The organism is Candidatus Tectomicrobia bacterium, assembly GCA_016192135.1.
Taxonomy (GTDB): Bacteria; UBA8248; UBA8248; order UBA8248; family UBA8248; genus 2-12-FULL-69-37.
In genome coordinates this window covers 1-50,009 of record JACPUR010000031.1, presented here as the reverse complement: position 1 = coordinate 50,009, position 50,009 = coordinate 1, and the positions used below count along the sequence as shown (strand labels likewise).

Annotated in this window: 38 protein-coding genes and 1 pseudogene; 14 read left to right on the top strand and 25 right to left on the bottom strand. The window is 66.8% G+C overall.

Annotation, left to right across the window (positions count from 1 at the left end; translation table 11 throughout):
• Nucleotides 1-47 precede the first annotated feature (47 nt).
• The gene (locus tag HYZ11_13185) at nucleotides 48-1,325 is read right to left on the bottom strand and encodes a UDP-N-acetylmuramoyl-L-alanyl-D-glutamate--2,6-diaminopimelate ligase (protein ID MBI3128552.1); all 1,278 of its coding nucleotides are present in this window, start codon (nucleotides 1,323-1,325) and stop codon (nucleotides 48-50) included.
• Nucleotides 1,235-1,573, bottom strand: coding sequence for a hypothetical protein (locus HYZ11_13180; protein ID MBI3128551.1), 339 nt, complete (start codon nucleotides 1,571-1,573; stop codon nucleotides 1,235-1,237). The genes HYZ11_13185 and HYZ11_13180 overlap by 91 nt, the downstream gene beginning before the upstream one ends.
• A gap of 511 nt (nucleotides 1,574-2,084) precedes the next feature.
• Between HYZ11_13180 and HYZ11_13175 the strand changes: the two genes are divergently transcribed.
• Nucleotides 2,085-4,970, top strand: a complete 2,886-nt coding sequence (locus HYZ11_13175) for a PAS domain-containing protein (GenBank protein MBI3128550.1) — start codon at nucleotides 2,085-2,087, stop codon at nucleotides 4,968-4,970.
• A gap of 186 nt (nucleotides 4,971-5,156) precedes the next feature.
• Entirely contained in the window at nucleotides 5,157-6,476 is a 1,320-nt protein-coding gene (locus HYZ11_13170; GenBank protein ID MBI3128549.1) for a PAS domain S-box protein, read from the top strand.
• A 176-nt stretch (nucleotides 6,477-6,652) separates the two neighbouring features.
• Here the strand turns inward: HYZ11_13170 and HYZ11_13165 are convergent, their stop codons facing one another.
• The 5 genes from HYZ11_13165 to HYZ11_13145 form a co-directional block, all read right to left on the bottom strand.
• Nucleotides 6,653-7,819 carry an alpha/beta hydrolase gene (locus HYZ11_13165; GenBank protein ID MBI3128548.1) on the bottom strand — a complete coding sequence of 389 codons (1,167 nt, stop codon included), beginning with the start codon at nucleotides 7,817-7,819 and terminating at the stop codon, nucleotides 6,653-6,655.
• A gap of 313 nt (nucleotides 7,820-8,132) precedes the next feature.
• Complete coding sequence (locus tag HYZ11_13160) at nucleotides 8,133-9,242, bottom strand: hypothetical protein (protein ID MBI3128547.1); 1,110 nt, start codon at nucleotides 9,240-9,242, stop codon at nucleotides 8,133-8,135.
• 388 nt (nucleotides 9,243-9,630) lie between these two features.
• Entirely contained in the window at nucleotides 9,631-11,148 is a 1,518-nt protein-coding gene (malQ, locus tag HYZ11_13155) for a 4-alpha-glucanotransferase (protein ID MBI3128546.1), read from the bottom strand.
• Between the two features lie 41 nt (nucleotides 11,149-11,189).
• A complete protein-coding gene (locus HYZ11_13150) occupies nucleotides 11,190-12,149 on the bottom strand; it encodes an SDR family oxidoreductase (protein MBI3128545.1) in 960 nt (319 codons plus the stop codon).
• Nucleotides 12,150-12,177: 28 nt separating this feature from the next.
• Nucleotides 12,178-13,152: a GDP-mannose 4,6-dehydratase gene (locus HYZ11_13145; GenBank protein MBI3128544.1), complete on the bottom strand. Its 975-nt coding sequence runs from the start codon at nucleotides 13,150-13,152 to the stop codon at nucleotides 12,178-12,180.
• 317 nt (nucleotides 13,153-13,469) lie between these two features.
• Here HYZ11_13145 and glgX point away from each other — a divergent pair, with 317 nt between their 5' ends.
• The 4 genes from glgX (at nucleotide 13,470) to glgB (ending at nucleotide 23,143) form a co-directional block, all read left to right on the top strand.
• Complete coding sequence (gene glgX, locus HYZ11_13140; GenBank protein MBI3128543.1) at nucleotides 13,470-15,605, top strand: glycogen debranching protein GlgX; 2,136 nt, start codon at nucleotides 13,470-13,472, stop codon at nucleotides 15,603-15,605.
• Between the two features lie 307 nt (nucleotides 15,606-15,912).
• On the top strand, nucleotides 15,913-17,862 hold the full coding sequence (locus HYZ11_13135) for an alpha-1,4-glucan--maltose-1-phosphate maltosyltransferase (protein ID MBI3128542.1): 1,950 nt from the start codon (nucleotides 15,913-15,915) through the stop codon (nucleotides 17,860-17,862).
• A 2-nt stretch (nucleotides 17,863-17,864) separates the two neighbouring features.
• The gene (gene treS / locus HYZ11_13130) at nucleotides 17,865-21,209 is read left to right on the top strand and encodes a maltose alpha-D-glucosyltransferase (protein ID MBI3128541.1); all 3,345 of its coding nucleotides are present in this window, start codon (nucleotides 17,865-17,867) and stop codon (nucleotides 21,207-21,209) included.
• Nucleotides 21,206-23,143 (top strand): 1,4-alpha-glucan branching protein GlgB, encoded by a 1,938-nt coding sequence (gene glgB / locus HYZ11_13125; protein ID MBI3128540.1) that lies wholly within the window; start codon nucleotides 21,206-21,208, stop codon nucleotides 23,141-23,143. The genes treS and glgB overlap by 4 nt, the downstream gene beginning before the upstream one ends.
• 429 nt (nucleotides 23,144-23,572) lie before the next feature.
• Here glgB and HYZ11_13120 read toward each other — a convergent pair whose 3' ends face one another.
• The gene (locus HYZ11_13120) at nucleotides 23,573-24,625 is read right to left on the bottom strand and encodes a type III polyketide synthase (GenBank protein MBI3128539.1); all 1,053 of its coding nucleotides are present in this window, start codon (nucleotides 24,623-24,625) and stop codon (nucleotides 23,573-23,575) included.
• 369 nt (nucleotides 24,626-24,994) lie between these two features.
• The gene (locus HYZ11_13115) at nucleotides 24,995-25,375 is read right to left on the bottom strand and encodes a hypothetical protein (protein ID MBI3128538.1); all 381 of its coding nucleotides are present in this window, start codon (nucleotides 25,373-25,375) and stop codon (nucleotides 24,995-24,997) included.
• A gap of 574 nt (nucleotides 25,376-25,949) precedes the next feature.
• Here HYZ11_13115 and HYZ11_13110 point away from each other — a divergent pair.
• The 4 genes from HYZ11_13110 (at nucleotide 25,950) to HYZ11_13095 (ending at nucleotide 28,948) form a co-directional block, all read left to right on the top strand.
• On the top strand, nucleotides 25,950-26,918 hold the full coding sequence (locus HYZ11_13110; GenBank protein ID MBI3128537.1) for an aminopeptidase: 969 nt from the start codon (nucleotides 25,950-25,952) through the stop codon (nucleotides 26,916-26,918).
• A 291-nt stretch (nucleotides 26,919-27,209) separates the two neighbouring features.
• The gene (locus HYZ11_13105) at nucleotides 27,210-27,404 is read left to right on the top strand and encodes an ArsR family transcriptional regulator (protein ID MBI3128536.1); all 195 of its coding nucleotides are present in this window, start codon (nucleotides 27,210-27,212) and stop codon (nucleotides 27,402-27,404) included.
• A 166-nt stretch (nucleotides 27,405-27,570) separates the two neighbouring features.
• The gene (locus tag HYZ11_13100) at nucleotides 27,571-27,990 is read left to right on the top strand and encodes a CBS domain-containing protein (protein ID MBI3128535.1); all 420 of its coding nucleotides are present in this window, start codon (nucleotides 27,571-27,573) and stop codon (nucleotides 27,988-27,990) included.
• A 97-nt stretch (nucleotides 27,991-28,087) separates the two neighbouring features.
• Nucleotides 28,088-28,948, top strand: coding sequence for a Ku protein (locus HYZ11_13095; GenBank protein MBI3128534.1), 861 nt, complete (start codon nucleotides 28,088-28,090; stop codon nucleotides 28,946-28,948).
• Between the two features lie 29 nt (nucleotides 28,949-28,977).
• Here HYZ11_13095 and ligD read toward each other — a convergent pair whose 3' ends face one another.
• From ligD to HYZ11_13080, 3 genes are read right to left on the bottom strand one after another with little or no spacing between them, the layout of a single operon-like run.
• Entirely contained in the window at nucleotides 28,978-31,668 is a 2,691-nt protein-coding gene (gene ligD, locus HYZ11_13090; protein ID MBI3128533.1) for a DNA ligase D, read from the bottom strand.
• A 44-nt stretch (nucleotides 31,669-31,712) separates the two neighbouring features.
• On the bottom strand, nucleotides 31,713-32,009 hold the full coding sequence (locus tag HYZ11_13085; GenBank protein MBI3128532.1) for a Rho termination factor N-terminal domain-containing protein: 297 nt from the start codon (nucleotides 32,007-32,009) through the stop codon (nucleotides 31,713-31,715).
• 44 nt (nucleotides 32,010-32,053) lie between these two features.
• On the bottom strand, nucleotides 32,054-32,905 hold the full coding sequence (locus HYZ11_13080) for an SDR family oxidoreductase (GenBank protein MBI3128531.1): 852 nt from the start codon (nucleotides 32,903-32,905) through the stop codon (nucleotides 32,054-32,056).
• A 984-nt stretch (nucleotides 32,906-33,889) separates the two neighbouring features.
• Here HYZ11_13080 and HYZ11_13075 point away from each other — a divergent pair.
• A complete protein-coding gene (locus HYZ11_13075) occupies nucleotides 33,890-34,918 on the top strand; it encodes an NTP transferase domain-containing protein (GenBank protein ID MBI3128530.1) in 1,029 nt (342 codons plus the stop codon).
• Nucleotides 34,919-35,043: 125 nt separating this feature from the next.
• On the opposite strand, the gene HYZ11_13070 is transcribed toward HYZ11_13075, so the two are convergent.
• The 5 genes and pseudogenes from HYZ11_13070 to HYZ11_13050 form a co-directional block, all read right to left on the bottom strand.
• A complete protein-coding gene (locus HYZ11_13070) occupies nucleotides 35,044-35,802 on the bottom strand; it encodes a hypothetical protein (protein ID MBI3128529.1) in 759 nt (252 codons plus the stop codon).
• A gap of 134 nt (nucleotides 35,803-35,936) precedes the next feature.
• Nucleotides 35,937-36,473, bottom strand: coding sequence for a sigma-70 family RNA polymerase sigma factor (locus tag HYZ11_13065; protein MBI3128528.1), 537 nt, complete (start codon nucleotides 36,471-36,473; stop codon nucleotides 35,937-35,939).
• Between the two features lie 243 nt (nucleotides 36,474-36,716).
• On the bottom strand, nucleotides 36,717-37,859 hold the full coding sequence (locus HYZ11_13060) for a hypothetical protein (protein MBI3128527.1): 1,143 nt from the start codon (nucleotides 37,857-37,859) through the stop codon (nucleotides 36,717-36,719).
• Nucleotides 37,860-38,083: 224 nt separating this feature from the next.
• Nucleotides 38,084-38,248, bottom strand: a pseudogene (locus HYZ11_13055) (cytochrome C peroxidase).
• A gap of 234 nt (nucleotides 38,249-38,482) precedes the next feature.
• Nucleotides 38,483-39,061, bottom strand: coding sequence for a TlpA family protein disulfide reductase (locus HYZ11_13050; GenBank protein MBI3128526.1), 579 nt, complete (start codon nucleotides 39,059-39,061; stop codon nucleotides 38,483-38,485).
• Nucleotides 39,062-39,184: 123 nt separating this feature from the next.
• Here HYZ11_13050 and HYZ11_13045 point away from each other — a divergent pair, with 123 nt between their 5' ends.
• Nucleotides 39,185-39,649, top strand: coding sequence for a DUF302 domain-containing protein (locus HYZ11_13045; GenBank protein ID MBI3128525.1), 465 nt, complete (start codon nucleotides 39,185-39,187; stop codon nucleotides 39,647-39,649).
• Between the two features lie 207 nt (nucleotides 39,650-39,856).
• On the opposite strand, the gene HYZ11_13040 is transcribed toward HYZ11_13045, so the two are convergent.
• The 3 genes from HYZ11_13040 to HYZ11_13030 all read right to left on the bottom strand — a co-directional run bounded on the left by HYZ11_13040 (nucleotide 39,857) and on the right by HYZ11_13030 (nucleotide 43,648).
• The gene (locus HYZ11_13040) at nucleotides 39,857-40,387 is read right to left on the bottom strand and encodes a (2Fe-2S)-binding protein (protein MBI3128524.1); all 531 of its coding nucleotides are present in this window, start codon (nucleotides 40,385-40,387) and stop codon (nucleotides 39,857-39,859) included.
• Between the two features lie 12 nt (nucleotides 40,388-40,399).
• The gene (locus tag HYZ11_13035; GenBank protein ID MBI3128523.1) at nucleotides 40,400-41,293 is read right to left on the bottom strand and encodes an FAD binding domain-containing protein; all 894 of its coding nucleotides are present in this window, start codon (nucleotides 41,291-41,293) and stop codon (nucleotides 40,400-40,402) included.
• Nucleotides 41,294-41,356: 63 nt separating this feature from the next.
• Nucleotides 41,357-43,648 carry a xanthine dehydrogenase family protein molybdopterin-binding subunit gene (locus tag HYZ11_13030; protein ID MBI3128522.1) on the bottom strand — a complete coding sequence of 764 codons (2,292 nt, stop codon included), beginning with the start codon at nucleotides 43,646-43,648 and terminating at the stop codon, nucleotides 41,357-41,359.
• Between the two features lie 176 nt (nucleotides 43,649-43,824).
• On the opposite strand from HYZ11_13030, the gene HYZ11_13025 reads away from it, so the two are divergent.
• On the top strand, nucleotides 43,825-44,268 hold the full coding sequence (locus HYZ11_13025) for a carbon monoxide dehydrogenase subunit G (GenBank protein ID MBI3128521.1): 444 nt from the start codon (nucleotides 43,825-43,827) through the stop codon (nucleotides 44,266-44,268).
• Between the two features lie 12 nt (nucleotides 44,269-44,280).
• On the opposite strand, the gene HYZ11_13020 is transcribed toward HYZ11_13025, so the two are convergent.
• The 5 genes from HYZ11_13020 to HYZ11_13000 all read right to left on the bottom strand — a co-directional run bounded on the left by HYZ11_13020 (nucleotide 44,281) and on the right by HYZ11_13000 (nucleotide 49,315).
• Nucleotides 44,281-44,988: an ABC transporter ATP-binding protein gene (locus HYZ11_13020; GenBank protein ID MBI3128520.1), complete on the bottom strand. Its 708-nt coding sequence runs from the start codon at nucleotides 44,986-44,988 to the stop codon at nucleotides 44,281-44,283.
• Nucleotides 44,985-45,719, bottom strand: coding sequence for an ABC transporter ATP-binding protein (locus HYZ11_13015; GenBank protein MBI3128519.1), 735 nt, complete (start codon nucleotides 45,717-45,719; stop codon nucleotides 44,985-44,987). The genes HYZ11_13020 and HYZ11_13015 overlap by 4 nt, the downstream gene beginning before the upstream one ends.
• Nucleotides 45,706-46,893: a branched-chain amino acid ABC transporter permease gene (locus HYZ11_13010; GenBank protein ID MBI3128518.1), complete on the bottom strand. Its 1,188-nt coding sequence runs from the start codon at nucleotides 46,891-46,893 to the stop codon at nucleotides 45,706-45,708. Before HYZ11_13010 ends, HYZ11_13015 begins: the two co-directional genes overlap by 14 nt.
• Before the next feature lie 67 nt (nucleotides 46,894-46,960).
• Nucleotides 46,961-47,941 carry a branched-chain amino acid ABC transporter permease gene (locus HYZ11_13005; GenBank protein ID MBI3128517.1) on the bottom strand — a complete coding sequence of 327 codons (981 nt, stop codon included), beginning with the start codon at nucleotides 47,939-47,941 and terminating at the stop codon, nucleotides 46,961-46,963.
• A 90-nt stretch (nucleotides 47,942-48,031) separates the two neighbouring features.
• Nucleotides 48,032-49,315, bottom strand: a complete 1,284-nt coding sequence (locus tag HYZ11_13000) for an ABC transporter substrate-binding protein (protein ID MBI3128516.1) — start codon at nucleotides 49,313-49,315, stop codon at nucleotides 48,032-48,034.
• Nucleotides 49,316-49,800: 485 nt separating this feature from the next.
• Between HYZ11_13000 and HYZ11_12995 the strand changes: the two genes are divergently transcribed.
• On the top strand, nucleotides 49,801-49,947 hold the full coding sequence (locus HYZ11_12995) for a hypothetical protein (GenBank protein ID MBI3128515.1): 147 nt from the start codon (nucleotides 49,801-49,803) through the stop codon (nucleotides 49,945-49,947).
• Nucleotides 49,948-50,009: the final 62 nt, after the last annotated feature.

Genomic DNA, 50,009 nt, shown 5'->3' with positions numbered 1-50,009 from the left:
GGGATGCGGCGGGAAACTGAAATTTATTGAGGAGCGCGGGCCCGGCGCTAATCCTTCAGCGCGGCCTCCCGCAGGGAGCGCCTCTTCCAGTGCTCGGCGTAGCGGAGGACGGTCTCGCGCTCGCTGAAGGGCACGCGCCTGTCCCCGATGATCTGGTATTCCTCGTGCCCCTTGCCCATGAGCAGCACGAGGTCGCCCGGCCGCGCCGCCTCCAGGGCGGCCTCGATGGCGCGCGCCCGGTCGAGCTCGACGGCGTAGCCCTCGGCGGGCGCCCGGCGCTTGAGGCCCCGGACGATCTCGCGGGCGATGTCGCCCGGGTCCTCGTGCCCCGGGTTGTCGGTCGTCACCACGGCGTAGTCCGCGCGCTCCCCGACGAGCCGGCCCATCTCAGCCCGCTTCTGGACCCACCGCCCGCCGGGGGCGCTGAAGACGGCGATGAGCCGCCCCGCCGTGAGGCGCCGGCCCTCCTCCGCCACCGTCCGAACCGCCTGGGGCGTGTGGGCGTAGTCGATGACCACGTCGAAGGGCAGGCCGCACTCCACGTAGGCGAAGCGCCCCGGCACCCCCCCGAACGACTCCAGCCCCTCGCGGATGCCCTCGAGCGGCACCCCGCAGGCCAGGCCCGCCGAGGCGGCGGCGAGGGCGTTGGTCACGTTGTAGGTGCCCGTCAGCGCGAGGGCCACCCGCACGCTCCCCTGGGGGGTGACGAGCCGGAACTGGATGCGCCGCTTGGCCGAGGATATCTCCTCGGCCCGCACCGGGCAGCCCGGCGCCAGGCCGTAGATGTGGGTGCGGACGCCCTTGAGGGAGCGCAGGCTCCGCCCGACCGCGTCGTCCATGTTGATCGCCTGGAAGGGGTCGTCCTGCCCCTCCGCCGCCACGTAGTGCTGGAAGAAGCGCTTCTTCGCCGCGCGGTAGTCCTTGAGCGAGGCGTGGAGCTCCAGGTGGTCGGCCGCCACGTTGGTGAGCACCCCGCCCCGGAAGCGGCAGCCCTCCAGGCGGTGCTGCACCACCGAGTGGGAGGACACCTCCATCACCACCGCCTCGTTCCCGCGCGCCGCCGCCTCGGCCAGGAGCCGCTGGAGGAGGGGCGGGGGAGGCGTCGTGTTCCCGGTGGTGTAGTGCCCGCCGTCGATCTCGCTCCCGACCGAGCTGATGACGGCCGTCCGGCGCCCCCCCGCCCGCAGCACGTGCGCGGTGAGGTGGGTGGTGGTGGTCTTGCCGTCGGTGCCGGTCACGCCGATGAGGAGGAGCTTCTCCGAGGGGAAGCCGTGGAAGGCGGCGCAGAGCCGCCCCAGCGCCTCGCGGCTGTTCGCGACCCGCACGATGGGGAGGCGGGCGGGGAGGCGGGCGCCCTCTCCACCACGGCGGCCGAGGCGCCCCGGCGGGCCGCGTCGGCGAGGAAGCGGTGGCCGTCGTGGGTTTCCCCCTTGCGGGCGACGAAGAGCGCGCCCGGGAGGGCGTCCGCGGAGGACTCGACCACGCCGTTCACCGTCAGGCTGTCCGGAACGCTGGTGAGAGGCGCGACCCCCGCGCGGCGGAACAGCTCCGCCAGTGCGACCGGTTTGTCCAAAGCCTGGACCGCTCCTGCAAACGGGAGGCGGGGCCGCTGCCTTATGGTTGGGCCGCCGAGCCGGCGGCGTGGCTGGCGGCGGTGGACTATGCCCGGGGCGGGCCGGGTCTCCGCCCAGGGCGGCCGCCTCAGGTCCGGGCACCAAAGTAACCGAGTCCGTCCCATGAAATCAAGGGGTTTGAAATCCGGGAGGGCTTGCTTTCGGGGGTGGGAAGGGTGTGGTAGGATGGCCCGCATCCGCCGCGGGTGCCCGCCTTCTCGCGCATCCTAGCCCGGCCGCCTCGCTGCCCTGGCGAAGGCCGCATGGGAATCCTCCCTCTGGAGGGAGCCTCCGATGCCTCCCCGGAAGAAAAGAGCCGCCGCCGGGGCCAGGAAGCCCGCCTCCAGGGAATCCCCCGCCAAGCGTCAGGCGCCCAGGAAAAGACCCTCCGCCGGTCCGCCCGGGGTCGCGAGCCGGGAGGCCGGAGGCGGCATCACCTCCAGGGAGGCCTCGAAGCGGAAGCGCTCCGGCATGTCCGAGACCGCCGGCGGGCCCTCCCTCGTGGTCGGCATCGGGGCCTCGGCGGGCGGGCTCGAGGCGGTCGAGGAATTCCTCCGCGCGACGCCCGCGGACACCGGGATGTGCTTCATCGTGGTGATGCACCACCACCCGGGCCACGTGAGCCTCCTGCCCGATATCCTCTCCAAGCGGACGCGAATGCGGGTGGCGGAGGCCCGGGACGGGGCCCGGCTCGAGTGGGATACGGTGTTCGTCGGCTTGCCGGGGATGTACCTCAGCCTCGGGAAGGGCGTCCTCCGCGCCAAGAAGCGCGAAACCGAGGAGTATCCCCGCCTGCCCATCGACCGCTTCTTCCGCTCCCTCGCCGAAACCCAGAAGAACCGCGCGGTGGGGGTCATCCTCTCGGGCACCGGGACGGACGGCACCCTCGGCATCCGGGCCATCAAGGCCGAGTCCGGCATGGTGATGGCCCAGAAGCCGGACACCGCCAAGTACGCCGGGATGCCCAAGAGCGCCATCGGGACGGGGCTGGCGGACTTCGTCCTGCCGCCGGAGGAGATGCCCCGGCGGCTGGTCCTTTACGCGGAAACTTTCATGCGGCGGCCGTCCGGGCCGGGCAAGGGAAAGAAAGGGCCGGAGGAGCCGAGGAAGCTGCCCTCAGACATGCGCCGGATATTCACGCTCCTCCGGAACCGCACCGGCCACGACTTCTCCTGTTACAAGGCGTCGACGCTGCACCGGCGCATCGACCGGAGGATGGCCGTCCATCAGCTAGAAGAGATGGATTACTACATCCGCTTCATGCAGGAGAATCCTCACGAGATCGACCTCCTGTTCAAGGAGATGCTCATCAACGTCACCAACTTCTTCCGCGACCCGCCGGCCTTCGAGAGTCTCTACAGGAACGGCCTGCCCCGGCTCTTCGACGGCAAGCCGGAAGGGATGGACGTGCGCGTGTGGGTGCCCGGCTGCGCCACCGGCGAGGAGGCGTATTCTCTCGCCATGCTCCTGCGCGAGTACCTGGAGGAGAGCAAGAGAAGGCACAACGTCCAGATATTCGCGACCGACCTGGACGGGGACGCCGTCAATGCCGGCCGGGCCGGCGTCTACCCCGAGGGCATCGCGGCCGACGTCGGCGAGGAGCGGATAAAGCGGTTCTTCGCCAAGCAGGACAGCCATTACCGCATCTCGAAGGAGATACGGGACATGGTCATCTTCGCCGACCAGAACATCACCAGGGACCCGCCCTTCACCCGGCTCGACATCCTCTCCTGCCGCAATGTGCTCATCTACCTCGACGCGGACCTTCAGAAGCGCCTGCTCCCATTGTTCCACTACGCCCTGAACCCGGGCGGGATCCTTTTCATCGGGCCGGCGGAGACGGTGGGCGAGATGGAGGACTCGTTCGAGGCGGCGGACTCGAGGTGGAAAATCTTCCGGCGGAAGCCGGGCTCCGCCTCCGCCCGCCACCAGATCGATTTTCCCATTTCCTTATCGAGGAAGAAGCCGCGGGAGGATGGAACGGAGGAACGGCCGAAGGCGGGAAACATCGCCGCCGCCGTGGAGGCTCTCCTGCTGGACCGCTACGCCCCTCCGTGCGCGATCGTGAGCGAGGACGGGAAGATCGAGTTCATCCACGGCCGGACCGGCGAGTTCCTGGAGCCCGCGTCGGGCGCCCCGAACTTCAACGCCATCGAAATGGCGAGAGAAGGGCTTCGCCGCGATCTGTCGGCGGCCCTCCGGCGGGCCGCCGCCATGAAAAAGGACGTCTTGCGCCGCGGCATCGGCGTCAAGGCGAACGGCGGCGAGTTGCACCTCGACCTCTCGGTGAAGCCGCTCGACGAGCCGGAGGCGGTGCGGGGCCTGTTCATGGTCAGTTTCCTGAAGGCGCCCCCGGCGCCTCCCCCCGGCGGGCCGGAGGGAAAAGGCGGGAAGGCGCGCCGGGCGGCGGAGATGGAGCTCGAGGAAGAGCTCCGGCGCACCCAGGAAACCCTGAAGACCACCATCGAGGAGCTGGAGACCTCGAACGAGGAGCTTAAGTCCACGAACGAGGAGCTGCACTCCACGAACGAGGAGCTCCAGAGCACGAACGAGGAGCTGGAGACCTCGCGGGAGGAGCTTCAGTCCCTCAACGAGGAGCTCCAGACGGTCAACTCCGAGCTGGAGGTCAAGGTCCATGAGCTGACCCAGTCCCACGCCGACATGCAGAACCTCCTGGACAGCACCGGAATCGCGGCCGTCTTCCTCGACGAGGGCCTCCGCATCCAGCGCTATACGCGGGAGGTGGACAAGTTCGTGCGCCTGATCCCCTCCGACGCCGGGCGCCCCATTAGGGACCTGACGGTCAACCTGCGGGACGCCGACCTGGTCGCCGAGAGCGCCGAGGTGCTGCGGACGCTGGCCATGAAGGAAATGGAGGTCCGAACCCACGCGGGGGACCGCTGCCGGGTCCGCATCCTCCCCTACCGCACCGTGGAGAACGTCATCGCCGGGGTGGTGCTGACCTTCATGAACGTCGAGGAGATCCGGGAGACGCAAGACGCCCTCGCCTTCGCCCGCAGCATCGTGGACACCGTGCGGGAGCCCATGCTGGTGCTCGACGGGGACCTTCGGGTCGTCTCGGCGAACCAGTCCTTCTTCCGCGTGTTCCGGGGCGGGCCGGAGCGGGCCGGGGGGAAACTCGTCTACGAGCTGGCGGGCGGGGAGTGGGACATCCCGGATCTCCGCCGCCTCCTCAATGAAATTCTGACGAACAGCGCCGCCTTCAATGATTTCGAGGTGGAGCACGAGTTTCCCGAGATCGGGCGCAGGCGTTTCCTCCTGAACGCGCGCCGCATGAGCGGCGGCGGAAAGCCCCTCATCCTCCTGGCCTTCGAGGATGCCACCGGAGGGGAGTAATGGATTTGCCCGCCCGGAATGAGGGAAAATTTGAGACGAATTCTGTGGCCTTGCGCGATGCCTGTCTTTCCTGATCGGGATATGGTAGCTGGTGGGGGCATTGCCTGCGTCACGAAAAGTGACGATGAAAACACGAACCTGAGAACCTGCTAACACGAACATGAGAACCCGCTGAGGCGCCAGGCCGTGAGTCCCGACGACCGCCATCCAGTCCTTCAGAACCTCCGCCGCCGCGCCGAGGACCTCCTCCGGAAGACCCGCACGGAACTCTCCCGCATGTCGCCGGGCAAGCTTGAAGCTCTCGCGCACGAGCTTCAAGTGCATCAGGTGGAGCTCGAGATGCAGAACGAGGAATTGCGGCGGGCGCAGACCGACCTAGAGGAGGCGCGCGACCGGGCCCGCCAGCTCTACGATTTCGCCCCCGCCGGCCTCCTGACGCTGGACGAGCGGCGAATCGTGCGCGAGGCGAGCCTGACCGCGGCCGTCCAGCTCGGGGCGAACCGGAGCGATCTCATCGGTGCGAGCCTCTCGGACTTCATCGTCCGGGAAGACCAGGACGCCTTCCACCTCTGGCGGTCGCGGCTCGTGGAGACGCAGATCAAGCAGAGCTGCGAGATCCGGTTCCGCCGGCCGGCCGGGGGGTTCTTCTGGGCCCGCCTCGAGGGGGTTCCGTTCTCCGCGGGCCCCGGCGAATCCCAGCGCATCCGGGTGTACCTGGTCGACGTGACCGACAGCCGGCGGACGGAGGCGGGCCTGAAATCGGCCATCCTCCAGCTCCGGGCGGTCTTCGACGCGGCCCGCGACCCGATCGTCGTCACCGACCCGCGCAGCATCATCCAGCAGGCGGGCCGCTCGCTGGAGAGGGTCTTCGGCTGGGAGGCCGGGGAGGTCATCGGCCGCGACGTGAGCATGCTGATCGCGGAGCCGGACCGTCCCAAGCACGCGGATTTCCTCTCCCGCTACCAGCACGCGACCTCCAGCGTGCGGCGCGAGTTCGAGGCCGTCCGCAAGGACGGCTCGGTTTTCCCGATCGAGCTGTCCATCACGCGGCTGGACGTGCCGGGCAGCGAGGAGCCCATGTACATCGAGATCGTCCGCGACATCACGGTCCAGCGGGACCTCCAGGACGAGATCCGGCGGCCCATCGGGCTCTTCCAGAGCCTTTTGGACGAGGGTACGGAGGCCGTCGTCTTCATGAGCCCGGGCCGCGAGATCCTCATGTGGAACCTCGGCGCGGAGAACCTGTTCGGCTATATGCAGGAGGAGGTTTCCGGCCGGGATTTCCGCGAGATACTCGCCGCGGCGGATGGATCGGCGAAGGGGGGGACCGCCGGGCCCGCCGTGCTGGAGGACCTGCGCGAGGGGAAGGTCGCGCGCATCGAGGGCCATGCCCTCCGGAAGGACGGCGAGAAGCTGCCGGTCAGCGCGGTCTTCTCTCCCTTCATGCGCGGCGAGGGAGAGCTCGTGGCCATCGTCTGCGTGTGCCGGGAGCGCCCCGCGCGGTAGGCATCCAAGGGCGCCTGATGGTCTGTAGGGGCGATGCTTGTCATCGCCCCTTTATGTTTACCCGGGGGCGGGGCGAACACGAGGTTCGCCCCTACGGAACCGCCACCGGCGCAATCCATCCGTAGGGGCGAGGCATGCCTCGCCCCTACGGACACGGGTCGCCCGTCCATATCCCCCTAATACATCCCCTCCCCGCTCTTGCGGATGTAGGCCTTGCGCTTGTGGCCGGGCGGGATCTTCCCGTCGAAGGCCCGCCGCACCCAGTCCGCCACGAATTGGAAGGTCCACACCCCCGCCAGCGCCTCCAGATGGTTGATGGGGTGGAACTCGTCCTCGAAGATCCACATCTCCTTGGGACCGGCCAGGGCCTCGAAGACGGCCTCGACGTCCTCGATGGGGTTCAGGGGGTCGAACTCCCCCGCCGCCATGAGGACGGGGCACCTCACCCGCCCGGCGTGGCCCTTCAGGGTGTAGGCCTCGCACGTGCGGTCGAAGGCGGCTTCGTCCTCCATCCCGGCCATCGCCATGAAGACCTGCTTGAAGCGGATGGGGGCCTCGTCGAAGATGGTGAGCCGGTCCCAGTAGTAGCAGGCGACCGAGCCCGCCACGAGGGCGAGGCGGGGGTCCTCCGCCGCGGCCCGCATGGACCAGAAGGTGCCGAAGCTGCGGCCGCTGATGCCGATCCTCCCGCCGTCCACTTCGGGGCGCGTCAGCAGGAAGTCCACCGCCTTGCGCGCCACGGCGGCGTGGTTGTCGGGGGTGACGAGGATGCCACGCTCGAGGGCCTCGCCCTGGCCCGGCCCGTCGATGGTGAGGACGTGGATGCCGCGCTCGGCGAACTCGTTGTCGAGCGGGTTGGGGTAGTTCTCCTTCGTGTTGTCCATCCCGGGGTAGAAGATCATCACGGGCGCCCGGCGGCGGTCCGGCAGCAGGTGCAGGAGGGCGGGGATGGACTTCCCCTCGAAGGGGATCTCCACCCGCTCGATGGGGTAGTCCGAGAGGGCATGGAGGCGCGCCGCGCACTCTCTCGCCCGGGCGAGGAGCTCCCACCGGCGGGGGCAGATGATGGGGATGGTGAAGTGCTGCGCCTCCCGGAAGCGCTCGGAGGCCACGCGGTAGAGGCGGCGGGCGGTGTGGCGCTCCCCCCTCGCCTCCGCCGCCCGGGCGAGGCGCTCCGCGTTCTCGGCCCCCCGCGCCAGGTGCTTGGAGGCCATGCGGATGCTGCGGACCGGCCCGGGCATCATGCGGCCGTCCATCTCGTGGTGGACGGGGCGTCCCGTCGTCTTGAGGATGTAGTCGTAGATCCACTGCTGCCCGTCCCGCTGGCGCTCGGCGCGCTTCATGGATTCTCCCCCGGAGATTTGTCGACGAATGTATCCGTAGGGGAGGGTCTGAGACCCGCCCCTCGCTCTGCTTGTCCCCCTCCCTCCGGGAGGTCGGGCCCGCATGGGCCCGAGGGGGGAGGGTGCGCGCTTCTGAGGCTCTTCCCCCACCCCGGCCCTCCCCCGGAGGGGGAGGGGGATCGTTGGCATGGACCGCACGAGGGCGGGTCTGAGACCCGCTCCTACGGACGAACAGGGACCTAGCCGGCGTTCCGCCTGTAGGGGCGTATGGCAATACGCCCCTACCAGCCGCGCGCCGGAAGGGAGGACCCCCTCAGCATCCCCCGCCCGGCTTGCGGGGCGGGAGGCGGACGATCTCGGCCGTGGCGAGCACCTCGCTCTCGGTGGCTCCCCCCGAGGCGAGCACCCCGCCGTCCCGCAGAAGGGCCGCCGCGTGGTGCCTTCGCCGGGCGTTGAGGTGGACGGGCAGGGCGGCGAAGCAGGCGCCCTCGGGGTCAAACACCTCGCCGTCATCGAGGGTCTGGCCGTCCCCGCCCCAGCCCCCGAGGAGGAGCACGCGGCCGTCCGGGAGCCGGGTCGCGGTGTGCTGCTGGCGCGCCTTCTTCATGGGGGCTTTCACGGGGAGGAAGCTCCCGGTCTTGGGGTCGTAGATCTCGGCGGTGGCCAGGGTGAGTTCGGGGCCGAGCCCGCCCGCGATGAGCACCCGGCCGTCCGCGAGGGGCGTGGCGGTGTGGCGGCTGCGCGGGGAGGAGGCCAGGCTGCGGGCCAGGCGGGTGCGGCGCTCGGCGGGCAGGTAGATCTCGGCCAGGCGCGCGCCCTCCCCCTGGGCCCCGCCCGTCAGGAGGACCTCCCCTCCCGGGAGGAGCGCCGCCGCGTGCTGCTGGCGGGGGACGAGGAGGGGCCGCGCGGCGGGGGCGGATTTTCCCTCGCGCGGATCCAGTATCTCCACCGAGCGCTGCTCGCTCCGTCCGTCGTTGCCCCCGGCGAGGAGGACGGTGCCGTCCCCGAGGAGGGTGGCGGTGTGGTCGTAGCGGCCCTGGACCAGCGGGACGAGGGCCGCCCCGCCGCCGGGGCGGAGGATCACGGCGTCCCGCAGGGCGGTGCCGGGGCCGGCCCAGCCGCCCGAGAGCAGCACCCGGCCGTCCGGGAGCAGGGTGGCGCCGTGCCATCCGCGGGGGCGGAAGGGGGCCGCCAGGGCCTGGAAGGCGCCCTTCGCCGGGTCGAATATCTCCATGGTGCCGAGGGGGGAGGTCTTGGTCAGCCCGGCGGCGATGAGCACCCGGCCGTCCGGGAGCGGGGTGGACGTATGCCCGTGGCGCGGCGAGCTCATCGTCCCGGCCGGGGTGGCTTCCCCGCCGCCCGAGCAGCCCGCGGCGAGGAGGGCGGCCAGGAGGAGGGCGCGGGCGAGGCTCGGTGGGCGCAAGGAATGGCCTCCTGGGCATGACAGACTGGAAGGCAGGATAACACGCGCCGGGCGCACTTCTGTTTTTCCCTCCCCCTCCGGGGAGGACCCAGAACCGGTGGAGTAAAGTGTCACCCATGTCCCAGGTCTGATGTGTTACCCATGTACCCGGTTGCACATCCTTTTTTTCCCTCCCCCTCCGGGGGAGGGCAGGGTGAGGGAGGGGAGGGTTGCCGGGGGTGGGATTTTCCCTCCCCCCGGCCCCCTCCCGCCTGCGCGGGCCGAAGCCCTTCCACCTTCGTGAAGCCCGCTTCGGCGGGCGAAGGCCCGGCGGGAGGGGGTACCCCCAGACCAAGCCGGATAAATGTTTATCCCGGTCTAAGCTACAGACGATGGGTCCGGCCGGGGGTCAGCCGCGCAGGCGCCCGGCGGCCCGGGTTTCCTCCCGCAACCGGGCGCGGGTCGTCTCCGTCAGTTCGCCCTCCCGCAGCCGCCACGCCCAGTTGCCGTTCATCTCCCCGGGGTAGTTCATCCGCGCCTCCGTCCCCAGGCCCAGCAGGTCCTGGACGGGGATGACGGCGAGGTGGGCGCGGGAGAGGAAGGCGAGGCGGATCATCTCCCAGTGGATTTCGTTCTCGCTGTGGTTCAGCCAGCGCAGGGCCCGCTCCCGCTCGTGGGGGGGGCCTTCCCGCATCAGGCGGGCGAACCAGCCCATGGTCGTGTCGTTGTCATGGGTGCCGGTGTAGACCACGCAGCGCTCGGGATGGTGGGGGGGGAGGTGCAGGTTATCGTTGCCGCCGCCGAAGGCGAACTGCAGGACGCGCATGCCAGGGAGCCCCAAGCGGTCCCGGAGCTCGAAGACCTCCGGCGTCACGTCGCCCAGGTCCTCGGCGATGAAGTCGAGGCGCCCGAAAGCCCGCTGCACCTGGGCGAAGAAGTCGTACCCGGGCCCCTCCCGCCAGCGGCCCTCCCGGGCGGTGGGGGCGCCGCCGGGAACTTCCCAGTAGCGGGTGAAGCCGATGAAGTGGTCGAGGCGCGAGGCGTCGAAGAAGCGGAAGGCGGCCGAGAGGCGGGCGATCCACCAGCCGTAGCCCCGCTCGCGGAGGGTGTCCCACCGGTAGAGGGGGTTTCCCCAGAGTTGGCCGTTGCTGTTGAAGTAGTCGGGCGGGACGCCCGCCACCGCCTCGGGCCGGCCCTCCGGATCGAGCCGGAAGAGAGCGGGGTTGGCCCACACGTCGGCGCTCTCCCGCGAGACGTAGATGGGAATGTCCCCGATCAGGCCCACCCCCTTCCGGCGGCAGTGCCCGCGGAGCGCCTCCCACTGGCGGAAGAACTCGTGCTGCAGGAAGGAGAGGAACCGGATCTCCCCGCCGAGGGCCTCCCGCGCCCGCTCCAGCGCGCCCGGCTCGCGGCGGCGGATCTCCGGAGGCCAGTCGGCCCAGAGGGCGCCGCCGAAGCGCTGTTTCAGGGCGGTGAAGAGGGTGAAATCGCCGAGCCAGCCCGCGTTCTCGCGCCGGAAGGCCTCGAAGCCCGCGCGCCTCTCCCCGTCCAGGCGCTCGAAGGCGCGGAAGGCGGCGCGGAGCAGGGGCTCCTTGACCTCCCAGGCGCGGGCGAAATCGACCCTTCCGGTGGAGGGCCGGGCGGCGGCGCCCACCTGCTCCGGCGGCAGCAGGCCCTCCCCGGCCAGGCGCTCCAGGCTGAGGAGCAGGGGATTTCCGGCGAAGGCGGAGGAGGATCCGTAGGGCGAGCCCCAGGCGTCCGTCGGGCCGATGGGGAGCATCTGCCACCAGCCCTGGCCCGAGTCCGCCAGGAAATCGGCGAAAGCGTGGGCGGAGGGCCCCAGATCCCCGATGCCGTGCGGCGACGGGAGCGAGGTGGGGTGCAGAAGCAGGCCGCTCGCGCGGCTATGCAGGTCGAATGGGGCCATCGTCATCCATTCGGATGGATTGCCGGCAGCGCATTCGCCGATCAACGGCCATGGTGGGCGGCTTGGTCAGCATACCATTGGACGGTCCGGCGGAGGCCTTCCTCGAAGCTCACGGGGGGGGAATAGCCGAGAAAGGTGCCGGCCTTCCGGATGTCGGCCTGGGAATCCCGCACGTCCCCCGTCCGCGGGGAGGCGTGAATCGGCTCCAGGCCCTCGGCGCCCATGATCGCTTGGAGGCTCGAGAACAGCTCGTTCACGGTATGGCACATCCCGGTCGCCACGTTGAACACCCCGCCCCCCGCCCCCTCCGCCTTGAGGGCCAGCAGGTTGCCGTGCACGGTGTTGTCCACGTAGGTGAAGTCGCGCGACTGTCCGCCGTCGCCGTAAATGGTGGGGCGCTTCCCGGCCATGAGGCACCGGATGAAGTTGGGGACCACGGCGGCGTACTCGGAGTGGGGATCCTGCCGGGGTCCGAACACGTTGAAGTAGCGCAGTCCCACCGTCTCCAGGCCGTAAAGCCTGTGATAAAGCGATGCGTAGTGTTCGCTGGCCAGCTTGGAGACCGCGTAGGGCGAAACCGGGCACGGCGCGTCGTTCTCGTCGCGGACGTGGCCCGGGGCGTCGCCGTACACCGAAGATGAAGACGCGTAGATGAAGCGGCGCACGCCCTCCTTCCGCGCCGCTTCCAGCAGGTTCAGCGTGCCGCCCGCGTTCACCCGGTCCGAGAGGACGGGGTCCTGGATGGAGCGGGGGACGGAGGGGATGGCGGCCTGGTGGAAGACGCAGGAGGCCCCCTTCACCGCCCGGGCGCATGCCTCCGGGTCCAGGACTCCCTGCGGATCGTCGATGAGCTCGATGTCACGGAGAATCCCGCGCAGGTTCTCCTCGCGGCCGGTCGAGAAGTTTTCCAGCACCCGGACGGCGTAGCCCTCCCCGAGCAGGGCGCGCACGAGGTTGGAGCCGATGAAGCCCCCCCCCCCGGTGACGAGCGCGCGCTTCAAGGAGATGTCCTTTCTGGGGCCGGGCGCTTCACCTCTCCAGCCGGTTCGCCCGGAAATGCTCGATGACCCGGTTGAGAATCTCGTCGAGCTGAACGGTCGGGCGGTAGCTCACGAGGCTCTGGATTTTCGTCAAATCCGGAACCCGGCGTTCCATGTCCTCGAATCCCTCGCCGTAGGCCGTTTCGTAGGGCACGAGCTCGATCGGCGAGGCCGAGCCGGCCAGCTTTTTCACCCGCTCGGCCAGGTCGTAGATGGAGATCTCGTTGCTGTTGCCGATGTTGAAGATCTGCCCCACCGCGCCCGGATGCGCCATGAGGTCGGCCAGGCCGCGCACGACGTCGCCGACGTAGGCGAAGCAGCGGGTCTGGTTCCCGGAGCCGAAGACCCGGATGGGCTGACCGTCCAGCGCCGCCCGGACGAAGTTCGGGATGACCATCCCGTAGCGGCCCGTCTGGCGGGGCCCCACCGTGTTGAACAGCCGGACGATGACGACGGCGAGGCCGTGCTGCCGGTGGTAGGCCAGCGAGAGGAACTCGTCGAGCGTCTTGGTGTTGGCGTAGGCCCAGCGCTGCTTGGTGACGGACCCCAGGATCCGGTCGTCCTCCTCCCGGAGCGCGCCGTTCTTGTTCTTTCCGTACACCTCGGAGGTGGAGGCGACGAGGATCTTCCGGCCCGCCCTGAGCGCCGCCTCGAGCACCACCTCGGTGCCCCGGACGTTCGTCATGATGGTCTCGACGGGGCGCTCGATAACCAGGCGGACCCCCACGGCCGCGGCCAAATGGTAAATCTCATCGCATTCCTGGACGAGGGGGGCGATCAGCCCGGCGTCGAGGACGCTGCCCTTGTGCATATGGAGCTTCGGATTGCCCCCGATGTGCCCGAGGTTCTCGAGCCGGCCGGTCGAGAAATCGTCCAGCAGATGGACCTCGTGGCCCCTTTCGAGCAGCAGGGTCGCCAGATGGGAGCCTACGAAGCCCGCCCCGCCCGTAATCAGGATCTTCAATGTCGCCTCGGTTCGCGCCGCTGGGCGGACTGCCGTTCTCGATGATGGGCTGCCGGGACCGGCCCGTGAAGGCTCTCTCTATACTTAAGAAGGGGCGGCGGATCAAGCCGGGGGAACGCCGGCCCCCGGGCGGCCCGGGCCATTGAATCTTGAAAGGTTACGGGCCTCGCCTTCTTTCGCGGGCTCCGCCGCCGTGCCGGCGCGGCTTCCGGAGGCGCGGGAATTGGGTTAGAATCAAGCCTGTTTTTCTGGAACATCCCGCCTTGCACCGTTCGATCCGGCTTTTTTCCTCTGTCCCGCCGCCGGGAGTGGCGCCCATGAACGTATGGCCCGGGAGCCCCTATCCCCTGGGGGCCACGTGGGATGGCGCGGGCGTGAACTTCGCCCTCTTCTCCGAGAACGCCACGGCGGTCGAGTTATGCCTCTTCGAGAAGCCGGGCTCCGCCCGCGAGTACGCGCGCATCCGGCTGGAGGAGCAGACGAATTTCATCTGGCACGGCTACCTGCCGGACGTGCGGCCCGGCTTTTTCTACGGATTCCGCGTCCACGGGCCATACGCCCCGCACGAAGGGCACCGCTTCAACCCGGCGAAGCTGCTCCTCGACCCCTACGCGAAGGCGATCACGGGCGGGCCCCGGTGGCGCGACGAGCACTTCGGCTACCGGATCCGGGAGCCGGAGAACGGCGCGCCGGACGAGCGGGACAACGCCGAATGGATGCCCAAGTGCGTGGTGGTGGACCCCGCCTTCACCTGGGGCGGCGACGCCCTCCTCCGCACCCCCTGGCACAAGACCATTATCTACGAGATGCACGTGAAGGGCTTCACGGCCCGCCATCCGGGCGTTCCCGAGGAACTGCGCGGGACCTACGCCGGGCTCGCATGCCCGGCGGTGATCGACTACCTCAAGGGCCTGGGCGTCACGGCGGTCGAGCTGATGCCGGTCCACCAGTTCGTCACCGACCGCCACCTGGCGGAGAAGAGGCTCGCCAATTACTGGGGCTACAACTCCATCGGGTTCTTCGCCCCCCACGCCCGCTACTCCAGCTCCGGCCATAGCGGGCAGCAGCTCACCGAGTTCAAGCGCATGGTGAAGACCTTCCACCGCGAGGGCATCGAGGTGATCCTCGACGTGGTCTACAACCACACGGCCGAGGGCAACCACATGGGGCCTACCCTCTGCTTCCGGGGCATCGACAACGCCTCCTACTACCGGCTCGTGCCGGACGACCGCCGCTACTACATGGACTTCACCGGCTGCGGGAACACCCTGAACATGATGAGCCCGAACACCCTCCAGCTCATCATGGACAGCCTGCGGTACTGGGTCCTCGACATGCACGTGGACGGCTTCCGCTTCGACCTGGCGTCGGCCCTCGCGCGGGAGCTGCACGAGGTGGACCGCCTGGGGGCGTTCTTCGACATCATCCAGCAAGACCCCGTCATCTCGCAGGTGAAGCTCATCGCCGAGCCGTGGGACCTGGGCGAGGGCGGCTACCTCGTGGGCCAGTTCCCGACCCTGTGGGCCGAATGGAACGGGAAATACCGCGACACCGCGCGCCGCTTCTGGCGGGGGGACTCCGGCCAGCTCGGCGAGTTGGCCTACCGCCTCACCGGGAGCAGCGACCTCTACGAGGCGACGGGACGGCGCCCCCACGCCAGCATCAACTTCATCACGTGCCACGACGGCTTCACGCTACACGACCTGGTCAGCTACAACGAAAAGCACAACGAGGCGAACAAGGAAGGCAACCGGGACGGCCACAACGACAACCTGAGCTGGAACTGCGGCGCCGAGGGCCCGACCAAGGACGCCGGCATCATCGAGCTGCGCGCCCGCCAGCAGCGGAACTTCCTGGCCACCCTCTTCCTCTCCCAGGGCGTCCAGATGCTGTGGGCGGGCGACGAGATCTCCCGCAGCCAGCGCGGCAACAACAACGCCTACTGCCAGGACAACGAGCTCTCGTGGATCGACTGGAACCTGGACCATCCCAAGGAGGAGCTCCTCGACTTCACCCGGTTCCTGATCCAGCTCTTCCACCGGCATCCTGTGCTCAGGCGGAGGAAGTTCTTCCAGGGGCGGCGCATCCGGGGATCCGAGGTGCGGGACCTGGTGTGGTTCCGGCCCGACGGCGCCGAGATGCAGGAGGAAGACTGGAACAACCCGGAGGCCCGCTGCGTCGGGCTGCGCCTCGCCGGGGACGCCATCACCGAGCGCGACGGCCGCGGCAACCGGATCGTGGACGACACCCTCCTCATCCTCCTCAACGCGTACTACAAGCCCATTCCCTTCGCAGTTCCCTCGCACCGCGCGAACATCCGGTGGCAGCTCATGTTGGACACGCGGACCTCCAACGGGCGGCGAAAGCACCGCCTGCTCAAGGGCGGAGAAGTCTTCGATCTCGAAGGGCGCTCGCTGGCCCTGCTGTGCCTGCGCAAGGACGGGGAATCCTAGCGCGGGCCGGCCATCCTCCTTGCCTCGTCGGTTGTCAGGGCCAAATGATGTGGCTATCCTGATGGAAGGATTGCCGCGGGCAACAAGGGGCGCAGCTTTTGCGGGAGCCGATCGCGGCCCGGCCGTTTCCCGCGGTTCAGAGCCGTCTCCATCGTCGCCTGTGATCGAAGTCTGCGGTCGAACGGATCGCCGTCATCCCGATGAGCTGTGCCGCCGTTCCGGCCCTTCCGCCATTTCCGAGCGGCGTCGCATCCGCTCCCGCCGTCGGGGGAGGGCATCGGGCTTTCCGCTTGGCGGGGGAACTCGGATGGAACGCCACATCCTGATCGAGTCGGTCGCGCCGTCGCTGGACTGCGGCCGCTACCCCGTAAAGCGGCCGGCCGGAGAGGCGTGCGCGGTCGAGGCGACGATCTTCCGCGACGGCCACGACGTCATCCGCGCCCGCCTCAAGTGGAAGCGCAAGGGCGGCGAGCGCTTCTCCGCCGAGCCGATGCGGCCGGTGAATCCGGGCCTCGACTGGTGGCGGGGGGAATTCCCCCTTCCCGAGCCCGGCCGCTATGTCTTCGCCGTCGAGGCCTGGACCGACCGTTACGCCTCCTGGCTGGCCGACCTCAAGAAGCGGGTGGACGCCGGCTACGCCGACGTGCGGGGCGAACTCGAGGAGGGGATCCAGCTCCTCGCCGAGATGGCGGAGAAGGCGCAAGAGGCGGACTGGGTGCGCCTGCGGGCCTCGCAGGAGGCGCTGAAGACGGCGCAGGGCCCGGGCGAGGCCTACAAGGCGGCTTCCTTCGCGGACCTGCTCGAGGCCGTGGAGCGGCACCAGCCGCGCCCGGATCTGGTGACGATCCCCAGCCTGTTCGAGGTAATGGCGGTCCCGGAGCGGGGCCGCTGCGGCGCCTGGTACGAGATCTTCGTCCGCTCCCAGGGGGCCGAGCCCGGGAGGAGCGGCACTTTCCGCGACGCCGAGCGGCGCCTGACCGACATCCGGGAGATGGGCTTCGACGTCGTCTATCTCGCGCCCGTCCACCCCATCGGACGGACCAAGCGCAAGGGGCGGAACAACGCGCTCGAGGCGGGGCCTGCCGACCCGGGGAGCCCCTGGGCGATCGGGAGCGAGCACGGAGGGCACATGGCCATCGAGCCCTCGCTCGGGACCCTCGATGATTTCGACCGCTTCGTGGCGGCGGCCGAGGCGCAGGGCATCGCCGTCGCGCTCGACTTCGCCATCCAGGCCTCGCCCGATCATCCCTGGGTGCGGGAGCACCCGGAGTGGTTCTACCGGCGCCCCGACGGGACCATCAAGTACGCCGAGAATCCCCCCAAGAAGTACGAGGACATCTACCCGGTCAACTTCGATTCCCCGCAGCGGGAGGCGCTGTGGGAGGAGCTCCTGCGGACGGTCCTCTTCTGGATCGGGCACGGCGTCCGCATCTTCCGGGTGGACAACCCGCACACCAAGCCGCTCGCCTTCTGGGAGTGGCTCATCGCGAAGGTGCACGAGACGCACCCCGACGCCGTCTTCCTCGCCGAGGCCTTCACCCGGCCTCCCATGATGAAGGCCCTCGCCAAGCTCGGCTTCACCCAGTCCTACACCTACTTCACCTGGCGCAACACCAAGCACGAGCTGACGGAGTACCTCACCGAGCTCACCCAGCCTGGGACCCTCGACTACCTCGTGCCCAACTTTTTCGTGAACACGCCGGACATCCTGACCGAGTACCTCCAGCACGGCGGCCGGCCGGCCTTCAAGGCGAGGCTCGTGCTGGCGGCCACGCTCTCGCCCGCGTACGGCATCTACAGCGGCTATGAACTGCTGGAGAACGCGGCGGCCCGCCCGGGCAGCGAGGAATACCTCGACTCGGAGAAGTACGAGATCCGCGTCCGCGACTGGAACCGGCCGGGGCACATCAAGGATTTCATCGCGCGGGTGAACGGCATCCGCCGGGAGAACCCGGCCCTCCACCGCCTCGGGGGCCTCCGCTTCCTCCACGCGGACAACGATCAGATCCTCTTCTACGCCAAGAGGTCGGCCGACGGCTCGAACATCCTCCTCGTGGCGGTGAACCTCGACCCCCATCATCCGCACCACTGCACCGCCCACGTTCCCCCGGGCGAGATAGGGCTCCCCGCGGGCAGCCGCTATGAGGTGCACGATCTGCTGACGGGGGCCCGGTACGAGTGGTCCGAGCGGAACTACGTCCGGCTGGATCCCGAGGCCGAGCCCGCCCACGTCCTGCGGGTGGAAAGGGTGTTCTAGCCGTGTTGCAGCCGGGCCTGGACGACAACCCGTTCTGGTACAAGGAGGCCGTCATCTACGAGGCGCGCGTGCGCTCGTTCTACGACAGCGACGGGGACGGCATCGGGGACTTCAAGGGGCTGACGGAAAAGCTTCCCTATCTCCAGGACCTCGGAATCAACACCCTGTGGCTGCTGCCCTTCTATCCCTCTCCCCTGCGGGACGACGGCTACGACATCTCGGACTTCACCTCCATCCATCCCGACACCGGGACGCTCGCCGACTTCAAGCTCTTCCTGCGGGCGGCGCACCGGCTGGGCATCCGCGTGGTGACCGAGCTGGTCGTCAACCACACGTCCGACCAGCATCCGTGGTTCCAGCGGGCGCGGCGCGCCCCGGCCGGGAGCGTGCACCGGGACTTCTACGTGTGGAGCGACACCGCCGAGAGATACGCCGAGGCGCGCATCATCTTCCAGGACTTCGAGCCCTCGAACTGGGCCTGGGACCCCGTCGCCAAGGCCTACTACTGGCACCGCTTCTACTCCCACCAGCCCGACCTCAACTACGACAACCCCGCCGTGCGGAAGGCCATTTTCCAGGCGATGGACTTCTGGCTCTCGCTGGGGGTGGACGGCCTCCGGCTGGATGCCGTGCCCTATCTCTACGAGCGGGAAGGGACCAACTGCGAGAACCTGGCGGAGACGCACCTCTTCCTGCGGGACCTCCGCGCGCGCGTGGACCGGAAGTTCCGCAACCGGATGTTCATCGCCGAGGCGAACCAGTGGCCCGAGGACGCCGTCGCCTACTTCGGCCGGGGCGACGAGTGCCACATGGCCTTCCACTTCCCCATCATGCCCCGCATGTTCATGGCGATCCGGATGGAGGAGCGCTACCCGCTCGTGGACATCCTGGAGCAGACGCCCGAGGTGCCCGAGCTCTGCCAGTGGGCGCTCTTCCTGCGCAACCACGACGAGCTCACCCTTGAGATGGTGTCGGAGGAGGAGCGCGAGTACATGTACCGCGCCTACGCCAACGAGCCGCAGGCGCGCATCAATCTGGGCATCCGGCGGCGCCTGTCCCCCCTTCTGGGGAACGACCGCAAGAAGATCGAGCTGATGAACAGCCTCCTCTTCTCCCTGCCGGGCACCCCGGTGCTCTACTACGGGGACGAGATCGGCATGGGGGACAACTTCTACCTGGGCGACCGCAACGGCGTCCGCACCCCCATGCAGTGGAGCGGGGACCGCAACGCGGGCTTCTCGGCCTCCAACCCGCAGCGCCTCATCCTGCCGGTGATAACCGATCCCGAGTACCACTACGAGGCGGTCAACGTGGAGGTGCAGCAGAACAACCCCCACTCCCTCCTGTGGTGGATGAAGCGGCTCATCGCGCTGCGCAAGGAGTTCAAGGCGTTCGGACGCGGGACGCTGGAGTTCCTCTACCCGCGCAACCGCAAGGTCCTCGCCTTCGTGCGCAAGTTCGGGGAGGAGACCATCCTCGTCGTCGCGAACCTCTCCCGCTTCGTCCAGTTCGCCGAGCTGGACCTCTCCGCCTACCGCGGGATGGTGCCCGTCGAGCTCTTCGGGCGCACGCGGTTTCCCGTGGCGGGCGAGGGCCCCTACTTCCTCTCCCTCGCGCCCCACGGCTTCATGTGGTTCTCGATGGTGGCCGTCCGGGCGCTGGACGTGGGCGCGGAGCCCTCGGAGGGCGACCTGCCCGTCATCCCGGTGAGGGGGGATTGGGACAACGCGCTGGCGGGCCGGGAGAGGGAGGCGCTGGAGGCCGTCTTGCCCGGCTTCATCCAGGAGCGGCGCTGGTTCGGCGGGAAGGCGCGCGGGCTCCGGAAGGTCCGCATCGCGGATATCTTCTCCGTGCCCTTCGTCTCCTCGGTTACCTACCTCACGATACTCGAGGTCGACTACGCGGACGGCGGCCGCGAGACCTACCTTCTGCCCATGGCCTTCGCCGCGGGCGATCAGGCGAGGGAGATCCTGTCGGAGGCCCGGAGGTTCGCCATCGCCCGCATCCGGACGAAGAGCGTCCGGGGCGAGGCGGAAGGCATCCTGTTCGACGCCTTCCAGGACGACAGCTTCAGCCGGGCGCTGCTGCTGGTCATGGCCCGGCGCCGGCGCCTGAAGGGCCGGACGGGCGAGATCGTTCCGGTCCTCTCGGAGGCCTTCGAGAGGCTGCGGGGAAGCAGCCCGCAGTCCCTCCCGCCGCGGCTGATGCGCGCCGAGCAGAGCAACACCTCGGTCAACTACGGAGACAAGCTGGTGCTCAAGTGCTTCCGCCGCCTGGAGAACGGGGTCAATCCCGACGTCGAGATCGGGACGTTCCTGACGGCCGCGGGGGAGTTCCCCCACATCGCGCCGGTCGCGGGGTACATGGAGCTCCGCCGGGGGCGGGGCGGGACGAGCTCGCTGGCCATCCTCCAGGGGTATGTGCCGAACCAAGGGGATGCGTGGCAATTCACCGTGGACGAAGTGGGCCGCTTCATGGAGCGGGCGCTGACGCAGGGCCGGGACCGGGAGATCACGGGGAGGAGCCGCTCCCTCCTCGATCTCTGCGCGGAGGAGCCCCCGGAGCTCGCCCGCGAGATGATCGGCCCCTACCTGGAGCTGGCCGGGCTGCTGGGACGGCGCACGGCCGGGATGCACCGGGCCCTCGCCTCGGGCGGAAAGCCCGGGTTCGCGCCCGAGCCCTTCACCCGCCTGTACCAGCGGTCGCTCTACCAGTCCATCCGCAACCAGGTCCGCCAGACGTTCCAGGCGCTCCAGGAGAAGCTGCCCTCCATCCCCGAGCGCTCGCAGGAGGAGGCCCGGCGGGTCCTGGGGCTGGAGAAGGCCATCCTGGACCGCTCCCAGGCCATCCGGGAGCAGAAACTCGCCTCCATGCGCATCCGCGTCCACGGGGACTATCATCTGGGCCAGGTCCTGTGCTCGAGCAGCGACTTCGTGATCATCGACTTCGAGGGAGAGCCCGCCCGCGCCCTGAGCGAGCGTACATTGAAGCGCACGCCTCTCCACGACGTGGCCGGCATGCTGCGATCCTTCCACTACGCGGCGTCGGGCCCGCTGTGGGGGGAACGGGAGCAGCGGGGCGTGCGGGAGGAGGACGTTCCCCTGCTGGAAGGCTGGGCCGAGTTCTGGTGGCGCTGGGCGAGCGCCTCCTTCCTGCGGGCTTACCTTGACGAAATGGCCGCCTCCATTCTGATTCCGCCGGGGCGGGACGAGATGGCTCTTCTGCTGGATGTGACCCTGCTCGAGAAGAGCGTCTACGAGCTGAATTACGAGCTGAACAACCGGCCCGGCTGGGTGGGGATCCCCATCCGGGGGATCACCATGCTGATGGAGAGGGAATCCTCATGAATGACAACCGCACCGCCGGGGCGGAAGCGCGCGTCCGGCACGACGTGAGCGTCCTGACGGGGGACGACGTGTATCTGTTCAACGAGGGGACGCACTTCCACCTCTACGAGAAGCTCGGCTCCCACCCGGCTCGCCGGGAGGGAGCCGACGGCACCCACTTCGCGGTATGGGCGCCCAACGCCGAGGCGGTGAGCGTCCTCGGGAACTTCAACGGCTGGACGGCGGGCCGCCATCCCCTCCGGCCCAGCAGCTCCGGCGTCTGGGAGGGCTTCATCCCGGGCGTCGGGAAGGGGGAGACCTACAAGTATCAGGTCAATTCGCGCTTCCTGGGCTTCCGCGAGCAGAAGGCCGATCCCTTCGCCCTGCGCACCGAGGTGCCCCCCCAGACCGCCTCCGTCGTCTGGGACCTCGACTACGCGTGGGGGGACGAGGACTGGATGCGGAAGCGCCGCGCCTTCAATAACCGGAAGTCTCCCATCTCCATCTACGAGGTGCACCTGGGCTCGTGGATGCGCGTGCCCGGCGAGGGTTACCGCTCCCTCTCCTACCGGGAGCTGGCCCACCGCCTGGCCGAGCACGTGACGCGGCTGGGCTTCACCCACGTCGAGTTCCTTCCCGTCATGGAGCACCCTTTCTTCGGCTCCTGGGGCTACCAGACCACCTCCTACTTCGCGCCGAGCGCCCGGTACGGCGCGCCGCAGGACTTCATGTACCTCGTGGACCACCTCCACCAGAACGGCATCGGCGTCATCCTCGACTGGGTGCCGTCCCACTTTCCGGCCGACGGGCACGGGCTCGCCTATTTCGACGGCACCCATCTCTACGAGCACGGGGACCCCCGCCAGGGCTTCCATCCCGACTGGCAGAGCTTTATCTTCAACTATGGCCGCAACGAGGTGCGCGCCTTCCTCATCAGCAGCGCGCTCTTCTGGCTCGAGAGGTACCACGCCGACGGGCTCCGCGTAGACGCCGTCGCCTCCATGCTCTATCTCGACTACTCCCGCAAGGAGGGCGAGTGGATCCCGAACGAGTACGGGGGCCGCGAGAACATCCAGGCCATCCACTTCCTCCGCCGCCTGAACGAGGAGATCTACCGCCGCCACCCCGACGTCCAGACCTACGCCGAGGAGTCCACCGCCTGGCCGATGGTCTCCCGGCCCGCCTATGTCGGCGGCCTGGGCTTCGGCATGAAGTGGGACATGGGCTGGATGCACGACACCCTGCGCTACATGCGCAAGGAGCCCATCCACCGCCGCTTCCACCACAACGACCTCACCTTCCGCATGATCTACGCCTTCAACGAGAACTTCGTGCTCCCGCTCTCCCACGACGAGGTCGTGCACGGCAAGGGCTCCCTCTGGGGCATCATGCCCGGCGACGACTGGCAGAAGGCGGCCAACCTGCGGCTCCTCTACGGCCTCATGCACGCCCACCCGGGCAAGAAGCTCCTCTTCATGGGCGGGGAGTTCGGCCAGTACGGAGAGTGGAACCACGACGCCACCGTGGAATGGGACCACATGGACCTGCCGTTCCAGTCGGGCATCCTCCGGTGGGTTTCGGAGCTGAACCGCCTCCACCGGGAGGAGCCCGCCCTCCACACCATCGACTTCGACCCCGAGGGCTTCGAGTGGATCGACGGCGGGGACAGCGACCAGAGCGTCCTCAGCTTCCTCCGCAAGGGCGAGGCGGGGCATCCCCCGGTCGCCGCGGTCTTCAACTTCACCCCCGTGCCGCGCGCGCCCTACCGCATCGGCGTCCCCCGGGGCGGCTTCTGGCGCGAGATCGCCAACAGCGACGCCGAGTTCTTCGGGGGCGGCGGCATGGGCAACATGGGGGGCCTCGCGGCCGAGGAAAGCCCCGCCCACGGCCGGCCCTACTCCCTCCGCCTCACCCTTCCGCCCCTCGCGGCCGTGTTCTTCCGGGGGGAGGAATAGGGGGAGCGGGAGCCGGCCGGGCGAGGGCGGCCGGGGTCCCGGCGGCCGGTTTTTTGGTTAAATTTTAATTTTTTTCCGGCTAAAACCGCCCAAAAGGGCCAGATTTCCGCCCGTGCATGAAAGTGCGCGAAAATGGGGTAGCTGGACCTTCCTCCCCATGCCTTACATTTGCACTCGCCCCCCCGGCGCATGCCGGGGAAGGGGGAGGCGCGCGAAAAAGGAGCCCCTGGGCTGGGGACTTCCGTTAGTTCCTGTTAATTGCTGATAGTTCCGGATAACAATGCCCCCCATCGCGCCCCACTTTCCGGGTCCCCAGGCGGCGGGCGCCTGGGCGGGGCGCTCCCTCCCCCCATGAGGGGGCGGGTTTTTCTCCTTCCTCCCTCAGGGGGGGAGGGATTGGGGATTTAAATCCCGTTTTGCCGGAGGGGCTCAGCCGTGCCAGCGGAGGAGGAGCTGCTCGATGGTGAAGCCGGGGCCCATGGCGAGGAGGAGGCCGGCGTCCCCGGGCGCGGCCTCGCCGCGGCGGAGGATGTCGTCGAGGATGACGAGGACCGAGCTCGAGGAGAGGTTGCCGTGGGCGCTGAGCATGGCGGCGGAGAAGCGCAGCGCCTCCTCGGGCAGGCCCAGCTCGTCGCGGTAGACCTCGATGATGCGCTTGCCGCCCGGGTGGAAGATGAGGTGGCGGACCTCGGGGAGGGCGAGGCCGTGCTCCCCGAGAAACCCCTCGACGATGGGCCTGAGGCGGGCCCGGACGGCGGCGGGGATGCCGCGCGAGAGGATGATGCGGAAGCCGGTGTTCGAGAGGCGGAAGCCGAAGAGGTGCAGGGTCCCGGGGAGGGTGGTGGTGCGGCAGCCCTCGATGCGGGCGCCGGGCCCGGGGGCTCCGCCCAGGACGGCGGCGGCGGCCCCGTCGCCGAAGATGGCGGCCGAGACGAGGTTGTCCATGGAGAAGTCTCGGGGCTGGAAGGTGAGGGTGGCCAGCTCGACGGAGACGACGAGGGCCTTGTGCTCCGGGAAGGCCCGCAGGTATTCCCAGGCTCGGGCCAGCGCTGTGGCGCCGGCCGCGCAGCCCATCTCGGTCATCGGGAGGCGCTTCACCTCGGGGCGGAGGCCCAGGCGGTTGATGAGGTAGGCGTCCACGGCGGGGATCATGAAGCCGGTGCAGGAGACGGAGATGATGATGTCCACCTCCTCCGGGGCGGCGCCGGCCTCCTCGAGGGCGCGGCGGGCGGCGTCCTCGGCGAGGATGATCGCGTTCTCCCGGTAGATGTCGTTCTTCTCCTCGAACGTGCGCTCGCGGAAGACTTCCTCGATGGGGACCACGGAGGCGCGGGCGCCGACCTGGGAATTGCGGCACATGCGGATGGCGCGCTCCCTCGCCTCGCCGTTCCCCTCCAGCCAGCGGCTGAGCCAGGGCTCGATCTCGGCCTGGGTGTAGCGGTAGCCGCCGAGGCGCCGGGCGGTGGAGAGGACGGTGGCCATTTCGGGGATCCTCCGGGGGATCGGCGGCGGTTTTCGGGCGTACGATATCCGACTCGCCTTTCTTATGCCATGAAATGAAAGGCTTTTTTTTGAAAGGGGCGCGGCGAGTTACATGGCGTGAAAAAGAGAGTATAAAATATACTTGAGGTTATCTCTCCTGTTTGAATTTCCGACTGTAAGCTCCTTGGAATCCAATCCCGGCGGAACCCTTGAGCGGCCGCGGCACTGGGCGCCGCAGGCCCGCCTTCCATTCCCAAACCGGCGGCGGAGGCGAGTGGAGGAAGGATGGATGCGGGACGGGCCGCCCCTCCGAAAGTGAAAGGGAGGGCGCGGCGGGAAGCCCAGGCCGGAAGGAGCCCCGGCCTTCCGTCAGCCCTTCAGCTCGATGCGGATCCCCTCGAACAGCCTCGTGTCCTTGTTCTCGACGGCGTGGACGCCCTCGGGCTCGATGAAGATGGGGACGCCCTCGCGCCGGGTGCCCGAGGGGGGGACGGCCTCCATCTTCTCGGTGTAGTACACGATCTTGGGCAGGCTCGTGATGATGAAGACGCTCGGCCACCTGTGGGTGTGCATGTGCTCGAGCTCGCCCGGCCGGATGGTCACGCGCAGCACGCGGACCCTGTCGTTGTCGATGAGCACCTCGTGGTTGTCCGGGGCCGCGATGACCGCGTCGAGCTCCTCGGGAGTCCCGGGGATGTAGGGGGGGCGGCCGATCCGGTCGTCCCGCGTCGCGGGGCTGTTCACCGTCATGTGACCTCCTCCTGCGGCGGGGCCGCCGTGCTTTTCGGGATGCGGGAAGTATAGGGGAAGCGGGGCGGATTTTCGAGCGGGCGGTTTCCGGCCTCCGGGGCGAGCGGGCTTCGGCCGCATCAGCGGCGAAATGTGCTAGGATTTCCGCACCATCCGCGGCCGCGGCCGCCGAAACGAAGAATCCTCGGGTTTCCGTGCGGGAAACCCGCACGCGCCGCGCGCCGAAGGGGGAGGGTGCCGCCGGTGTGAAGGCGCGCTTCGAGCGCCCACGGGTTTTCCTCGCCGTGCTTCCGCCGCTCGTCCTCCTTGCCCTTCCCGCTTCCGCCCAGATGCGGGAGGGGCCGGGGAACTGGCTGAGGAAGGCCCCGCTGCCCATTCCCCGCACCGAGATCTCGGTGGCGGAGCTCGGCGGCAAGATGTACGTCGCCGGGGGCTACGTGCCCGGCAGCGTCACTTCATACCCGCTTCGCGAGTACGACCCGGCCGCGGGCAGGCGGCGCGGGCGGAGGCGGATGCCTCTCGGCTTTCGCGCTGGGCGAGGGATGCGGAATTTTATCCATACCGGAGGACTGCGATGGTCAGCTTCATGGATCGGATGGAGACGGCGCACCTGTGCATCGAGACGTGCCTGGGCGTGAAGGAGGGTGAGAAGGTCCTGGTCATCGTGGACCAGGAGCACCTCCCCTGGGGCGAGGCGCTGGCGGCCGCCGCGGCCGTGAAGGGCGCCGTCCCGGCGATCACCCTCATCCCCGAGCCCAAGCCCTACCAGAAGGAGCCGAACGACATCATCATCGCGGCGATGAACGCCGCCGACGTGGCGATCGCCGCCCTCTCCGACCTGGCCATCAACCAGTTCGTCCACACCAAGGCGCGCAAGGATGCCCTCGCCCGGGGGGTGCGCTTCGGCAATTTCATGGTCCCCGAGCCGGGGGAGCGCGTCACGGCCAAGGAGCTGCTCGATACCAAGGATCGCGCGAACCGCCTGGCCGCGCGCCTCACGGCCGCCAAGCGGGCGCGCGTCACCACCGCCCTCGGCACCGACGTCGCCATGTCCCTCGAGGGCCGCAAGGGCTACGGGATCTCCTCCATCTGCACCGAGAAGGGCTTCTGGGCGAGCATGCCGAACTTCTCCGAGGCGGCCGTCTCGCCGCTGGAGGGGACGGCCGAGGGCGTCGCCGTCGTGGACGGGATGGTGAACTGGATCGGCTTCGTCCGCGAGCCCATCCGCCTGACGTTCGAGAAGGGAACCGTCGCGAAAGTCTCGGGCGGGGCGGACGCCGAGCGCCTGAAGGCGATCTGGGACCAGGCGGACGACAACGCCACCAACGTCGCCGAACTGGGCATCGGCACCGTCCCGAACGAGCGGCCCCGCGGCAACAACCAGGACAAGCGGCTCATTGGCACCGCGCACTTCGGCATCGGGGACAACTACAGCCTCGGCGGCTCGGTGCGGAGCAAGATGCACCTGGACGCCCTGCTGTACGGCACCACCGTCGAGCTGGACGGGGAGCCGGTCGTGAAGGACGGGAAGTTCCTGGCCTGACCCGCGCCGCGCCGGATTCCGGCGGCCCGGCCCGCGGCCGGAGCAATCGCCGAGGCGGCGGTGTCCGGCAAGAGGCCGGGCTCCCGCCGGTCGTATCGCAGGCTTTGCTCCCGTTTCGCCCTTGCGGGTGCTCCGCAGAAAATCCCTTGCTTCATCCTCCGGCCCGGCCCAAATTTTTGAAGGGGCCCGCTCTTGGGCCCTCCCAAACGCCTGTCTCGCCTGAAGCGCCGCCAAAATTCACAATGAGGAAGGGCCTGCGCCTCAAAAGGCAGGCTCCGGAGGAGCATCCCGATGGCTAACGTCCCGCGCATCGGCGCGAAAGAAGCCTACGGCAAGATGGAAGAGGGAGCCCTGCTGGTGTGCGCCTATGAAGAAGAAGAGAAATGCAAGAAGATAAACCTGGAGGGCTCCCTCAACCTGCGGGAGTTCGAACAGCGCGCGGGAAACCTGGGCAAGGATCGGGAACTCATTTTCTATTGCGCCTGACCCAAGGAAGCCACCGCGGCCGGTCAGGCCGAGAAATACCGGATGAAGGGTTTCAGGAATGCTTTCGCCCTGCGGGGCGGAGTGGAGGGCTGGAAGAACGCGGGCCTTCCGGTTCACGGGTAGGCGCCGCGGTGCGGGCACCGTGTACATTGAGAGGTGAAAGGTCATGCAGATTCGGGAAATCATGAGCACGGATGTGAAAGTCATCTCGCCGGACGCCACTCTGACAGACGCCGCCGCCACGATGAAAAAGGGCAATTTCGGCATGCTGCCCGTCGGGGAGAACGATCGGATCGTGGGGACGATCACGGATCGGGACATCGTGGTGAACGCGGTGGCCGGGGGAAAGGATTGCAGGAAGGCGTCCGTCCGCGAGTCCATGTCGCCGGGCGTCCATTACTGCTTCGAGGACCAGGACATCGACGAGGCGGCCAAGCTCATGTCCGACAAGCAGATCCGGCGCCTTCCGATCCTGAACAGGGACAAGCGCCTGGTGGGTATCATCTCGCTGGGTGATTTCGCGGTCCGCAGCGAGGAAGTCGAGATGGCCGGAAAGGCGCTCGAGGAGGTGTCGGCGCACCGCTGAGGGATCCCATCAGGAGACTGTTCCGGGAAGGCGGCGGAATTTCTTTCCGCCGCCTCACCCGGCGCGGCTGATGCATGCGGTGCCGGGAGGGGACTGAGTGCCGCGATCGATTTGGAGCGGAAATATCAGCTTCGGGCTAGTGAACATCCCGGTGAAGCTGCAAACCGTGGTACGGGAGAAGAGCGTGCGGTTCCACCTGCTGAACCCGGACGGGTCCTGCCGCCTCCGCCGGAAGCTCTACTGCCCGGAAACCGGCGAGGAGTACGACTTCAACGAGACGGCGAGGGGCTACGAGATCGCGCCCGACCAGTACATCCTGATGGACGAGAAGGAACTCAAGAAGCTACGGCCCGACGAGGGACGCTCCATCGCCATCGACGCCTTCATCCGGATCGAGGAGGTGGACCCCGTCTATTTCGACAAGCCTTACTACCTCGTCCCCGACGAGAACGCCGCGAAGGCGTACAGCCTGCTCCTCCGCGCGATGGAGGAGAGCAAGACGGCCGCCATCGCCCATTTCGTCATGCGGGAGCGGCAGCATCTCTCCATCCTGCGCCCCCGGGACGGGGCCATCGTCCTCCATGCCATGCACTACAGCGACGAGGTGGCCGAGGCCGGGCAGCTCGATATCCCGCGCGACGTGAAGCCGGCCGGCCGCGAGCTCGACATCGCCATGAAGCTCATCAACGAGATGACGACGGATTTCGACCCCTCCCGCTACCGCGACGAATACCGCGAGGAGCTGGAGAAGCTGATCGAGGCGAAGGCCGAGGGCAAGGAGTTCGTCACCGCGGCCACGGCCGAGGGGGGCGGCCGGGGGCGCGTGGTCAACCTCATGGAGGCGCTGCAGCGGAGTCTCCGGGAGAAGCAGGGCGGCCGGAAGGAGCCTCGGGCGCGCAGGCCCTCCCGCGCGGCGGTCAAGCCCCAGGCTCAGGAGCGCCACCGGAAGACGGCTTGAGGCCCGCCCCGCCGGCGGGTTTCTCTATTCTATTTCTCTTCCATCCCCAGCGTCTTCTTCATCTCCGACGTGATCGACTGGCGAACCCGGAAGAAGCCCTCCCAGGGGTCGCGCTTGAGGGAGGCGAGGCGCCTCGGGACGTTCTGGACGTTGAAGGCGTCCGCCTTGAGGCGGGGGGAGAGCTCGTCCCAGTGGATGGGGGCGGAAACCGGCGCGCCGGCCTTGGCGCGGGTGGAATAGGCGGCGACCGAGGTCGCCCCCCGCCCGTTGCGGAAATGGTCGATGAAGATCTTCCCCTTCCGTTTCGGCTTGCTCATGGTGGCGGCGCAGCGGCCGGGCATCTCCCGGCAGATGTCCTCCACGACCGCCTTGGCGAACGACCTGACTTCCTCCCAGCCGCCCCTGCAGGCGATGGGCGCGACGACGTGCAGGCCCTTGCCGCCCGAGGTCTTGACAAAGCTGCGGAGGCCCAGCTCCGCCAGGCGTCCCCCCGTCACCCGCGCGCTCTCGATCACGTCCTCCCACCTCACGCCGGGGTCGGGGTCCAGGTCGAAGACCAGGAGGTCGGGCTTCTCCACATTGTCCGCCCGGCTCCCCCACGTGTGGATCTCCAGCACCCCGAGCTGGACCAGGGAGATGAGCCCGGGCAGATCATCGACCACGAGGTAGGCGCCGGACGCCGCTTTTTCCTGGATTTTCATCCCTCTCATGCCCTTGGGCATGGGGCCGTCGATGTGCTTCTGGAAGAAGCAGTCCTTGGCGTGCCCCTGGGGGCAGCGGACGAGGGTGAGGGGGCGGCCGGCGACGTGGGGGAGCGCCCATTCCGCGATCCGCTCGTAATATTCCGCGAGGGTGCGCTTGGTGAGATCTTGCTCGGGGAAGAGGACGCGGCCGGGGTTCGACAGGGGGACGCCCGCCACGGTCTCCTCCGGCTCCTTGCGGGCCGATCGGGTCCCCCTCTTTTTGGCGGGCCCGGCGGAGGCGCGGTTTTTCTTCGTCGCCCTCTTCCGGGATTTCTTTGGCTTGGACGAGCGGCCACCCCGCCCGTCCCCCCCGGGCAGGAACCCATAGCTCTCGCGCGCCACCTCGCGGGCCGGCTTGTCCTCCCGCAGGCCCACAAACGCCGGGTGGCGCAGCGAGCCGTCCCCGGTCCACTCCGTGAAGGCCACCTCCCCCACCAGCTCCGGCCGCACCCAGTGCGCGCCACGGGCCTCTGGGCCGCGGGGAGGGTTCTTGAAGGAGGGAGCCTTCCGCTCCATCCGCTTGAGCCTCCCGGCCAGGTCGACCAGCAGGGCGTCGTCGAAGCCGGTCCCCACCTTCCCGCAATAGACGAGATCATCCCCGTCATAGCAGCCCAGCAGAAGGGCGCCGAACCCCCGGCGCGAGCCCCCGGGGTCGGTAAAGCCGCCGATGACGAACTCCTGCCGGCGGGTGCATTTCACCTTGAGCCAGGTCTTCGTGCGCTTGGGCTGGTATTCGCTGCCCGCTTTCTTGCAGACGACGCCCTCCACCCCGATCCGGCAGGCGTGGCCGTAGACTTCCGACCCCTTTCCCTGCACGTGCTGGCTGTACTGCAGGTGGGAATCCATCCCGGCGCGGCTCTCCAGCCGGCGCCGCAGCAGCTCCTTCCGCTCGATGAGGGGGGACTTCCTGAGATCGAACCCGTCCGCATAGGGAAGATCGAAGACGTAGTAGACGATGGGAGCGTCGGAGCCGCCCTTCAGGGAGTTTTGCAGGGCCTGGAAGTCGGAGGTCCCGTCCTCCCGCAAGGCGACCACCTCGCCGTCGAGGATGGCCTCCTTTGCCGGGAACCCGGCGCAGGCGCGGGCTACGCCGGAAAAGCGGGCCGTCCAGTCCTTCCCGCCCCGCGTGATGAGGCGCACCTCGCCCTCTCTCAGGCGGCAGAGGATGCGGTAGCCGTCGAACTTGATCTCGTGGAGCCAGCCGTCCCCTTCGGGGACCTTGGGGACGAGGGTGGCGAGCTGGGGGGCGAGCCTGCTCGGCGGGGGCGCCCCTCGAGCGTTGTGGAGGCCGGCGGGAGCCATCCCGGGCCGCCTACGGCGCGGGCGCCCCGCCTTTCGGCCCGTGAGCTTCTCCGGCGCGGCGGGCTCGGGCGGGGCCTTCTTCCCGTTCCGCCTCCCGTCCTCCGCCGCCGGCCCGGCCCCCCAGATGCGGCGGCCGCTCAGGACGCTCTCGGGGCGCTCCTTGAGGATGTCTTTCTTGCCCGCCTCTTTGTCCTTTTCCTTGAAGAAGAGCCAGTTCTTGCCGTCCTCGCCCCGTGCCCCTCCCATGCGCACGAGCACCCAGCCTCCCTTGAGCTTCTCGCCGTGGAGCCGGAAATGGAGCTTGCCCTTCCGGTAGCCCTCGTCGGGATCTCCCAGGGGCTCCCACCGCCCACGGTCCCAGACGAGAACCGACCCCGCGCCGTACTCCCCCTCGGGGATGGTCCCCTCGAAGCCGCCGTATTCGAGCGGGTGATCCTCCACGCGGACCGCCAGGCGCTTCTCGCCCGGGTCCAGGCTCGGTCCCTTGGGGACGGCCCAGCTCTTGAGGGTGCCGCCCATCTCGAGGCGCAGGTCGTAGTGAAGGCGGGTGGCGTCGTGTTTTTGGACGACAAAGGTACGCCCCTCGGCGGCCCGCTCCGGCGTGCCTTTTGGCTCAGGGGTGCGCTTGAAGTCGCGCTTCCGGCGGTATTCCTTTAACTGGGGGGCTGAAATCATCGGCGCCTTCCCGGAGCGGGCGGCACGCCCCGCATGAGTCCAAATCAGCGGCTCTTCCGGATCGCTTCGACGAGTTCGGCCTTGTTCATCTTGCTCCGGCCCCCGATGTTTTTCTCGCCGGCGATGTTGTAGAGCTCTTCCTTGGAGCGCGCCTCGAGCCCCCACCTGGGGTTCCCGGTGCCCTGCGTCCGCCTATTGGGCGTCCGGCTCTCCTCGCGGCGCCGCTTGTTCACCGTGCGGCCGGCGATTTCCTTCGCCCGTCTCGTGGATGCTCCCCGCTTCCGGGAGCTCTCTTTGATGTGCTCGTATTGGCGCTCATCCTTGTGGGACCATTTCGGCATGCCCGAGCTCCTTCCGTCGGCGGCCGGTCGAGAGCGGCGGATGGTCAGGCGGCGGTGGTCTTTCCGCCGGTCAAGGTGAGGATTTCCCCGGTGATGTACCGCGAGTCCGCGTCCGAGGCGAAGAACACGAAGGCGGGGGCGATCTCCTCGGGCTGCGCGGGCCTGCCCATCGGCACCTGGGAGCCGAACTGGGAGATCTCCTCCGCCGGGCGGTCCGAGGGGTTGAGCGGAGTCCAGACCGGCCCCGGCGACACGCAGTTCACCCGGATGCCGCGCTCGAGGAGATTGTGCGCCAGCGACTTGGTGAACGTGTGGATGGCGCCCTTGGTGGAGGAGTAGTCGATGAGCTTTCCGCTGCCCTCCAGCCCGGTGATGGAGCCCGAATTGAGGATGACGGCCCCGGGCTTCATGTGGCCGATGGCGGCCTTGGCCATGTAGAAGTAGCCGTAGATGTTCGTCTTGAAGGTTTGGTCCCACTGCTCCTCTGTGATCTCCTCCAGTCCGCTCAGATGCTGCTGATACGCGGCGTTGTTCACCAGAATGTCGAGGTGATCGAACTCGCGGACAGTCTTCTCGACGGCCTGCCGGCAGAAGGAGGGCTGGGTGACATCCCCCGGGATCAGCATAGCCCTCGTTCCCTCCGCCTCGACGGTACGGCATGTCTCCTCGGCGTCCCGCTGCTCGACCGGGAGATACACGATGGCGACATCCGCTCCCTCGCGGGCGAAAAGCACGGCGACCGCGCGGCCGATGCCCGAATCGCCTCCTGTGACGAGCGCCACCTTTCCGTCCAGCTTGCCGGAGCCGCGGTAGCCCTCTCCCTCGTACTGGGGCCTCGGCCGCAGCCCCGCCTCGATGCCGGGCTTTTCCTGGTGCTGGGGGGGAAACGGAGGAATCGGCTTTTTTTTGCGTCTTCACACTGTCGGGCTGCTTCATTGGCGTTGCCTCATCAGCGGACTCGGCGAACCTTACTACAATTTGTTCCGCGGCGAGGAATGAGACAAGACGCCCCGCCGAAATCCGGTGGAAGGAACCCTCCATTCGGCGAAAGGTTTCCGCGGCGCCATTTTCGTGTCATGGCCGGCTTTCCAACCGCGCTTGCGCGCGAGCATCGCAAGCGGCGGACTGCGGGTTGCGGAAGCTCCAGTTCCCGCCGTGCGCGCGGAAGGATATGGCAAAAATAATGAAGGTGTTTCCTTCACGTCCGGCCGTGCGTCCGGTGCGGATCGAGCGAAAACACCCGTTTCTCCTTTCGAGAGAACTCCCTGCCGCCGGGGCAGGAATCCGCCCCCTTCCTCGTTCGCCCCGGCGATGCATGCTTATCCGCTTTCGGGACCCGCTACTCCGATGGTTTTCCTTAATTTAAGCCGCATTTTTTGGAGCCTCGGGAGTTGTCTCGACCACATGGTCAGGTCTTTTCCAGCCTCCGAACCGGATTTCTCCCCGATAGAAGAATGTCGCCGCCTGCTGCATTGTTATTCCATTGCGAAGCCATTTCGCGCACCCGGCAAAACCGAAAAACGCCTATTGAGAGGAGCGGATAGCAGGGAGCCACATTGGGGAGGCTCCCGGCCGGCAGCCCGTTCCGCTCTCGACGAATTTCCGACCTTTGCCGAATCGCAGGCTGGACGTTTGTTCGCATGTCAGTTCGCAACGGAGGAGAGGCCTTGCGGCGCAACCGCGGGCCTGCTCCAAGGCCGTCGGAAGGAGGAGCCATGACACGCACGGGAGACTACGGTTTCATCCGGTAATTCGAATGTCGGCGGCAACGAGCTTCCCCCTTTTGGATCATGGTGGTGCAACGGGCGGGAACGGGCGGCCGCATGCCAAAAGCAAGTCCGTGAACATCGTGCGGAATCATGAATACGTGGAGGTCCACCATGTCCAACCTCATGGAAGAGTCTGCGGGGCTTCAGCAAAGCGAGATGCTGTGCGCCAGTGAAAGCGAATCCACTTGGAGCGTCCTGCTGGCGGGAGGCAACGGCAGCCGGCTCTCCACCCTTACCCGCAGGTTCCATTCGGACGCCCGTCCGAAGCAGTTCGCGACCCTCATCGGCACGCGCTCCATGCTCCAGCACACCTATGAGAGGGCGCTCTGGCATTCCCCGCCGGAGAGGATCCTGGCGGTCATCACCGAGGGCCAGCAGCGCTGGGCCTTCAGCCAGCTTCCGGACGTCCCGACGCGCAACTTCATTGTTCAGCCACAGAACCGGGACACCGGCCCCGCCATCTGCTTGGCCGTGGCTCACGTGATGGGCATCGAGCCGCAGGCTTCCGTCGTCATTTTCCCCACGGACCACTTCATCTATCCGGAAAAGTCGCTGCGGGAGAACATCGACCGCGTCCTTCCCCTCCTGAACGGCTACATCACGATGAGCGCTGTCCTCCTGGGTGCGCAGCCGAGCGGCCCGAGCACCGGGCTCGGCTGGATTCAGCGCGGCAAGGAGGTGAGGGCAGAGGGCCCGCCGAGGCTCTGCCAGGTCGACCGCTTCATCGAGAAGCCCCGGCTGGAAATCGCGAAACGGCTCTACCAGGATGGGGCTCTCTGGAATACCTTCATCCTCGCCGGCAAGGCCAGCAGGCTCTGGTACCTGCTCTGGAAGCGGATGCCGGAAACCATGGCCTGCGTCTCCGCGTATTCCAAGGAAGTCCGGCAGGACGGCTGGAACAGCCGCCTGGCCGACCTCTTCGCCGACGTGGTTCCCTTCAATTTTTCCACCCAAGTTCTCCAGCGCGAGCCCCGGGAGCTGCTGGTGACGCCCCTGGAGGGGGTCACCTGGAACGACTGGGGGACGGTGGAAGGCGTGCGGGACACGCTGGAGGTCATGGGGTGGCAGGACCGCATCCCGGAGCGCGTTTTCGAGGGGGGCACCCTCGTCTCCGCGGCTGCCGGGAGGACATTCGCCTGAGACCACCTTGGCAGGGGCGTTCCGGGCCTCTGCCGGCGCCAAAGAAAAGGCCTGGGCCGGCCGGCCCAGGCCTTTTCTCTTTGTCCGGCCGCCGCTCCGGGGCCGCCCCGCCTCGCTCGAACGGCTTAGGACAGAGAGGCAGGAGGCTGGATGAGGCGGAGGATCATATCCCGATCATGTGCGTCTTCCAGCACTAAGGTGTAGAACCACATGCCCGTCTTCCAGTAGACCAGGTGGAAGCCGTTTTGGCGGGTCTCGAAGATCTCCAGCCCATGGGCGCGGATGCTGGGAACCAAGGGGAGCCTGTAGGGCATCCCCTGGCTCTCGCTGATGAAGAGGCCCGCGTTCCGGCCGCTGATCTTGAAGCGGAGGTAGGCCCCTTTCTGCCCCCCGAATGGGCACAGCCGGACCCCGATCAAATCACCCTTCACCACGTTCATCGGGGTGACGTCCTGCTGGAACTTTTCCGAGAGCCAGAGCGCGACGTTGCGGACGTCGCCCGACTGGAGATCCAGGGGGTTTTGCCGCTCCACCCGGTAAATCATCAAGGTATCGGCGATCAACTGGCGGGGGAGCATCATCACCCGCTGGTAGATGGCCGTCCCCCCCACCACGAGGGCGAGGGCGGCGGCGGCGGCCAGGGCGGCCGGCATCCAGCGCCGCTGGAGCCGGCGCTCCGCCCGGAGCGCCTTCTGGACACGCAGGCGCAGCGCCTCGGGCGCCCTCACGTCCGCCCCTCCCAGGCGCTCCCGCAGGGCCCGCTTCAGGCCGGCCACCCGCTCATACTCCGCCCGGCAGTCCGGATCCCGGGCGATCCAGGCCTGGACGTCCAGCGCGTCCTTGACGCCGAGTTCGTCGTCGGCGTAGGGACCGATGAGGCGCATAGCTTCTTCTTTTGCCATTCTCGGTTCACCTTCCACATCTCACCTCATCAGCTATGGTTCTGCCGCTAGTCCTGAAACAACCAATAGGAGAACAACCAATAGGGACGTTTCATTTCCATTTCTTCCGGGGAAAATCATATATTTTTTGCATATTTTTGGAGCAGGCCCTGAAGCGTCCGCCGGGCCCGGTGCAGCCGGGACATGACCGTGCCCAGGGGGCATCCCTCGATATCGGCGATTTCCCGATAGGAAAAGCCTTCCACGTCCGAGAGAATCACCACCCGCCGGAAGATCTCCGGCAGGGACGAGAGGGCCTTCTCGAGGTCCTCGGCCAGCAGGCGCTTGAGGACCTCGGCCTCCGGGCCGGTGGACGAGGCGGGATGGGGGTTCCCCGCCGCGGCCAGCCCGATGGCCGGGTCGTCCAGGTCGAGGGGTTCGGGGTTCCGGGCGTTCTTCCGGTATTGGTTGATGTAGGTGTTCTTCAGGATCTTGAAGAGCCAGGCCTTGAGATTGGTGCCGGCCTGGAACTGGGCATGGAAGCGCAGCGCCCGGACATACACCTCCTGCACGAGGTCCTGGGCATCCTCCGGGCTTCCCGTCAGCCGGAGGGCGCCCCGGTAGAGGGCATCCAGGTGTTCGAGCGCGAGAGGTTCGAATTCGGTTCTATCCATCCGGCCTTTCCCATGGACGATGGGAAGCGGATTTTACCACCGGAAGGAGAAGAAATCTTCCCCCGCCTCCCACAAGATGAAGGCGGTTCGGCTGTATCCCCGCGCCTGATCTCAGGCTCCTCGGCGATGCCCGGGAACGTCATGTCGGCGCAAGATGAGAATGGGCGGAGCCGCAAAACAGGGGCGTGAGAACGCCTGGAACAACGCTTCTCCAGGACCTTCGCGAAAGCTTACGTGACTGGGCTAGGGCAGCCCGAATCGCTCGTCATAGATATCGAACGCGGATTTGGCTGCGTTGTCCCGCGCCTCCTCGATGAGCTTGCGCGCCCGCGCTGAAAGATCGTTTCCCCGCAGATAGCTTATGAAAAAACCGTGGTAGAAGTGGTCCGGCTTGACGTGCACCCGCACCCGGAGCGTTGCGGCCTCCCGCGGTCGGGCCCGGAGGTAATCCATGACGAAAGACTCCTGCGGCGGGATGCGGGTGTCGGAGATCTCCCGCGTGAAGTCCTCCGAGAGCCGCCGCCCGATGACGGCCGTTTGCCGCGTGCCGGGGATGGCCCTGCCCCGGGCGTCTTCCAGTTCGGCGATGACGTCCACCGAAGGGGTGATGTAGGTCGGGAAGCGGTGTCCGGCGCCCTCGTTGGTGAGAATGATCCGGGCGGTAACCGGCTCGTTCTTTTTGCCCGCCAGCTCCACCTCCACCCCTACGGCTCCCTGGGCCATGTCCTTGTCATGAATGCCCCGCCAGAGGTGCTGGCGCCTGGGCATGTGGCAGCTCTGGCACTGAACGTCCTCCTGTCCCCAAAGGCTCTCCTTCCACTCGCGGTAGGTGTTCTGGATGGGTTTCCCGTTCGGGCCGTCGCCGTCGTGCTGGTGGCATTTCATGCAGAACTCGGCGCGCTCGAAGAAGGGGGTGCGCTCGACCCCGCCGTGCGCGCTTCCTACGAGGTTGCCCCGGGTATCCTCCCGCTTGGGCGGGCCATGGACGCGCCAGCTGCGTACATGGCAGGCGGCGCAGGCGAGGCCCGCCGTCTCAAGGGCGGGGAGGTGCGCGGGGTTCTTTTCCCAGGCGGCGTCCGGACTCTCACCCTTCGGGAGGCGCTTCTGCTGCTCGGCCAGGGGGGCGTGGCACTCGTTGCAGCCGCGGGCCTGGGCGGGATCCGAGGCCCAAAGGTCCACGAGCTGCCCGTAGATGCCGGGGCCCATGGCCTTGGCGTGCAGGGAGGTGCGCCACTGGGCGTGCTGGTCCGGATGGCACTCCCCGCACGCCTCGGGGAGGAGGGAGCGCTCGTCGCCTTTGTAAGAAGCCGGAGCCTCGCCCATGGGCGGCAGCGGATAAGCCCAGTGCTCCCGGACGAAGGCCTCCACGGTCTTCCATTTCGCCAAAGGGCCTTCAGAGGATGGAGCGGGAGCGGCCCCCGTCGGGCGGGAGGCGCTCAGAAGAAGCCAACCCGCCACGAATAGGAGTGGGAGGACGAGGACCGGGCCGCTTCGGAAAATGGACCTCAACAGCTGGGCCTTTCGTATGGCGGAGAGAAACGGGTGCCCCAGATGAAAAATCTGGGGGGAGGATAACCTCCCCCCAGACCTTCATCAACAGTGGAAACGCGCTACTTCTTGGCGCAGGGGTTCTTGGCGGCGCAGGGGTTTTTCGCGGCGCAGGGGTTGCCCTGCTTGGCCGCGCAGGGGTTCTTCGCCGCGCAGGGGTTGCCCTGCTTCGCCGCGCAGGGGTTGCCTTGCTTGGCCGCGCACGGGTTCTTCCCGGCGCAGGGGTTGCCCTGGGCGAAAGCGGCGCCGCCGGACAGGATCACCGCCACCGCGAACGCGAACGCCAGCATCATTGCCTTCATCTTTGCCATCTCCTGTTCCTCCCACTTTTCTGTATGTAGAAACCACCCGAGACGGCTTACCGCGACAACAGCGGAGGCCGCGTATGCACGGGAAGGCACCCCCTTCCCGCAAAACTTCGGAGCCCTTGCGCCCGTCTTGCCGTGTGAAGAGAGGAAAAGTTAGGGGGAATCCTCCATTCGAGCCGCACGGGGAAGGGCGAAAAGGCGCTCGATGAGGCCCGTCGCGTCTTTCCCTTGCCAATCCACGAACCCAACGGCGCGCGCGACAAGCCGCATGTCCCGGTCCAGGAGATAGAGCGTCGGGACAAAGCGGACATTGTGGGCCGTGCGGGAAGAGAAGCTTTCATCATGCAGAATTGGAAAACTCAGCTTCCGCTCCCGGGCCCATTTCTCCACCGGAGCGGCCCGGGTCTGGTCGATCGACACCGCGAGGACGGTGAAGTCGCGCCCCCCGTATTTTTTCTGTAGCGTGCTGAGGCGCGGTATTTCCTCGTTGCAGAGGGGGCACCAAGTGGCGAAAAAGGCGAGCAACACCACCTTCCCCCGCCATTCGCTCAGCCGACGGGGCTTGCCATTGAGATCGGGGAAGCTAAAATCGGCGAGCGGCGGCGCTCCGGGTGGAACGGCTTGGAGGACATGGAAGCGCGGCTCCGCCGCCCCGGCGGGGCGCGGACCCAGAAAGCACGCCAGAAGAATCATTCCGATGGCCATGGTTTTAAGGAATATGGGTACAGCCACGGCAGTTCATCCCTTAGGAGTACAGGCCATCCACGACGGTGCGTCTGTGTGAAAGAACATCCGCCGGCCGGAATTATTCACGGGAATTCTTGCAGCCTCTCCCATTTCAGAGGAGCAACTCCCATGCGTTTGATTCTCCCTATGTTCGCCTTCCTGCTCTTGGCCGCCCCGGCTTCGGCCGCCGAGAAAGTCCGCGTCCAGACCCGGGCGCCATTTGAAAAAAGCACCGCCGCGCTAGTGGATGCCATTCAGAAAAACAAGATGGGCCTGGTTACCCGCGCCAATGCCCAGGCAGGGGCGGCCTCGCGAGGGGTGAAAATCCGGGGGAATCAAGTGATTGGTGTCTTCCGTCCCGACTTCGCGATTCGAATGCTCAAGGCGAGTGTGGATGCGGGCTTCGAGGCTCCCATCCGCATCTACATTTACGAGAATGAGGACGGCACCGCCACAATCGCTTACGTCAAGCCCAGCGATGTTTTTGCCCCCTATGCGAAGCCTGATCTGGATAAAATGGCCAAGGAGCTCGACGCCATCTTCGCGCGCATCGTTCAGGACGCCCTTGCGGCCGCCCGGAAGCCGGCTCCGTGAGAGGTGCAGGACAAGGCCTAACTTCCCTTCGCCTCCGCTGGAAAAGGGGTTTCGCGGGCGGGATGGGCGTTGACCCTGCTCATTGGTACCGGAAGTCCGGGTATGTTTCTCAATCGCCGTCCATGGCTTGCGGTGATGTGTACGGGCTCCTGATCAATCTGGCCGCTTCGGAATCCGGCTTCGCGAGGGAATATTGTGCCGTTCTCTTCAATCCTCGATGGCCTTGACCGTGGGGACGGAAATCGGGACCGCGGGTTCGGTGCGGCCCTCGGCGGCGGCGCGGACGGCCTCGATGATCTTGGCATAGCCGGTGCAGCGGCACAGATTGCCGGTGAGCCAGTGTTTGATCTCCTCCACCGTGGGGTCCGGGTTCTCGTCCAGGAGGGCCTTGGCGGACATGATCATTCCCGGGGTGCAGTAACCGCACTGGGTGGCGCCGTGGGCGGCGAAGCTCTGCTGGATAGGATGCAGCCCCGCCTCGAGGCTCCCGAGGCCCTCGATGGTCTCGATTGAGGCGCCGTCGGCGCGGACGGCGAGGGTGAGGCAGGCGGAGGTGAGGAGCCCGTTCATGATGATGCTGCATGAGCCGCAGACCCCTTGGTCGCAGGCCCGCTTGGTGCCCATCATTCCGAGATCCTCGCGGATGACGTCGACGAGATAGCGGTGGACGGGGACCACGATCTCGACTGGCTCGCCGTTCAGGGTGAAGGAAATCGTCCTGCGCTCAGCTTTTGGCATGGCGAAAGCTCCTTACGAATTGGCCGCCCGGGCCGGTGAGCCGCTCATGTCCATGGCCTTTTCGATAGTCCGCCGGATGAGGACGGGGGTCACCTGACGGCGGTAGTCGCCGCTCGCCCGGATGTCGGAGATCGGGTCGAGGTCGCCGAGCGCATGGGTCAGCACGCCGTCGATGGACTTCCGCGTCAGCGCCGTGCCCTTGAGCCCTTCCTCCACGGACGCGAGCCGCCGGAAGACAGCTTCGACCCCGCCCAGGCCGATGCGGGCCTCCCTGCAAGTGATGCCGTCCGCTTCCACCGCGACCGCCGCGGAGATCGAGACACAGGGCTTGTCTTCCTTGGAGCGGGTGGTGAAGCGGGTGTACCCCGTCCGGAATCCAGGTGGCAGGGGATCGAACTCGATTCCGGTCAGCAGCTCGTCCGGCCGGAGGGCGCACTCGTAGTAGCCGATCCAGAATTCCGCCGCCGGAATGATCCGCTCGCTTCCGTTCGTGCTCCTCGCCTTCATCCGGGCTTCGAGCGCGAGGAGGACGCCGGGCGGGTCCGAGGCCGGCTCCGCAAAGCAGATGTTGCCCCCGATGGTGCCCGTGTTCCGGATGCGGATGGTCGCCACGTTGTGGAAGACTTCGGCCAGCAGGAGGCAGCGCTCCCGGATGAGGGGAGAGGTTTCGAGCGCCCGGTGGACGGTCCCCGGGCCGATGCGGATGCCTCCCCCGGGGGTTTCCTCGATGAAGGAGAGCTCCTTCACACCCGCGACGTCGATCAGCACCTCGGGCCTGTAAACCTTCGACTTCATCAGGATGGAGAGCGCTACCCCCCCGGCATAGAGCTTCCCGCGCTCGCCGAACTGCTTCATCGCCGCGAGGGTTTCGTCGATGGTACTCACGGGCACATGCTCAAAGGTCATGGCACCGCCTCCTGTATGTCCGATTCCATTTCCCACGCTGGAGAAGGGCAGGGTCCGCGGAGATCAGGCGGACGCCCCCGCCAGCTCGCGAAGGCCGCGCAGCACCTTCTCCGGGGTGACCGGAAGGGAGGTGATCCGGACCCCTACCGCATCGTACACGGCGTTGGCGATCGCGGGCTCGGTCGCCAGCTGCACCATCTCGCCCAGGCCTTTCGCTCCGTACGGGCCAGAGGGGCTTTCCGTCTCGACCAAAACGGCTTCCAGCTGGGGCATGTCCTGCGTGGAGGGGAACTTGTAGTCGAGCCAATTGGGGTTGACGGGCTGGCCTCCCTCCACCTGGAAATCCTCCATGAGGGCGTAGCCCAACCCCATGAGCGCGCCCCCGTCGAGTTGGCCCTGGGCGCCCGCCGGGTTCACGACGGTCCCCACGTCGTTTACGCTCACGATTCGGAGGACTTCGACGGCGCCCGTCTCGGTATCCACCTCCACCTCGGCGACCTTGGCCCCGAAGGAGTAGGCTGCGGACCAGTTTCCGTAGCCGGTGGCGGGATCGGGCGTCTCGCTGGGGGAGTCGTAGGAGGCCGCCGTGTAGACGGCCTCGCTTCCCTGCTTGTCGTAGATTTTCATGTACGCCTGGCCATGGGTGACATTCCTGTCCGGCGAGCTCTTGACGAAGATGGTCCCGTCCCGCGCGTCCAGGTCGGCCGCGTCGCACTCGAGGAGCTGGGCGGCGCCCCGGAAGAGCATGTCGCGCGCCTGGATGGCGGCCAGCCGCGTGGCCATCCCGTCGATGGCGGTGGTGCGGCTCCCGCGCACCCCCCAGCCGTAAGGGTTCACCGCCGTATCGCCGTTGATGATCTGCACGTCCTCGACCCGTATCCCCAGTGTCTCGGCGCAGATCTGGGAGAGTGTGGTGTTCGAGCCGTTGCCCATCTCGATGGTGCCCGAGAGGACCTGAACGGTGCCGTCTTTGTTCATCTTGATGAAGGCGCCCGCCGTCTCGGGGCCCATGGCCCGCGTGCCGGTGAAGTGCACCGCCATGGCGAGGCCGTAGCCCCGCTTCCTCGCGCCTCCTGTGGGACGCGGGCCCTTCCAGGGGACCCGCTTGACGGCTTCCCGGAGGCACTCCCGGGCGCCGCAACTGCTGATCCGGGCCCCGATGATGGTGGTGTCCCCCTTCTTCACGAGATTCTTCATCCGGAACTCGGCCGAGTCCATGCCGATTTGGCGGGCATGGTTGTCCATGGCGCTCTCGGTCCCGAACGTGTAGCCCGCGTTGCCTACTCCCCGCATGGCGCCTCCAGGGGGGACGTTCGTGTAGACCACATCCGCGTGGTGGCGGTAGGCTTTGAAGTTGTAGAGGCTGCCGCCCATGTGGGCGGTGATGGCGCCGACGACGGGGCCGTAGTCCGAGTAGCCGCCATTGTCCACCACCATCTTCACCTCGCGGGCCAGGAGAAGGCCTTCCTTGTCGGTGGCGATCCGGATGGTGTGGTACTGCTTGGTGCGGTGGGTGGCCAGGAGGAATTCCTCCTCCCGGGTGTAGTAGAACTTGACGGGGCGGCCGAGCTTCTTCGCCGCGATGATCGACAGGAAATCGATGTTGAACTTGCTCGTCGCTTTCCCCCCGAAGCCTCCGCCCACGTAGTTCGTGACCACGCGGACGTTGGCTTCGGGAATGTGGAGGCACTTCGCGAAGTATTGGCTGGAAAGGCTCGGGCACTGGGAGGAGTTGTAGACGGTGAGGTTCCCGCTTGGGGACCATTCGGCGATCGAGACGTGAGTCTCGAAGGCGCAATGGGCTTGGCGGGAGGACTCGGTCGAGAGCACGCTCACGTGGTGGGCGATCCGGAACATCTCGTCCACTGGGCCGAATTCCATGTGTTTGGTGAACGCGATGTTGTTCGGTTTTTCCGCGTGGATGACGGGAGCTCCCTCCCGCATCGCTTCGCGCGGGTCGAACACGGTCGGGAGATCCTCGTAATCCACCTCGATGAGCTCGATAGCCTCCTGGGCGATGTCTTCCGAGGCCGCGACAACCGCCGCGACGGTGTCCCCGACGAAGCGCACCTTGTCCACGGCGAGCGGTCTCTGGTCGTAGCAGGAGGGCATCACACCCCAGACGACGTAGTCCGGGATATCCTTCGCGGTCAGGACGAGCTTCACCCCTGGGAGCTTTTCGGCGCGGCCCGTGTCGATATTCTTGACTCGGGCGTGGGGAAAGGGGCTGCCCAGGAGCTTGCCGTGAAGCATCTTGGGCAGCAGAAGGTCGAGGGTGTACATGGCCCGGCCTGTGACCTTCTCGGGCGCATCCACGCGGGGGACGCTCTTTCCGACATAGGCGAAGTTGGTCATGGGCTATCCCCTCTATGCGAGAGAGCGGGGAAGGCGGGGAAAGGAGGGTTACATGCCCGCTCCGTCGATTTTAGCCACCGAAAATTCCCTTTCGATCCGAGGCCATGCGATTTGGTAAGATGAACGGGCCATTCGAAATCCCGGCGGATGGTTTTCTCTCCCGAAAGGCGGCCCACATGGAATTCAGCCAGGAAGTAGTGATTGACGCCCCGCGCCAGAAGGTATGGGACTTCATTTGGAACGTCGAGGAGTTCGCGTCCTGCGTCCCGGGGGTCACCCAGGTGGAGCGGGTGGATGAGGAACGCTTCAGGGTGAGGGTCGAGCAGAAGATCGGCTTCCTCAAGGCAACCTTCCACCTCAACATCGAGATCCAGGAGAAGCGGGCGCCCGAGTACATCCGCACGTCGGGGGAGGGTGCGGATTCCCAAATCGCCGCCAGCCTCAAGCAGAGGAATGAAGTCACTCTCGAGGCCCTTTCCGAAAGCCAGACCAAGATGTCCATCCGTTCCAGCGTGGATGTCTTCGGGAAGCTCGGCTCCCTGGGCTTCAGCGTCATCAAGAACCAAGCCAACAAGATATTCGCCGAGTTCGCCCAGAGGGTGAAAGCCAGGCTCGAATGAGCTTCTGGAAAATCATACCCCCAGGTAACGCACCCGCGTTTCCTCGTCCTCGATGAGCCTGGCCGATGAGCCTTCCCACCGGATCTGGCCCTTCTCGATGAGATAGGCGCGCTGGGTGATGGAGAGCGCCATCCGGAACCTCTGCTCCACGAGGAGGATGGCGATTCCCTTATTCCGGATTTCGATCAGCACGTCGCGGATGGTTTCGACATAGGCGGGCATCAGCCCTTCCGTCGGCTCGTCCACGAGCATGAGCTTGGGCTGCGTACCCAGCCCCCGCGCCATGGTGAGCATCTGCTGCTCGCCCCCGCTCAGCTGGCTCCCCTTGTTGTTGATGCGCTCCTTCAGGCGGGGAAAGAGGCTGAATATCCAGTCCAGGAATTCATCGAGGCGCTTGCCGCCGTCCACCGGGAGGCGGCTGATCTTGAGGTTCTCGAAAACCGTCAAGTTCGGGAATACCTGACGGTCCTCGGGTATGAGGCTGATTCCCTTCTGCGCGATGAAATGGGCGGGGCGGGGGGTGATGTCCTCTCCGTCCATGAGAATCTTCCCGGCCGAGGGCTTGAGCAGGCCCATGATGGTCTTGAGCGTGGTGGTTTTGCCCGCGCCGTTGCGGCCCAGGAAGGCGACGGCCTCGCCCTCGCCGACCCGGAGAGAGACGTCATGGAGGACATGGCTCAGCCCATAGCGGGTGTTGACGTTCTCGACCTGAAGCATCAGTCCCTCAAGTAGACGCGCTTCACGTCCTCATTCGCCCGGATCTCGTCCACCGTCCCCTCGGCGAGGAACTCGCCGTTATGGAGGACTGTGATCCGATCTGAAATACCCATGACAATCTCCATGTCGTGCTCGACCAGGATGATGGTGAGCGGGTTCGCCAGGCCGCGGATGAATTCCGCGGTCTGGCGGGACTCCTCGGGGCTCATGCCCGCGGTGGGCTCATCCAGCAGAAGGAGCACGGGGTCCGTCGCGAGGGCGATGCCGATCTCCAGGTAACGTTGCTCGCCGTGAGCGAGGGTCCCCGCCGGCTCATCCCATTTGTCGGCCAGGCGGACCCGCTCGAGGATGTGATCCGCCTTCTCGATAAGCTCCTTGTGCTGGTTCACGCCGGTCCACATGTTGAAGGTGGTCTTTCGGGACTGGGCGGCGATTCGAACGTTTTCCCGGACCGTAAGCCTGGGGAAGATGGTCGTGATCTGGTAGGTGCGGCCGATGCCCTTGTGGGACCTCTCGAAAGTGGACAGCCGGGTGATGTCTTCCCCGTGAAAGAAGACCTGGCCGGAGGTGGCCGCGAGATCGCCGGCGATCATGTTGAAAAATGTGGTCTTCCCCGCCCCGTTCGGCCCGATGATGGAGCGCAATTCGCCCGGTTCGACCCTGTAGTCCACCTCGTTGACGGCGATCAGGCCGCCGAAGTGCTTGCTGATCTTGCGGGTCTCAAGGATGGGCATCGTCAATCCCCTCCTCGGCCCGCTGGACGGCCGCCGTCATTTTCCTCCGGTACTCGCGCATCTGGCGCCTTGCGCGGAAATTGACGGTCCACTGCCAGATGCTCCCGAGAATCCCCTGGGGGAGGAAGAGCACGATGAGGATGAAGATTCCACCCACCCACATTTCCCAATATTGAAAGATGGCGAGGTATTTGACGAACTCGGTGCTCATCAGCTGGCGGAGATACCAGTAGATGAACGAGCCGACGGCGGGCCCCAGGAAAACGCCGGCGCCGCCGAACAGGGTGATGATGACGATCTGGCCCGACGTGCCGAAATGGACGTTCTCGATGGGCACGGACTCGCCGTAGATGATGGAGAGGGCGCCCGCCAGCCCCGAAAACATGCCGCTGAGGACGAAAACCAGAAGGCGTATCCGGTCCGTGTCGAAGCCGCAGTTGCGCGCCCGCCGCTCGTTCTCGCGGACGGCTTGGAGGCTGTGGCCGAAGGGGGAGCGCAGTATCTGCCAGATAATGGCGGTGGAGACGGCGGCGATGAAGAAGACGAAATAGTACGTGACCTGAGCGTCCATGATTCCCACTTGGAGGTTGAGCGAGCCCAGCCGCATGTTCGCGAGCCCCCCGAGGCCGTCCGTCCCGCCCGTGAGGCGGTCGAACGTCTGCGCCGCGTAGTAGAACACCTGGCTGAGAGCCAGCGTGAGCATGGCGAAGTAGACGCCGCGTTTCCGGCTGGCGAGCATTCCGACCCCCAAAGCCACGAGGGCCGACACCACGACGGCGCTCAGCAGGGAAGTCTCAAGAGGAAAGAGGGTGAACGCGCCGACCATCCAGTCCGGAACCGCCGCGCCGGGCTTGAACCAGACATGCATCAGGCCGACCGTATAGCCGCCTACCCCGAAGAAGGCCGCGTGCCCGAGGGAGAGCATGCCCGTGTAGCCGAGCAGGATATTGAAAGCGATTCCGAAGAACGCGTAGATGATGATTTGGATCATCAGTGGCGTGCTGGGGATGACGGCCCGGAAACCAAGGAGGGCTTTGGCCAAGCTCCGCAGGTTATGCTCCTCGGCGAGGAAGATGAGCTCGCCGAGACCCTTCAGGAGGAAGGGATAGACGAGGAGGAGGGCGCCGAGGACGAGGATGCCATAGCGGTCGAAGAATCCGAAGAGCCCGCTCAACAGGCCCTCTAGCCTGAACCGGAAACCCGGCTCCCGGCTTTCGGACGCCTGATGTGTCTCCATCACCTTAGTCAAACGCGCCCTCCTGACCGAACAGCCCGCGCGGGCGGAGCAGCAGAATGAGAGCCATTACGATGAACAACAGGATGTCGGAGGCCTTCTCCCAGAAGGCGGGGCCGATCAAGGTCCCCGATAGATGCTGCACGACGAATTGCGTGCGGCCGACGAGGGGCGTGAGCGCCCATATCTGGCCGATGAGGAGGCCGCCGATGACGGGGCCGATGAAGCTGCCCATTCCCCCTACCACGACGACGATGAAGGTCTGGATCAGGATGGCGTCGCCCATGGTGGGCTCCACGGCGAAAAGAGGGGAGATCATCACGCCGGAGAAGCCGGCAAGGGCAATTCCCAGGCCAAAAGTCTGGGTCCATACCTTGGAGACGTTGATCCCGAGCACCTGGACCATGGTGTTGTTGCTCGTTCCGGCGCGGATGACCATGCCCAGGTTGGTCCGGTAGAGAAGGGCCCAGATGAGAACCACGAGGACGGCGGCCACCGCGACGATGAAGGTCCGGTAGGCGGAGATGTTCAGGGTTCCGATCTCCAGAAGCGAGGTCGCCAAGAACGGAGGGATCGCGAAGGGCCGGCCCGGCCTGCCGTACACCATCCGGATGAAATCGGGCAGGAAGATCGAGAGGCCGAAGGTGATGAGCACGCCCGAGAAACGGGCGTTGGGGGTGTTGTAGATGCGGCTGATTACAAGCCTTTCGAACGCCACGCCAATTCCGAACATGATCAGGGGCACCGCCGCCAGTGCGACGACGAAGGCCGCGTTCGCCCCCAGAAGGGGGGCGAAGAGCAGTTGAACCATGGTGAAGCCGACGTAGGCCCCCAGCATATAGAAGACGCCGTGCCCGAAATTGATGATGCCCATCAGGCCGAAGATGATGGAGAGTCCGAGGGCGAGGAGCACGTAGATGGCCCCTTGCACCAGCCCCAGGAAAAGGTGCTGGAGCAATTCGTCGAATACCACGCCGCCGTAAGGCAAAGCCCTGGCCCTCCTGAAAGCGCGGACAAGGAAGGACCACGGCGGGTCGGCGCCGCCCTGGTCCTTCCTGGTCCTAAACTGCGCTCTGTTCTACGTCCGCTGGCTGGCCGCCCCGCCGAGGCCCTTCGCCTCGCAGGACAATTCATTCTGCTCGCCGGTGGATTCACCCACGATCTTCAGGTGATCGAATTCGCCCTTCATCTGGTCCTTGGACTGGCCCTGGAGGAAGAACACCTGGGAGATGCACACATGATCGCAGGCGCGGATCTGGCATTCGCCCTTGGTGTACTTGAATTTCCGGCCTTCGAGAGCCTTGGCCAGCTTGAAGTGGTCCTTCGGCTGATACAGCTTGGTTTCCTTCGCCGTGTCCAGGATGAGGCGCGTCAGATCGTGGGCGAGGGCCCCGTAGCCGGAGGAGGGCCGCTTGCGCCGGGCCAGGAACTTGTCGTTCATTTCCTTGGCCGCCGGGTAGCGGTCGGACAGCGTCCAATGCCACATCGCGCCGGCGTAGAGGCCGTCATAAGACCCCTTTCCGGCCGCCTCGGGAATGGTCACGTCCGTATTGGCGAAGACGATCTTGATGTCCTTGTGGAGGCCAGCCTCGAGAATCTGCTTGGCCGCGGCCACTTGTCGGCCGCCCCAGTTGATCACGTAGAGGATCTCGGGCTTCGCCTTCAGGATTCTGGGGAAGTTCGCCGAGTAGTCCATCGAAGTCGGGAACGGCACCCAGGATACAGTCGACTTCTCGTCGAACTTGAGATCGTATTTCTTGGAGAGGGAGTTCCAGGCGGGCATGAACATCTTGGGCCAGATGTAATCGTCCGCCAGGACGTAGATCTTCTTGCCGAGCTTGTTTTCCGCAATGTAGGTGGCGGCGCTGGCGGCGAGCTGATAGGGGGTGGTGTTCGTGGTGAAGAAAAGAGGCGACATCGTTTTGGCGTTCTGCGGCGTGGAGAGGATATGCTGGGGGTAGTTGGCGTAGATGATCTTCCGCTTGCGGGAGATCTCGTTGAAGCGGACCTCCTCGGGTCCTACCATCGCGCCGGAGAGGAAGTCCACGCGGTGGTTGTCCAGCAAGTCCAGGGCGTGGGTCGTCGCCTGCTCCCATTTGAACTGGTCGTCGCGGAAGAGGAGCTCCACCTGCCGCCCGTCCACGCCTCCCGCCTTGTTGACGTCCTCGATGGCGATCTTCGTCCCTTCGACCTGATCAAACGCCTCGGTCGCGTAGGGGCCGGTGGTCGGTGTGATCATGCCCCACTTGATGGGCTGCTGGCCCAGGCCCTCCCGAAGGAAGGCGGGGGCGGTCTGCAGAGCCAATGCGCCGCCGATGAGACCCATTCCCTTCATAAACTTTCTTCGGTTCATTCGTGCCATCGAGGTGCCCTCCGAGACAGGATTTTTGCCATCCTGCGCTGGCGAAAACATGAAGGAGTGTCGCCTTCTCTGCCGGACGGGTGCTTATCGTCATGACGGCGCACGAACCCATGCATGGTCATGCGGCGTCTTTTTGAAAAGGGTGCTTGAAATCTAGAGGCGCTTCATCCCGATGTCAAGATAAAAAATGGATTAAAATTCAACGAGATAAAGCCTCCTATGCCTCAAGGAACTCTATAGAACGCGGCAGCGGCCGATTTATTCCCCGCAGTTTCAGCACCCTCTGCGGAAGCTCACAGGCGAGAAGAATAGCCGCCGCTACGAGAAGAATAGCCGCCGCTAAAAGAGAATTGCCGCAAAGGAGAGGGAATTTTTCCGCAGCCAATTTGTTGCGACCACGGTGTTTTCCATGCATATGTCGTTGGCCTTATGCGAGTCAGGTTCGGACCAGAACGTCCTGAATGTTGTCTCTGGAGGAATATCCGATGCCGAGAATGACGGACCGGATGCTGGACTCGGGGGACGCCTTTCCGGCCCTGGAGGTCGCGAAAGTGGGCGGGGGGAAGATCACCCTCCCCGGCGACCTCAAGGGCGGCTGGGGGGTGGTGCTCTTCTACCGGGGCCACTGGTGACCCTACTGCAAGCAGCAGCTGACGGCCTTCTCCCGGGCGGGCAAGCTCGGGGAGGAAGGCAT

Bases quoted from the DNA above. Each gene is read 5' to 3' on its own strand.
- HYZ11_13175 (MBI3128550.1), top strand. From the start codon at position 2,085: ATGTCCGAGACCGCCGGCGGGCCCTCCCTCGTGGTCGGCATCGGGGCC.
- HYZ11_13165 (MBI3128548.1), bottom strand. From the start codon at position 7,819: ATGAAGCGCGCCGAGCGCCAGCGGGACGGGCAGCAGTGGATCTACGAC.
- malQ (MBI3128546.1), bottom strand. From the start codon at position 11,148: ATGGCCCCATTCGACCTGCATAGCCGCGCGAGCGGCCTGCTTCTGCAC.
- glgX (MBI3128543.1), top strand. From the start codon at position 13,470: ATGAACGTATGGCCCGGGAGCCCCTATCCCCTGGGGGCCACGTGGGAT.
- HYZ11_13135 (MBI3128542.1), top strand. From the start codon at position 15,913: ATGGAACGCCACATCCTGATCGAGTCGGTCGCGCCGTCGCTGGACTGC.
- glgB (MBI3128540.1), top strand. From the start codon at position 21,206: ATGAATGACAACCGCACCGCCGGGGCGGAAGCGCGCGTCCGGCACGAC.
- HYZ11_13120 (MBI3128539.1), bottom strand. From the start codon at position 24,625: ATGGCCACCGTCCTCTCCACCGCCCGGCGCCTCGGCGGCTACCGCTAC.
- HYZ11_13115 (MBI3128538.1), bottom strand. From the start codon at position 25,375: ATGACGGTGAACAGCCCCGCGACGCGGGACGACCGGATCGGCCGCCCC.
- HYZ11_13110 (MBI3128537.1), top strand. From the start codon at position 25,950: ATGGTCAGCTTCATGGATCGGATGGAGACGGCGCACCTGTGCATCGAG.
- HYZ11_13105 (MBI3128536.1), top strand. From the start codon at position 27,210: ATGGCTAACGTCCCGCGCATCGGCGCGAAAGAAGCCTACGGCAAGATG.
- HYZ11_13100 (MBI3128535.1), top strand. From the start codon at position 27,571: ATGCAGATTCGGGAAATCATGAGCACGGATGTGAAAGTCATCTCGCCG.
- ligD (MBI3128533.1), bottom strand. From the start codon at position 31,668: ATGATTTCAGCCCCCCAGTTAAAGGAATACCGCCGGAAGCGCGACTTC.
- HYZ11_13085 (MBI3128532.1), bottom strand. From the start codon at position 32,009: ATGCCGAAATGGTCCCACAAGGATGAGCGCCAATACGAGCACATCAAA.
- HYZ11_13075 (MBI3128530.1), top strand. From the start codon at position 33,890: ATGTCCAACCTCATGGAAGAGTCTGCGGGGCTTCAGCAAAGCGAGATG.
- HYZ11_13070 (MBI3128529.1), bottom strand. From the start codon at position 35,802: ATGCGCCTCATCGGTCCCTACGCCGACGACGAACTCGGCGTCAAGGAC.
- HYZ11_13065 (MBI3128528.1), bottom strand. From the start codon at position 36,473: ATGGATAGAACCGAATTCGAACCTCTCGCGCTCGAACACCTGGATGCC.
- HYZ11_13045 (MBI3128525.1), top strand. From the start codon at position 39,185: ATGCGTTTGATTCTCCCTATGTTCGCCTTCCTGCTCTTGGCCGCCCCG.
- HYZ11_13040 (MBI3128524.1), bottom strand. From the start codon at position 40,387: ATGCCAAAAGCTGAGCGCAGGACGATTTCCTTCACCCTGAACGGCGAG.
- HYZ11_13035 (MBI3128523.1), bottom strand. From the start codon at position 41,293: ATGACCTTTGAGCATGTGCCCGTGAGTACCATCGACGAAACCCTCGCG.
- HYZ11_13030 (MBI3128522.1), bottom strand. From the start codon at position 43,648: ATGACCAACTTCGCCTATGTCGGAAAGAGCGTCCCCCGCGTGGATGCG.
- HYZ11_13025 (MBI3128521.1), top strand. From the start codon at position 43,825: ATGGAATTCAGCCAGGAAGTAGTGATTGACGCCCCGCGCCAGAAGGTA.
- HYZ11_13015 (MBI3128519.1), bottom strand. From the start codon at position 45,719: ATGCCCATCCTTGAGACCCGCAAGATCAGCAAGCACTTCGGCGGCCTG.
- HYZ11_13000 (MBI3128516.1), bottom strand. From the start codon at position 49,315: ATGGCACGAATGAACCGAAGAAAGTTTATGAAGGGAATGGGTCTCATC.
- HYZ11_12995 (MBI3128515.1), top strand. From the start codon at position 49,801: ATGCCGAGAATGACGGACCGGATGCTGGACTCGGGGGACGCCTTTCCG.